Source organism: Nocardia sp. NPDC127526 (assembly GCF_042672265.1).
Lineage (GTDB): Bacteria > Actinomycetota > Actinomycetes > Mycobacteriales > Mycobacteriaceae > Nocardia.
The window spans coordinates 229,426-282,602 of sequence record NZ_JBHXVO010000004.1; the positions used below are offsets into that span (position 1 = coordinate 229,426).

A 53,177-nucleotide genomic window follows, 5' to 3' on the forward strand; every position below is an offset into this window, starting at 1 on the left:
GTTGCGGCTTCGACGGTCAGCTCGAAGCGATCCGCGAAATTGCCTCGCGCATAACCGGTCAGCACCACGGTCACCGCCGTGATCACAATGGCGATCACCACGCCGCGGGCACGCAGCGCCCAAGCCCCGGCGCTGCGGCCGGAATGATCCTTGAAGACGGCCATGAGCTACCCCGAAATCCTGATGCCGACATCCAGGCCCCAGATCACGATCGTCAGGATCATGTCCAGGATCACCACCAGCACCAGGCTGGCGCGAATGGCCCGGCCCGAGGCCCGGCCCACGCCCTCCGGTCCGCCGGAGGCGTAGAAGCCCTGGTAGCCGTGGATGAGAATGATGGCGACCACGAAGATCGTCGCCTTGAGCAGTGAGGCGAGCACATCGCCGGGTTGCAGGAAGGCGTCGAAATAGTGGTAGTAGGTGCCCGAGGACTGCCCGTGCAGCACATTCACCACCGTCGCGCACGACAGGTACGACAGGATGAGCGTGAGCAGGTGCAGCGGGACGATGGTGATGACGCCCGCGATCACGCGGGTGGTCACCACGAACGGCATGGGCCGGATGCCGATGGCCTCCAATGCGTCGATCTCCTCGGAAATGCGCATGGCCCCGATCTCGGCGGTCATGCGGCAGCCGGCCTGGGCGGCGAAGCCGATGGCGGCCACCATGGGCGCCATCTCCCGGGTATTGGCGTAGGCAGAGACGAACCCGGTGAGCGGGCCCATGCCGACCATATTCAGAGCCGTGAAGCCTTCCACGCCAATGGATCCGCCGACGGCGATGCCGAGGAAGGCGAGCACCGCCACGGTGCCGCCGCCGACGATGATGGCGCCCGAACCCCAGGTGATGTCGGAGAGGATGAGCATGGTCTGGCGCCGGTAGTACCGCAGCGTATGCGGGACGGCGGCCAGCACCTCGTAGACGAAAGTCGCTTGGTGCCCGAGGGATTCGAAGACCGACAGCGGCGCCTGCGCGCCGCGCTCGGCCATGCGACCGGCCGCGCCGAGCGGCTGATAGCGGGCGGGTACCTGTGTCATCAGCCCACCTGCGTCGGAAGGAACATCGAAACCAGCTGGGTGATCACCAGGTTCACGCCGAAGGCGGCGATCACCCCGATGACCACGGCCGCGTTCACGGCATTGGCCACGCCCTTCGGGCCGTGCGTCGCCTCCAGTCCCCGCTGGCAGGCGACGATCAGCACGATCACCCCGAAGATGATGGATTTCACGATGGCCACGGCCAGATCGCTCATCTTGGCGAAGGCCGCGAAGGCCGACAGATAACTGCCGGGCGTGACGCCCTGGAAGCCGACGGCGATCACATAGCCGGTGAACACGCCCATGAAGATGATCAGCATGCACAGCAGCGGCGTGAGCGTGATCATGGCCGCCAGCCGCGGCGCGACCAGCCGGCGCACCGGGTCGATGCCCATGGTGCGCAGGGCATCCACCTCATCGCGAATGGTTCTGGCGCCCAGGTCCGAGGCAATGGCCGAACCGGCCGCGCCGCCGAGCAACAACGCCGTCACCATCGGCGCGCCCTGCCGGATCACGCCGAGACCGCCGGCCGCGCCCGAGACCGAGGAGGCGCCGACCTGCTGGGTCAGGCTGCCGACCTGGACGGCGACGATGACGCCGAACGGAACCGCCACCAGCACAGCGGGAATCGCCGTCACGGAGACGATTAACCAGCCTTGCTGCAACGTGTCCCGCCACGGATGTTTGAGACCGATCAGGTCTGTGAACAGGTAGCGAAAGGCCGCCACCCCCAGTTGCAGGGTCCGCCCGAACGTGCGCAACCCCGAGAGAACGAACTCGATTGCCTGCCGAATCAACGGCTCCGGCCCCCGAATGGCCTTGTCGACCAATGCGTACCACCCCACTGCCCCACTGTTGGCTGAATGCCGACTGGGTCACAGTAATACAGTTTTCCGACTGACGTGTCAGTCTTCACTCGGTCGCGTGAAAGGCTTGACCTACCAGGGGATTTACATGAAGAATGCGCAACTTCGGCGGAATGATCATTCCCCGAACAGAATTAGCAATCGCCTGGCAAATGCGAAACGAAGAAACTCATTTTCGGCTGATTCACCTGCATTTCACTGTTGCGCGAAATTCGCTCGGGTTGAGCCCGTCACAGATCGGCCCAGACAGTTGGCGGTTTTCGCCTGCGCGGCGGCCCCGGCCAGTGGTGACAGTACCGTCACAGCAACCCTCCCCTGTCGCGCGATCCCCGGTGCGGGCCATTGCGCAGGGCCTTGCTGGCCAGCGCAACGACCTTCGGCCACAGCGTAACCGGCGTGCCAGCAGCCCGCCCGCCATCGCCGGACCCGTTCGCCCGCGATCATGCCGCAGTCAAGGTCCATGTCCGGATGGGGACGCTCCCGGGCGACTGTTCGCGGCACATCTGAGACAGCTCCGCGCGCGAGAACGTGTCCGCTCACACCGCGGCGGTTCCATACCATGGCGACATCATGCGCCACCCGGTCCGCGCTGTCCGGCGAAGTCGGCAAGACGGGCAATCGGGATGGATTCGTCTGCGCCGGAGGCCGGATCCAGCAGGATGCGGCGGGCAATGAGAGCGCGCGCCGCGCGGATATCGGCGGGACGGCCGAGGGCCACCGCACCGGTCAGCCTGCCATCGCGCAGCGCGAGCACCGTGAGGTTGCGACTGCCCGGCGAACCCCGCACCACGAGTTGGTCATTCGGCGCGATTCGTCCCGCGAACTGCAGGTTGAGACCATATTGAGTGGACCAGCCCCACGGGACCTCCGCATCGCCGGACGCGATGCCGAGCATGGATCGCGCCGCCGCCGCGCCCTGGGACCGGGCGCTGTTCCAATGTTCCTCGCGCCGATGCACACCCGGTTCCGGATCGAACCGGGCCGCCACATCACCCGCCGCGAAGATTCCCGGAGCCGAGGTGCGATACCGCTCGTCGACGAGAATGCCATCGGCGATATCGAGTCCGGCCGCGGCGGCAAGTTCGGTATTCGGGACCGCCCCGATGGCGACCAGCACCGCGCCGGCGACCCAGCGGCGACCATTCTCGGCCACCGCGGCCACCCCATCGGCGGTGCGCTCCAGGCGACTCAGACGGACTCCGGTGTGCAGTTCTACGCCGTGCTCGCCGTGCAGGTCTCGATAGCATTCGCCGATGACCGCGGGCGCCACACGGTCCAATGGCGTGGCACCGGCGTGCAGAACGGTGACGCGGGCGCCGAGCCCGCGCGCGGTGGCCGCGACCTCACAGCCGATGAGCCCGGCGCCGACGACGAGCAGGGACCCGTCCGCATCGAGCGCCGCGCGGATCGCGGCGATATCGGCGCGCTCGCGCAGCGTATGGATGCCCGCCGTGACCCCGGGCGGCCCGGCCATCCCGGGTAGTGTGCGCGGGCGCGCTCCGGTGGCGAGAAGCAGGCTGTCATAGCCGAATTCGGTGCCGTCGGCGAGCCGGACCGCACGGCGATCCGGATCGATGCGCACGACGCCCGAACCGGTGCGCACATCGATCCGCTGCGCGTGCCAGAAGTCGGCGGGTTCGAGCAGTGCCCGCTGCTCGTTCGCCGTGCCCGCGAGTAGCTCCTTCGACACCATCGGGCGTCGATACGGCGGGGAGGCTTCCGCGCCCAGCAGCACGATCTCGCCGCAATAGCCTTCGCCGCGCAGTGTTCTCGCCGCGGTGGCGCCGGCGACCCCGGCGCCCGCGATCACGATGCGCCCGGTCACGCGCGGCTGACCTCGACCATCTCGAAGTCCGATTTGGCCGCGCCGCAATCCGGGCAGGACCAGTCCTCGGGAATATCGGCCCAGCGGGTGCCCGGCTCGATGCCGTCCTCGGGCCAGCCCTGCGCCTCGTCGTATTCGAAACCGCACTGCAGGCAGCGGAACAGTTTGTAGTCGGTGTTCATCGCGGGTGATCCGTTCTGGCGGAGATGGATTCGAAGTCGATCTTTTCCCGGACGCCGCAGTCCGGGCAGCACCAGTCGTCCGGCACCGCGGACCAGGGCGTACCGGCCGGGAAGCCCTCGCGGGGCGCGCCGGCCGCTTCGTCGTAGACGTACTCGCAGACCGGGCAGCGATAGGCGGCCATCACCGCGCCCCGTACTGCGCGAGCACGCGAGCGCGCTTGCGCGGCTGAATGTTCACGCGGGTGATATCCCCGCGGTAGTGGTCGAGCACCCGGTGGTCCATGACCTTGCGCCACAGCGGCGGGAAGTACGCCAGCCCGATCATGCTGGCGTACCCGCTGGGCAGGTTCGGCGCGCCGTCCATGCTGCGCAGGATCTGATACCGCCGGGTCGGGTTGGCGTGGTGATCACTGTGGCGCTGCAGGTGATACAGGAAGATATTGGTAACGATGTGATCGGAGTTCCAGCTGTGCGCCGGGGTGCAGCGCTCGTATCGGCCGCTCTCGGTGCGCTGCCGCAGCAGCCCGTAGTGCTCGAGGTAGTTGACCGTCTCCAACAGGGTGAAGCCGTACCCGGCCTGAATGACGAGATAGGGCAATACCGCCGGGCCGAACACCGCGGTCAGCGCGCCCCAGAGCACCACCGACATGAGCCAGGCATTGAGTACGTCATTGTGAATGCTCCACGTGCGCTTGCCGACTCGCTGTAGCCGCGTCCGTTCCAGCTCCCACGCCGAGCGCAGGCTCCCGAAGACGCTGCGGGGCAGGAAATTCCAGAACGATTCGGCGAAGCGGGCGCTGGCCGGGTCCTCCGGGGTCGCGACGCGCACGTGATGGCCACGATTGTGCTCGATGTAAAAGTGACCGTAGAAGGTCTGCGCCAGCGTGATTTTCGACAGCCAGCGCTCCAGTTCGTCCTTCTTGTGGCCGAGTTCGTGCGCGGTATTGATGCCGACGCCGCCCAGTACGCCGATGCTCAGCGCCAGGCCGATCTTGGCGGCCAGGCCCAGCCCGCCGTCGACACCCAGCCACGACAGATCGTCCGCCGTCCAGAGGTAGCAGGCGAAAACCACACTCAGCAGCTGGAACGGAATGTAGGCGTACACGCAGTAGCGGTAGTACCGGTCGTTCTCCAGCATCTCCATCACCTCGTCCGGCGGGTTCTGACCGTCGGGGCCGAAGAAGCGATCGAGGATCGGCAGCAGCACATAGACCAGCAGCGGCCCGATCCACCACCAGACGGGTGCGGCGGCCTGCCAGCCCAGCTGGTTGAACGCCCACACCAGGGCGGCGGCCAGGAATATCGCGGTCGGGGGCACCAGGCCGAACAGCCAGAGGTAGCGCTTGCGATCGCGCCATTGCGGCAGCGCGGCGGCGGTCGGCTCGTCGCGTCGGGACGTCGTCATGATCGAACTCCTTGTTTACACTTCTCGAAGAAGTGTATTCAGTAGATACACATGAAGCTCGGTTGTCAATGACAGGACGGATGACGTGCTCATGTACCATCGGACCGTGGTCGATGCGCCGAATTTCCAGACCGAGATGCGCCAACTCCTGCGCGAGCGGGTGATCGACACCGCGCGCCGCATTGTCTGCACCGAGGGGTGGGGCGCGGTGAACATGTCGCGCCTGGCCAAGGAGGTCGGAGTGAGCCGGCCGGTGCTTTACAAGGAGATCGGCACCAAGGAAGTGCTCGCCGAGGTCGTCATCCGGCGCGAGCTCGATACGTTTCTGGTCGGCGTGGCCGGCGCCCTCGCCGCGCATCCGGACGACGTGCACGCCGGATTCACCGCCGCGGTCGACTACACGCTGCGCACCGGCGCGGACAACACACTGCTCAAGGCCGTGCTGGCGGGGCGGACCGCGCCCGACACCACGCTGCTGCCCGCCCTCATGACAGAGCCCGAGCCCGTCCTGGGCCCCGCCGTCGCCGCGGTGACGGCGGCGATCCGGGCGCAGTACGGGCTCGCGGAACTCTCCGATGCCGAATTGGCCACGCGCACCGAGATTCTGGTGCGCCTGGCCTTGAGCCATTTGTTCCAGCCGACCGGCCCCATCGACATGGCCGTGGCGCAGATCGACCTGGTGATCACGACCGTCTTCGCGCGCTAGCGACGGGCCGTGCTCGCAATGATCAGAGGTCGACGGCTCGCTCGCGCAGTCGCGCCAGCGCCGCCTCGTCCGGCCACTGCCGCGCCTCGAAACGCGGCGGGTTCAACCCGGGCAGCGGCACCAGACCCAGGATCTCCACCACCGCGTCGAACGGCACGGTGCAGTCCACCTCGACCTCGCCGTCGGCGTCCATGCGCGCGAAATGCACGTAATCGGCTTGGGGCAGCAGATATTCCACGTCCTCACCCCAGATGGTCACGGTGACCGGACCGGAATCGGTCGGCTGGAACAGCACCGATCCGGCGAAGGCGGGCTCCAGACCGGGAATCGATTCCAGGCCGGCCTCGGATTCCTCGTTCAGGAAACGGGTGTGGATCGAGTACTCGGTGACGGCCAGCCCGGCGCGCGCCCGCACGGCCCGCGCCCGCGCCGGATGGTCGCCGAGCTGATCCAGCGGCACCACCCTCCCGAAGTCGTCGATGGTGTACCCCTGCGGTGAAATCTGCCGCGCCGCTTCGCCGTACTGCTCCTCGACCATCTCGAAGACCTGTTCCAGGATTTCGGCATCGTCGGGCACCAGCAGCAAGGTGTCATGGTCCGGAATGAACGCCACCGGACGATGCGCGCCGCCGCCGTAGCTCGCCAGCCATCCGGGCACCAGCAGCCACGAGCCGATGTAATGGTCACCGCTGTCGACGAATCGAATGAACTGCAGCTCCTCCGGCGCGCCCGGCTGCGCCAGCCCGGCCACATTCTCGCGCGCGGCGTCGTACACCTCCTCCGGCGTCACACCCCAGTCCCGCACCATCGTCGAGGTCACATAGCTGCGGATGCGCGGCATATCCACCACCACGGCCTCGTCCACGAATGGAAACGCCGGGCGCGCAAACCGTTCCGCGCCCGGCCCGATGGTCCCCATCCCGTGCGTCACCGGTCGCAGCACGGTCCGTAGCAAGGGCCGCGCCGTCTCCCAATCCTGCGGCGGCTCTTCGATGCTCGTCACCGCGGCGACGAAATGATCGATCCGCTCCTGCATCTCCTCCGCCGACTCCCCCGCCAGCTCCCGGAACACATTCCCCAGGTACATCACCTCCCCGCCGCTGTGCCGCACCTCGAATTCCTCCGCGTCGTACTCCCCATCGGTCACCCCGCGCGCCCGCAGACTTCCCAGCACGGCCTCCGCGAACTGCTCCCGTTCCATCCCGGACTACTCCCACCACTCGAAATCACTTGTCGCCGAGGCACTCTGCCCCACCCCACCGACAAGTTCCAGCCGAGCGCCCTACACCACCTGCGGCGGCTCCGGATCGGTCGGCGGCGGATAGGGCGGGATCGGATCGGGGGTCGGGGTGGGCGGGACCGGGGACGGGCGGGGGTTCGGGTCCGGCGGGACGGGATCCGGGTGCGGCGCGGGCGGGACCGGATCCGGATCGGGTTCGGGCGGCACCGGTTCCGGCGGCGGGACGGGGCGGGTCAGGTGCGGGTCGGCGAACAGGTCCGGGTCGTCGTCGGCGGGCGGTTCCGGATTGCGCCATTCCTCGATGTGAGCGGTGTGGCCGCCGTGCAGCAGGTCGCGCAGATCGTGGGCCAGGTGATCGTCCTGGGCCGGACCGTGTTTGGTGTTACCTCGTTCCATTCCACTTCCTCCTGTCATTCATCGGAGCCGCAAGAGGGCGCCGACGCCCTCGGGCAGCGTGATCCGGCCGGTGACCGGCACGATGTCGCTGCCGCCCGCCAAAGCGGCCATCGGCACCGCCTCGTCGGCGCGGCGGACCCGGGCGGGGCCGGGGAGTTCTGCCGTGGTGGCGGCGATATCCGAACGGGAGTCGCCCGCGAACACCTCGCGATCGCCGAGTTCGCGGCCGTCGATGAGCAGGTGGGCGACGGCGGTGGCGCGCAGCGCCGTGGCGGTGGCGGCGAGGCCGCGGGTGGCGGCGCCGCCCGCGCGCGTGCACTCGGCCTCGTAGCGCTCGAGCACGGCCTTGCGGCGGATCCCGGCGGCCTCGGCGACGATCTTGCGGGCCTGCTCGTCGACTTCGTCACCGAAACCGTCGATCTCGACGCAGCGGCAGCGGCGCAGGACGGTGTAGCGGTCGTCCAGGACCACGCGCAGCGCCGAGCGGATGGCCGGATCACCGGCCAGCAGGATCAGGGTGGCGCCCACCCGGTCGGCGAGCGTGCAGACCGCCTCGGAGACGCTCTCGACGGTGTGGCGCACCAGGTTCCGGGCACGGTCGCGGCGCGGGCGGTGGGTTCTGGGGCCGCCGCGCACGCGGTGCACCGGGTTGACGACCACGTCCACGGTCCGGGCGAGGCGGTCCCCGTGGCAGGTCGTGGCGAGCAGGCGCGCCCCGGCGTCGTCGACCGTCACCAGGACATGGGGAACGCGCGGCGGGCGCTGCTCGAGCAGCGGCAGCACATGGGGCAGCGGCGACACCCGGACGATCTCCCGGGGCGGCGGCGCGGGCAGCGCATCGTCCACCACCACGGTTTCGGAGTCGGCGATCAGCGCGCGCCCGGAGCGCCCGGGCGCGGACGGCCCGGCGGCGACCGCAATGCCGACAGCGCCGATGACCTGATCGGAAGCGCCTGCCTCGGCTAGTTTCTGGCGAATGGATCGGTAGCCCAGTTCCACTTGCCGGACCGCGTCCTCGGTGTCGTGCGAGCTGTCGAAGTAGACCGAGGCGAACGGTCCGGTCCGACTGAGCAGTTCCCGGAGACTCGTTCGGACCATACAGATGGGTTACCCCCGCATCCCGGGGGCAATCAGGCCCCCGCGCGGCGCCGGAATCCGCCGCCCACCTGGGCTCCGGGTGAGCCGGTCTCGATGTGGTCACTACCGGAAGTGTCTCCGGTGTCGGCGCCTCGGCGCGCCATTAGGCTCGGAGAGTCCGAGATGAGGGGATGCCCGGAACACCGAGCCGTGGGGGTATTGTGCTCTTCTGCTTGCGAGTTGTCCTTGCCGCCTTGATATTCGGCTGCTTCGCCGGGCATGCGCAGGCCGACCCGCCCCAGCCCGGCCCGGGGCAGATCTCCGATCTGTCCGGCCTGCAGCGCTGGATCGAAGCGCACCTGCCCCCGCCCGCGCTGCCCGCCGCGCCGATGACCCCGCTCGTCGACGCCGGTGGACTGTCCCTCGAATTGGCCGCGCTGCGCGCCGCCACCATGCCCAGGACCATCGACGACGATTTCGTCGACGGCTGGCCGGAACTGCTCGCGGACTACGCGAACGGGAACGTCATCGCCTACCGCGATGTGACCGCGGCCGCCGAACAGGTGCTGCTGGTGCCCGCGCGGCAGGTGCTGCAATTGAAATTCCGCACCACCGACTCCCATGACGCGGCCTCCTACGCCGTGGCCACCCTGGTGATCCCGCACGGCGAGTGGCCCGGCGCGGGAACGCGTCCGGTGGTGGTGAACAATCTGCCCATCAACGGCCTCGGGCGCGACTGCAATCCGAGCTACAGCCTGGCGCGCGGCTGGGGCGAGGACAGCGATATCACCGACTACATTCCGCCCACCACCCAGCTGGCCATGTTGCGCGGCTACGCGGTGCTGATCACCGATCACGAAGGCCCGCGCATGGCCTACGCGGAACCGTATGTGGCCGGACACGCCGTCCTCGACAGCATCCGCGCGGTGCGCAATGCCCTGCCCGACGAGTTCGGCGACAGTCGATTCGGCATGATCGGCTATTCCGGCGGGGCGATCGCCACCCATGGCGCGGTCAAGCTGATGCCGGAGTACGCGCCCGAACTCGCCGATGTGGTGGTGGGCGCCGCCCTGGGCGGCGTGCCCGCCGATTTCGAGCTGCTGGCCGGGAGCATGAACGGAAATCTGGCGTCGGGGGTGTTCCTGGCCGCCACCTTCGCCATCGGCCGGGAGCGGCCGGAGATCCTGGATCGGATGAACGCGCTCGCGCAATGGATAGCCCTGATCATGAAGGATCAGTGCATCGATGTCTTCGCGCTCACCGGAATCTTCATGGTGCCCATCGATCTCGCCGCCGATTTCCCGAACCCGTTGCACAGCGCGCTGGCACAGGACATCTTCCGGGTCACGCGCATGGAGGGGAAGAGATCGCCGGTGCCGCTGTTCATCTACAACGGCGCGCAGGAGTTCTGGATACCGGCCGAGGGGGCGCGGAACTTCTATCGCGAGCAGTGCGCGATGGGCGCGAACGCGGTGTACCGAGATGTGTTCGGCGAGCACGTGATCGCGGCGCTCACCGGCTTTCCGGAGGCCGTGCTGTGGCTGGACGAGCGCTTGCGCGGGGAGCCCGCCGTCAGCGAATGCTGAAGGCCCCCAACCGATAACGCATCGAATGTGCGGGCGTCGAATGACCCGGCCCCCGCTGTCGCGGGAGCCGGGATCCGCTCGATCACATCGGGTAGAGATTGTGCTTGCGCGGATTCGGCTTGCGCACAGCGCCTTTGTCGCGCAGCAGGCGCAGCGCCTTGCGGATCTCCAGGCGGGTCGCCGACGGTTCGATGACCGCGTCGATGTACCCGCGCTCGGCCGCCGTCCACGGCGTCGCCACGGTGGCGTTGTAGAAGTCGATCATCTGCTGCTTGACCGTCTCGCGCTGCTCCGGCGGCGCCGCGGCCAGCTGCTTGCGGCCCACGATGGAGATCATGGACTCCGCGCCCATGACCGCCAGCCGCGCCGTCGGCCAGGCCAGGCTGACATCCGCGCCCAGCTGCTTGCAGCCCATGACCGCGTAGCCGCCGCCGAACGCCTTGCGGGTCACCACGGTCACCACCGGCACCGTGGCCTCGATGAGCGCGCGGAACATGCGGCCGCCGCGCTTGATGACGTGATTGCGCTCCTCGTCCACGCCGGGCAACACGCCCGGGGTGTCGACGACATAGACCAGCGGCACGTGGAACGCGTCGCAGATCCGGATGAAGTGGGCCGCCTTGTCCGAGCAGGCCGCGTCCAGCGCGCCGCCCAGGGCCATCGGCTGGTTGGCGATGACGCCGACCGGCGCGCCGTCCACCCGGGCGAAACCGGTGATGAGGTTCTGCGCGGTCTTCTCGCTGATCTCGTGGAAGGCGCCGTCGTCGAAGATGCGCAGCAGGATCTCGTGCATGTCGTAGCCGACCTTGTCCGAGTCCGGAATGATCTTGTCCAGCTGGCGGTCGGACTCGGTGAGCTCGGGCTCCAGGCCCGGATTGACGATCGGCGGCTGCTCCAGGCAGCTGGTCGGCAGGTAGCTGAGGTAGCTGCGGACCCAGTCGAAGGCGTCCTGCTCGGTCTTGGCGACGTGGTGCACGGTGCCGTTCTGCTCCAGTGCCCGCGCGCCGCCCAGCTCCTCGGCGGTCACCTCGGAGCCGGTGACGGCCTTGATGACCTCGGGACCGGTGACGAACATGTACGACTCTTCGGTCGCCACCAGGACATCCATATTGATGGGCCCGTACACCGAGCCCGCCGCGCATTTGCCGAGCATGACGGCCACCATGGGCACGTAGCCGGACAGGTCCTCCTGCAGCTTGCACATGAGCGCGTACCAGGCCAGCGAGGCGACGCCGTCCTGGATGCGGGCGCCGCCGGAGTCGTTGATGCAGACGACCGGGCAGGCGTTGTTGTAGGCGAAGTCCATGACGGCGCGCACCTTGCGGCCGAACATCTCCGACACCGAGCCGCCGTACACGGTCTGGTCGTGCGAGATCACCACGACCGGGCGGCCGTCGATGGTGCCGCGGCCGGTGACCACGCCGTCGCCGTAGAAGGCATTGGGCACGCCGGGCTGGCGCATGAGTGAGCCCATCTCGACGAAGCTCTTCGGGTCCAGCAGCATGTGCACCCGTTCCCGGGCGCTGGGGATGCCTTTCGCCGCTCGCTTCTGGATGCCACGCTCACCGGCAGGTTCTTCGGCGATCTCCAGGAGCTTGCGCAGTTCCGCCAGCTTTTCCGCTGTACCCGTCATTACTTCGGTCTTGCCTTTCCGCCTACGAATTGGTGCCGGATCGCGGCCCGACCATGCACGCTACCGTGCACTGCCCACTACGAACCAGTGAACGCCTCGGTAACCTGTGCCGCCCACCACAGTCGAACGCGTGGCACGGACGGAGATACACTGCCGCCCGTGAGCTCACCGATGACTGTGCGCGCAGGGTCGCCCGAGGTGATCCGACCGGACCTGGACACCTTCGGCTTCTCCGAGTGGCGGAGAACGGCGATCGTGGGTGCGGTGCTGGGCGGATCGGTCACCCGCAGCGTACTGCGCGGCGGGCTGCGACCGGCCAAACGCCGGCGAGCCGTGGCCGAGGGCGTGGTCGACGGCTTCGAGACGCTCGGCCCGATGTTCGTGAAGCTGGGGCAGCTGATCGCCTCGTCGCCGAAGGCGTTCCCCAGGGAACTGGCCGATGCCTGCCTGCGCTGCCTCGACGACGTGCCGCCGTTCCCGGCGACCGACGCGCGCGCCATTGTCGAGGCCGATCTCGGCAAGCCGATCTCCGAGCTGTTCCGCTCCTTCGACGACGAACCGCTGTCGGCGGCCTCGATCGCCCAGGTGCACGCGTGCGTGCTCGCCGACGGCCGGCCCGCGGTGGTGAAGGTGCAGCGGCCCGAGATCGCGCGGCGCATGATCGTGGATCTGCGCTCGGCCATGAAGCTGGCGCGGGCACTGGAGAAGCGCTCGGAGAACGCGCGCGTGGCCAATGCCCAGGCCGTGGTGCGCGACCTGTACGAGGCGACCGTCGCCGAGCTCAACTTCCTCATCGAGGCCGACAATCAGTCGCGGGCCCGGCAGAACCTGGTCGCCTTCGGCGACAACGCCAATGTCGCCATCCCCGAGGTGTATTGGGAGTACTGCGCGCCCCGCGTGCTGTGCATGGAACGCATGCGCGGCATGCCGCTGGACCGCTTCGACGATATCCGCGAGGTGCATCCCGAACCGGAGATGCTCATCCGCCGTCTGGTCAAGGCGTGGATGGAAAGCGTTGCGGTGCACGGCCTCTTCCACGGCGACGTGCACGCCGGCAATCTCTGGCTGCTCGACGACGGCCGCGTCGCCATGCTCGATTTCGGCATTGTCGGCCGCATGGAAACCGAATGGCGCGAGTTCGTCCGTTCGCTGTTCTACGCCAGCTCCATCGACGGCGACTTCCGCCCCGTCGCCCGCGCCCTGCGCAAACTCGATCTGGTCTCCGACGACAATGGCGACGACGCCACCATCGGCCGCCAGCTCGCCGTGGCCCTGGGCCCCGTCCTCTCCGGCAGCCTCGACAAACTCGACCTCGGCGTGGTCGCCGCCCGCCTCCTCGAATTCGGCAAGCGCCGCGGCGCCTCCGGCCCCGAACAACTCATGCTCATGGGCAAACAACTCGGCTACTTCGAGCGCTACGCCGTGGCCCTGGCCCCCGGCTGGAAACTCGGCAAGGACCTCTACCTCTTCCGCAATATCTTCCCCACCGAGGTAGCCGCCAAGCTCGCCGAGGACGGCACCGAACTCCCCGCCGACTAGCCCGGGCCGACGGCCCGCACGGCCGCCCGCCGCTGGCGGCCGGATCAGTCCTTCAGTGCTTGTTCGCGTAGCCAGGCGAGGGTTTTGGCGAGGATGCGGGAGACGTGCATCTGGGAGATACCGAGTTCTTCGGCGATCTGGGTTTGGGTTTTGGATTCGAAGAAGCGCATGACCAGGATGTGTTTTTCCCGGTCCGGGAGGTCCGCGATCAGAGGCTTGACGGCGAGGAATTCGTCGACGCGGTCGTAGCGGGGTTCGACGCTGCCGAGGACTTCCATGAGGGAGAGGGGGGTGTTCTCGCTGTCGTCGCCGGCTACGGCGTCCAGGGAGGCCATTTGGTAGGCGTTGCCGGCGATGAGGGCCTGGGTCACCTCGACGAGGTCGACGTCCATCTCCTCGGCGATCTCGCGGGCGCGGGGCAGGCGGCCCAGGCGCTGGGCCAGGCGTTCGATGGTGGCGCCGATGCCGAGCTGGATTTCCTTGGTGCGCCGGGGAACTCGCACGGCCCAGGTGTTGTCGCGGAAGTGGCGGCGGACCTCGCCCATGATGGTGGGGACGGCGAAGGACAGGAAGGAGGAGCCGCGGGTCACGTCGAAGCGGTCGACGGCTTGCACCAGGCCGATATCGGCGACCTGCAGCAGATCCTCGAAACTTTCGCCGCGGCCGGAGAAGCGGCGGGCGATATGGTCGGCCAGCGGCATGCAGCGGCCGATGAGACGTTCGCGCAGGGCCTCGCGCCGCGGATCGGCCGGATCGAGCTCGGCCAATTCCTTGAACAGCGGTTCTATATTGTCGTAACTGTCGCCTCGACTGCGCGAACGCCGGGGCTTGCGCTCATCCGTCATCGCCTTCACCCCGCATACGGCTGAATTCGACCACCGTGGGATATCCCCCGGATGCACGATCGAACGAGCCGGTGTGCGCGGTCAGCGATTCGGTGAGAGTCTGCAGCACGTGCCAGCCGAATCCGCCCTCGTCCAGGGCTTCGCTGTCGGCGGCGACGGCCGTGACCCGCACTCGCATCCGCTGTTCGTCGAAGTCGAAATCACAGTCCAGACAACTGCCGGGAACGGCGCCGACAATGAGGGCGGTCGCCACCTCGTCCAGCGCCACCCGCACATCGGTCACCTCGTCGAGCGCGAAATCGGCTATCAGAGCCACTGTTTCGGCCAGGGCGCGCAGCATGGTCAGCTGCCCCAGATCGGCCGGTATTCGAATACCGATAGCGCTCGTATCGGTCTTCTCCCGGGAAATCCACTCGGTCATGCGCCACTCCGCCAGTCCGTCACCGAGTCGCGGAGACGGAATACGCCACGCCCGGCCATTGTCCGATCCATTCCTTTTTCGCATGTCATTGGTCGCGGTACCCCCACCGATCACCCCGAAACACGCATCGGACCAGATTATTACGGCTGCGGCCGCTGATGCACCGTCAGCAGCAGATGATCGAACCGGGTCCGCAGCTCCACCGCCGCACCGCCCATGGCGGTGATCTCGGCGACGAGTTGGCTCGCCAAGGTGCGCAGTTTGGTGTTGGTCTCCTGCGAACGCCAGGTCAGCACCCGGAACGCCTGCTCGGAATTGATGCCGTAGACGAGCATGAGCGCGCCCTTGGCCTGTTCGATCACCGCCCGCGCCCGGTACAGCTCGGGCAGGGCATCGTCGAGGGTCTCCTGCCGGTGCTCGGCAAGAGTATCGGTCACATCGATGTAGTAGCCGGATGTCCCGACCACTCTGTTCTTTTCGTCAACCATGTGGTCACCCACCACAATGACGTGGTGCACCACTCCGCCTGTGTCGACGATGCGGTGCCGGCTGGAGAACGGTTCGCCGTTCTCCACGGCCCGTGCAAGGGAGGTGGCGACCTGCGCGCGATCCTCGGGATGTTTGTGCTCGAGGAGCAATTCCGTGGTGGGATGCACTGTTCCGGGTTCGTAGCCGTGTATGGCGGCCACTTCGTCGGACCATTCCCAGCGCTGGTCGTCGAACCAGAACCGGAAGGCGCCCACGGTTTGCGGGCGTCCGGATCCGATCACCTGTTCCAGCGCATCGGCCTCGCTCGCTGAGAGCTCACCACCTGTCGTCACCTGACGATTATCCGCTGTCGGGGGGATTCCGAGCAGCGGATCGGTGGGACCGAGATCGCCCCGGCCCCACCCGACCTCTGTCGGCAACTACGCCTCCAACGCATCCTGAACCGACGAGTAGAAACGGAACAACGGCCGCAGGCCCGTCACCTCGAGGACGCGCTCGACCTCTCGGCGACCGGCGACCACACGCAGATCGACCCCGTCCAGCGCGGCCCGTTCCTTGGCGGCGGCCAGCGCCGAGGCGCTGCCGATGCTCAGGAACCGGGTCGGGCGCAGGTCGACGACCACGGCCCGGAAACTGGATGTCACCGCCCGCTCCAATGCTGCGGAGAATTCCGGTAGTACAGCGGCGTCCAGTTCACCCTCGACCCGCACGATGAAGCACGTGGGCTCCCGGCTGCCGACCGGCGGCGGGTGACGGTCGCGATCACTCGGCTCGGATCCATTCACGTGGAGAGCTGCGGCAGCGACGCCGCGCTGTAGAACGGCAATAGCGGACATGACTAAACCTCTCGAAGAGGGGGCTTCCAGTTCCGCGCGAGAGCCTGTCGCCGATGAGGGCGAGACGGTACATCCGTCAGAATCGGCGATACCACGTGCTCTGCGCCCACTGTCGCGACGGCACCGTGCGCGAACCGGGTCGGCTGTAGTCTCAACCTGGTCACATTGTTCCACGTACCGGCTGATCTGTCACAAACACCACGTAAACCGATGCGACGCTTGCGCTTCGAACCGGCGTACCGGCGCGGTCAGAAGCGCGCGGCGACCGCGATGTCCAATTGCGCGCTGCTGATCTGCCGGCCGGCATTGGACACCGAGGTGACCATGGCGCTGGCGAAGGAGCCACGCCGGTCGAACAGCGTGGCCACGCCCACCGCGATGCCGTGCTCACTGAGATGACTGTCGGCCTCCACGCCGATCTCCGGCCCCTCGGGCATGCGGGCCAGGGCGAGGGTCATATCGGTATTGATGAATCCGATGCCGGCATCGCCCCAGTTGGTCATCATGCTGGTCGCCTCGCCGACCAGGGCGGCCCGCACGAACGGTGACAGCTCCTCCCCCGTCACCACGCGAATCGGGTTCTGCCAGGTGCGTTTCCGGCTGCTGTTGTCGTGATCGGTCGGCCGCAGCGACCAGCCTTCGGCGCTGCCGTCGCTGTCGAACAGCGGCGGCCGCAGTTCGGTCCAGGGCGGCGCGACCTCCGGCGACGGCGGCTGCGGTTCGCGGTCGCGCCGCCACAGCTGCCCCGGTGGCTGCTCGGCGGGCCGCAGCAGCACCGCCGAGGCGCGCGCGGCCACCGTCCCGTCCTGTACCACGGTCACATCGGCGACGCGGATCCGATTGCCGTCGCGCACCCGCAGGGTCGGGGTGGCGGTGCGCCGGAAGCGGGCCGCGCTGAACATGTCCACGGTCAGCCGCACCGGCACGAATCCCTCGGTGGCGTGCTCGAGTTCGAGTTGCCGCGCCATCAGCCCGCACAGGGCGGGCCCGACCACCTGCTCCGACGACCACTGACTGGCCGCGGTCGCCGTCGGCTCGAAGCCGCCGTCCACCACATCGAAATACGCCGGCATGTCCGCCACGGTCCACGGCTCCGTTCGGTCCAGGTTGATCAATCCACTGATCCCAGACGTAACACACCGCGAGAACCGGTATCAATATCGGGTCTTGCGAGCGGCCGGTGGCATTTCCCACACCCGGGGGCTACAGCTGCCCCTTTCCCCAGCTCCAGTCGCTGACGATCGGCAGGTCGACACCGGTGCGCTCGGCGTGCGCGGTGTTCTCGTCGAGCATGCCGAGCAGCCGGTCGCGCAGGCGGTCGAACCGGCCCGCGACCCGCGGCACGTGTTCCAGTACGGCGATCGCCAGCTGGTAGCGGTCGATGCCGTTGAGCGCGCACATCTGGAACGGCGTCGTGGTGGTGCCCTTGTCGCGGAAGCCGCGGACATGCAGGCGCTGGTGACCGGGCCTGCGGTAGGTGAGCTGGTGGATCAGCCACGGGTAGCCGTGGAAGGCGAAGATCACCGGTTTGGTGCCGGTGAAGATCTCGCGGTAATCCTGGTCCGGCAGGCCGTGCGGGTGCCGGTCGGGCGAGGCCAGCCGGGCCAGATCGACCACATTGACCACCCGCACGGCCAGGTCCGGGGTGAGCTCGCGCAGCAGCGCGGCCGCGGCCAGGGCCTCCTGGGTGGGCACGTCACCCGCACAGGCCAGCACCGCGTCGGTGCCGCTGAGGGTGTCGTTGCTCGCCCAGTCCCACACGCCGAGCCCGCGCGCGCAGTGCTCGGCGGCCGCGCGGTCGTCGAGGTATTGCAGGGCGGACTGCTTGCCCGCCACCACGGCATTGACCCGCCCGCGCGTGCCCAGGCAGTGCCGGAACACGTGCAGCAGGCAGTTGGCGTCCGGCGGCAGATACACCCGGCTCACCTCGGGACGCTTGCTCAGCACGTGATCGATGAACCCGGGATCCTGATGCGAGGCCCCATTGTGATCCTGCCGCCACACATGCGAGGTGATGAGGTAATTGAGGCTGGGAATAGTTGCCCGCCAGGGGTATTCGGCGGCGCCGACGAGCCATTTGGCATGCTGCACCACCATGGAGTCGACAATGTGGGCGAATGCCTCGTAGCTGGAGAACACGCCGTGCCGGCCGGTGAGCAGATAGCCTTCCAGCCAGCCCTGGCACAGATGTTCGGACAGCACCTCGAAAACCCGTCCGTCACAGGACAATCGGTCGTCGCCGGGCCGGCGGACCTCCTGCCAGCGGCGGCCGGTCACCTCCAGGATCGAATCCAGGCGATTGGAGGTGTGCTCGTCGGGGGCGAAGAAGAGCAGATCCCGCGGGTTGGCGACCAGGGTGTCGCGCAGGAATCTCCCCAGGACGCGGGTCGACTCCTCGTGCGTCACAGCGGGTTCGGAGATCGAGAGCGTGTACCCGCCCACGTCCGGCAGCCGCAGATCGACGCTGTCACGCCCGTGGGCCACCGGATTGGCGCTCATCCGCAGCTCGCCGTCGGGATGCAGGTCGCGCACCCGCGGCACGGGCGCCCCGGAGTCGTCGAAGAGTTCCTCCGGCCGGTAGGATCGCAGCCATTTCTCCAGCAGCGCACGGTGTTCCGCATGCTCCCGCACCCCGCTCAACGGCACCTGATGCGACCGCCAGGTGTTCTCGATCGGCACGCCGTCGGCCGCCCGCGGCCCGGTCCAGCCCTTGGGGGTCGACAGGATGATCATCGGCAGCCGCGGCGGCCGCTGCTCGCCCCGGATCTCCGCTATCCGCCGCATGGCGTGATCCAGTGCGGCCGCGTACTTTTCGTGCACCTCGAACGGTTCGCTGCCGGATACCAGCAGCGGCTCCCAGCCGTATCCGGTCAGCATGGCGATCAGATCCTCGACCGGGATCCGGGACAGCAGCGTCGGATTGGCGATCTTGTATCCGTTCAGGTGCAGGATGGGCAGCACCGCGCCGTCGGTGCGGGGGTCGAGGAACGAGGGGGCGTGCCAGCTGGTGGCCAGCGGACCGGTCTCCGCCTCGCCGTCGCCGATCAGGCACGCCACGATCAGTTCCGGATTGTCCAGCGCCGCACCGGTGGCATGCGCCAGCGCATAGCCCAGCTCACCGCCCTCGTGCATGGAACCGGGCAGATACGGTGCGGCATGGCTGGGGACGCCGCCCGGAAAGGAGAACTGCCGGAACAGTTCTCGCAGGCCCGCCAGATCGGCGCTCACCTCGGGGTGGAACTCGCTGTAGGCGCCTTCCAGCCACGCCGCCGCGTTCAAACCGGCGGCGCCGTGCCCGGGTCCGCAGACCAGCAGCACGGGTGTGCCCTCGCGCATGATCACGCGATTGAGGTGGGCGTAGGTGAGGGTGATGCCGGGCACGGTGCCCCAGTGCCCGAGCAGCCGCGCCTTCAGGTGCGCGGGCTGCAGCGGTTCGGTCAGCAGCGGGTTGTCCAGCAGATAGATCTGGCCCGCGGACAGATAGTTGGCGGCGCGCCACCAGGCGTCCAGCGCGCCCAATCCCGGTGCGGCGCCGCGTTCGAAGGCGAGGGCGGAGGTCATGGCCGGCTCCCGGGCCTCAGCCGTCGGCGCTCTGCCGCCGCCAGTCGCGGATGGCATCGCGGACGCGGTCGAACAGGGCCAGCGGCGGTCCGGCCACCGCATTCGCGAGCGCGGACTCACCGGTCCCGGGATGGGGCCGGGTCGGCGCCACCGACTCGGCGATCCGCACCGCCGTGGCGAGACTGGTGCGCTCGGCCGGTGTTGCGTGCTGCAGCAGCATGCCGAACTCCTCCTTCTCCTCCATCTCGGCGTGCTCGATGACCTGTTCGGCGAATGCGCGGAACTTCCGGTCGAAATCGATGTGCTCCGCGCCGAGGTCGTGGAGTTCGGCCAGCGCGGCCTTGGCCTGCTCCTCTTCCCGCAGCCGGGCGTCGATGACCGCATCGGCGACATACAGCCGCCGCGAGGCCGGGTGCACCACTTCCTCCTCGGCGCTCTCGTGCACGGCCAGCAGCCGGACGAGGTCCTCGAACGGCTCTTGCTTGGCCGCTCCGGGCGAAATGTTCACCTGCTCGATGAGCGAGCGAATCTGATTGTGCTGCGCCATCAATAGTTCGACGACGTCCTGCTCTGGTGCTGTAGACATGGAATTGCTTCCTCCCGCATGGGGCAATTGCCCGGCGAGACTCTCGCCGGGCAATCCATTGCTCGAGGGGTTGTCAGTCGTCCTGACCCCGTTGATATGCCTTCTGGCGCTGTTCCTGGGCCGCCGCTTCGGCACGTTCCTTTTCGGCCTGAGCCTCTCGCTTGGCAGCATCGCGCTGGCTTTGGGCGCGATCCTGCTGCACGCGACCCTCGTCGCGCAGATCCTCATTTCCGAAAACAGTGCCGGCGGCTTCCTTGGCCTTGCCCTTGGCGCCTTCCACTGTGCCTTCGAAGCCCTCGCGGAAACCGCTCTTCTCGCGCTCGGACAAGAGATTCACCTCCATGGTGTCGGTGTTTTACCTGACAGTCCGGCGATACCCGGGAGCACCTCCCTGAAACACGCGTGATCCGAATCTCATTGCGGCTCATGGGAATCCGACGCCTCGGTACGCTGCTTCCACGGGTGCGCGACCCAGACGAGCGCGAACAGCACCGCGAAGCCGATGCCCGCGATCACACCCGCCGTGGCGCCGGCGACCACATGGAAAATGAGCACCGCCACGCAGATGAGCGCCACTCCGAGCAGCGTCAGGCCCGCAATGGCGAACCGGTGCGCGGCGAGCACCACATCATCGAGACGATGCCGGCGGAACAGAATTCGATGGGCCGATACCGGACCCACCAGAAATACGGTCGCGCCGATACAGGCCGCGACCGTCACCAGATACAGCACCCGCAGCCCGTCGGACAATGTCTCGAAACGCGGCTGGAACGGCAGGATCAACAGGAAACCGGTGAGCAATTGCACTCCGGTCTGTACTACCCGGGTTTCCTGAATCAGGCTGGCCCAATTGCGGTCCAGGCGTTCCGCTTCGGTTTCGTTCCTGGCCCGGGAGCCGCCGGGCATGCCGGGCAGCTCGCCTGTCTTCGGGTTCATACGGTGGCCCTACCCTTCATACGGTGGCCTTACCCGTGTTTCACCCGGCCATGCCAGGCAATCCGGACCATATGACGTCATTCTGGATGCACGATTTCCATCCGCCCGCCCGGCCGCCGGTGCAACCGGGCCTGCGCTTCGACACGGTGGTTGTCGGCGGCGGGCTCACCGGCCTGGTGACCGCGCTGCTATTGGCCGAACAGGGCGCCGAGGTGGCGGTGCTGGAGGCGGTCCGGCTGGGCTCGGTCACCACCGGCAACACCACCGGCAAGGTGAGCCTGCTGCAGGGCACCCGCGCCTCGCGCATCCTGGGGCGGCATTCCGAGCCGGTGCTGCGCGACTACGTGCGCGCCAACCTCGACGGCCAGCAGTGGCTGCTGCGCTACTGCGCCGAGCACGATATCGGCGTCCAGCGCGCGCCGGCGCTGACCTTCGCCCAGGGCGAGGCGGCGGTGCCGAAGGTGCGGGCCGAGCTCGACGCCACCCGGGCGGCCGGGCTGCCCACCCGCTTCGTCGAGGATCTGGAGGTGCCGTTCCCGCATTTCGGCGCGGTGCGGCTCGATGATCAGGCGCAGTTGCACGCCATCGAGCTGGTGGCCGCGCTGGCGCGCGATCTGGACGCGCGCGGCGTGCCGATCTTCGAGGGCACCCGGGTGCGCGGGATGCGGCAGGCGGGGCCGGACCGGATCCTGCTGACCCCGCACGGAGATCTGCACGCGCGCACCGTGATTCTCGCGACCGGCACGCCCGTGCTGGACCGCGGCGGCTTCTTCGCCCGGCTCACCGCGCAGCGCTCCTACGCCGCGGTGTTCGAGGTGCCCGGCCCGTTCCCGCACGAGATGCTCATCAGCGCCGACGAGCCGACCCGCTCGCTGCGCTCCGTGCCCTCACCGCGCGGGGATCTGCTGCTGGTCGGCGGTTACGGCCACGAGGTCGGCCGCGATCACGCCGGGCAGCACGCCGAGGACCTGGTGGCCTGGACCCAGCGCACGTTCCCGGGCGCGCAACCGCTGTTCCAGTGGTCCGCCCAGGACTACTACCCGGTGGGCGAGCTGCCGTACGCGGGACCGCTGCTGCCCTGGCAGCACAATGTCTTCGTCGCCACCGGCTATGCCAAGTGGGGACTGACCAATGCGGTCGCCGCGGCCCATGTCCTCGTCGGCACGATCACCGGCAAGCAACCGGACTGGGCGCCGGTCTTCGCCACCTGGAACGCCCGCGATCTCGGCTCCCCCGCGGCCATCCTGCGCACCAATGGCCCGGTGGCCCTGCACATGTCGGCCGGATGGCTGGGCTTCGCGGTGCGCGACGCCTTCCGCGGCCCCGGCGCGCCCGCCGAGGGCGAGGGCCGCGTGGAACGGCACGGCCTGGAGCCGACGGCGGTGTGCACGGTCGGCGGCCGCACCCGCGCGGTCTCGGCGGTCTGCCCGCATCTGGGTGGCATCCTGCGCTGGAACCGCGCCGAGCAGTCCTGGGACTGCCCGCTGCACGGCTCGCGCTTCGGCTACGACGGCACCCTGCTGGAGGGCCCGGCCACGCGCTCGCTGCCGGCCGAACCGGGAAGCGGAACGGCCGATGAACGCGGTTAGGTCGGCCGATCACGGGTACGCCTCCAGCATGGTCCGCACCATCGACCGCCTGCTGGACACGCTGACCCGCGTCGTGAACACCCTGCTGGACAATGAGATTCCCTTCGCGGTCGGCGGTGGCTGCGCGGTCTACGCGCGCGGCGGCCCGGCCTCCGAACACGATGTGGACATCTTCCTCAAACCCGCCGACGCCCACCGGGCCCGCGCCGTGCTGGCGCAGGCGGGCCTGCGGCCGGTGGATCCGGCCGAGGACTGGCTGACCAAGGTCTACGACGGCGAGACCCTGGTGGATCTGATCTTCCGGCCCAACTACCGCGCCGTCACCGACGATATGCTCGGCCGCGCCGGTTGGCTGCGCATCGGGCCCACCGCGGCGCCGGTCATCAGCGGCACCGACCTCATGGTGGACAAGCTGATGGTGCTCGACCCGCACCGCCTGGACTTCACCCGCCTGCTGGACATCGCGCGGGGACTGCGCGAGCAGGTGGACTGGGCGCAGGTGCGCACCGAGACCGAGATGTCACCGTACGCGCGGGCCTTTCTGGGCCTGCTCGACGATCTGGGCATCAGCGAGGACAGGAGCGAGGATATGAAACGCGATCCCGCCGAACGAACCGAGGAGATCCTGCCGCAGTATCTGGTGGCCAATCTGCGCCGGGCCTTCGCCGAGGACCCGCGCACCGCCGAACTCGGTGTGCAGGTGACGATTCGCGGCGATGTGGTGGTGCTCAGCGGCGAGGTCGCCAGCGCCGCGCGGCGCGATCAGCTGGCGGCCATGGTGCGCGAGCACGCCCCGAAACTGCGGGTGCACAACGATGTCCGGGTGGTGGCGCCCGCCGCGCCGGGCGATCGCGAGGAATTGAGCTGACGCCGCATGAACGTGGAAAACGCTGCGGCAACAAAAGATACCGACCGGAAAGTGCGGATAGCGGCGGTCGGCGATGTGCACCTGGGGGCCGACGCCGCCGGATCGCTGCGGCCGGCTCTGGAGGAGTTGCCCGGCTGCGCCGATGTGCTGCTGCTGGCCGGGGACCTCACCCGGCACGGCACCGTGGACGAAGCACAGGTGGTGGCCGCGGAATTCAGCGACGTGGGCGTCCCGGTAATCGCCGTATTGGGCAATCACGATCATCACAGTGATGCCGCCGACAAAATGTCGGCGGTGCTCACCGAGCACGGCATCACCGTGCTGGAGGGCTCCGCCACCACCATCGCCGTCAATGGGCTGACCCTCGGCGTCGCCGGCACCAAGGGTTTCGGCGGCGGTTTCGCCGGTAAATGCGCAAGCGTTTTCGGCGAACGCCAGATGCGCGAATTCGCCTCGCACACGGTGGACCTGGCAACCGCGCTGTACGACGCGCTGGCGGGCCTGCTCTCGGATGTGACGGTCGCGCTCACCCACTACTCCCCCGTCAGCGACACCCTGCACGGCGAGCCCCGCGAGATCTACCCCTTCCTGGGCTCCTACCTGCTCGGGGAGGCCATCGACGGGTGCGCGGTCGATCTCGCCGTGCACGGCCACGCCCACCACGGCGAGGAACGCGGAACCACGCCCGGCGGTATTCGGGTGCGAAATGTGGCACAACCGGTAATACGTTCGGCCTTCGCGGTATACGAGCTGCATCCCGATTCTTGATTGGCACGTTCCGGTCCGGGTATTCGACTGTTATCGGCTCCCTCGAATGGGAGCGCTGCGAAACACGAAAGGACAAGCGATGATGCCTGCCGTGCCACAGAATTCATCCGGCATGCTCGGCTTTCCGCATCGCGATCGGTCCCGCGATTACCAACCCGATTACACCCGAACCACCCGGCCGCACGCCGGCGAGGCCATCGAGGATTCCCGCAATTGGCCGGGACTGCTGCTGTCCGCCGCCGGCATCGTGGCCATCGCCCTGACCCTGACCGCGGCCGGCTACGGCTTCGAGGGCTGGGCCGTCCTGGGCGCGTTCGCCAGTACGGCGCTGCTCGGCCTCGGCATCTCACTCATGGTCGCCGAGCATCGGCGGGTCGCCGCCGAGCGCGAGCGAGCAGACGGCACCGAGCGTGGGCGGGCGTCCGAGGCCGATCGCCGATGACGTACTGCCCCCGGAGGAAGAATCATGATTACTCGCCGAACTACCGCGCCCGTTCTGCTCGCCGCCGGGCTACTCGGCGCCGCCGCGGCGTGCTCCAACAGCACCGAACCGACCAGTCCTGGAACGACTCTCACCGACGGGACGGCGGTGATCACGACCCCGGGCGGGCCGACGATCTCCCTGGACGCCGCCAATCAGCTGTGCGACATGATGCGCCCGGAGATCTCCACCTGGAGTGAGCAGGGGCCGCAACTGGGCAAGGTGGCCTTCAATGGCACCGTGCACAACTGGGCGCTGCGCAACAACGGCATCAATGCCGCCATCCTGCAGGATCGGGCCGTGGTGGACACCGCGACCCTCACCGCATGCCCGGACGTGCGTCAGGAAGCGTTGCAGGTGCTGCGAATCGGCTCGCTGGCCGAGGGCCTGGCCGGGTTCTAGGAGATCGTGATGCGTACTCGCCACTTCCGCGCCGCGGCGGCCGGTTGCGCCGCCGCGGCGACCGCCCTGTTCCTCACCGCCGGCTGCGGCGAGGCCGAGAAAATCGTCAACAAGGGCGGCGACACCCCGTGCAGTGAATTCGTCGCACAGGACTCCGAAAAGCAGCGCGTAACCGCCCGCAAATTCCTGGAACAGGAGCAGGACTCGACCACCGAGCCCGCCGCCGACACCGTCGATGCGGCGGTCGCCGCGATCACGCTCATGTGTGAAGTGCAGGCCAATCGCGATACGCCGATCAAGAAGGCGGATCTCACCGGGATTTTCGTTCCGAAATAGCGTTCCCTAACCTCGTCCGCGGACCCTCAGCGCAAACTCACAGCATCCCGAAAACCATGCTGTACCTGGGCATTCGAGGTTGCAGATGCACTTGCATCTGCGCGGAGCACGGTCATAGACTCGTGGGGCAAGGCACCATTGGGACAACCAGAGAGCCGTGCGGTGAATCATCGGCGATTCCTCGCCAAGGGTTAGCCGTCGGACTGGCGTCAGGGGCGTTCGAATGAACCAGCCAATCAATCTCAGCCGACTTGGGTTTGCCGACAGAAACCAGCCGGTACAAACCTATTCGCGGGAGACGGCAACCGATTTCGTGATCCGCCAGGTCGAATCCACCGGAGCGGCCACTCGGTACGATTTCGATATCGAACGAATCGTCACAACCGCACACGCCATGGTCAATGACTGGGATCTGCACACCATGCAGCCGGAGGCGTTCTGGCGAATCGCCTCCAGCTTCATCCGGCAATAGGTAGTAGCGGCCGGAGCCACCGGGGCCGCCGTCAGAGTGCGGCGGCCACCTCGGCGAGCAGTTTCCGGGACCGTTCCGGCGGTTCTGCCTGCACACTCAACTGATCCATTACCTGGCGGTAGAGTTCCAGATCCTGGCGGCGGTCCAGATACAGGGCACTGGTCAGCTGTTCCAGGTACACGATGTCGGGCAGTTCCGGCTCGGCGAACCGCAGCATGGTGAACGAACTTCCCGCTGCCGCATGGCCTCCCGCCGCATAGGGCAGCACCTGAATGGTGACATTGGGCAGCTGGGACACCTCGATCAAGTACTCGATCTGCGCACGCTGCACGCTTGCTCCGCCCACCGGCCGATGCAGTACCGCCTCGTCCAGCACCGCCCAGAAGCTCGGCGCCCCTTGGCGTGTCAGCAATTCCTGACGCCGCCGGCGCAGCGAGACGCGCCGCTCGCTGTCCTGGTCGTGACCCAGGGCAACGATCGAACGCGCATAGTCGGTGGTCTGGAGCAGGCCCGGGACCAGTTGGCCCTCAAAGGTTCTGATCGACTTCGCCGCGTGCTCGAGTCCTAGATAGGTCTCGAACCACTGCGGGAGCAGATCGCTGTAACGATGCCACCAGCCCGGCTGATTGGCCTTGCGTACCAGGTCCAGGAACAGTTCGCGCTCGCCGGGATCCGTGACCTTATAGAGGTCCAGCAGATCCCGGACATCGCGCTCCTTGAATCCGGTACGCCCGAGTTCCAGGCGACTGATCTTGGCATGGGAACCGCGAATGTGTTCACCCGCTTGTTCCCTCGTAATATTGTTTGCTTCCCTCAGTTTCCGTAGTTGCCCGCCCACGGCGATCCGCAGGGCGGTCGGACCACGGTCGATAACGGTGGGATCCACCCGGCCGTGGGGAACGGGTACTGCGATCATGGGGTCCACTCCGATGCTCGGGTTTGCCGGCAGTGGGCCACGACCGCAATGTCAGGTGAACCACCGCGCCGATTGCCAATGCTACCGCTCAGCGCGCGAGGTCGTCGAACTCTCCGCTCTTCGCGCCGCGCAGGAATGCATCGATCTCGGGGCGGGTGTAAACCAACACCGAACCTTGGGGGTCCCGGGAGTTCCGCATGGCCACCAGGCCGTTGGCGAGTTCCGCGACTTCGACGCAGTTACCACTGGGATTGCTGAAAGTGCTCTTGCGCCAAGACAGTTCCGAGCGATCTATCCGGGTTGCTGATGTGTCCGTCATTTCAGACTCCTTGCCAGTACCGCCCGCAGACGGTGGTCCAGTACTTGCAAATGTTCGACCAGATGTACTTACAGTTGCAACCGCAACCTGAACGATAGCACGCGGATAGCTCCGCATCGATCCCCGCAAATGCGCTGACTCTTTGCAACACAACAGGTTTGCGGCGCGTACGCGCACTGTCGGTGCGAAGTTGCGAATGCATTCAGACATTACAGACCGGTAAGTCTGATTACCGGCGATCAGGGTGGGAAACAGCCATCCACCGGGTCAACGCCCGGCGAATCTTATACTGTCACTGGACATACCAGTCGAAACATGCCACGCATACAGTCGTCGAGGAGCTGCGATGTCCGAAACGAACAATCCGCTCATCCGCACCGACATCCCGCACTCCGCGCGGATCTGGAACTACTGGATGGGCGGAAAGGACAATTACGAGATCGACCGCACGATCGGCGATGCCAGCCTCGCCATCGATCCCGATATCGCCACCATGGCGGTGGAGTCGCGCAAGTTCCTGATCCGGGCCGTGCGAATGCTGGCCGGCGAACGCGGTATCCGACAGTTCCTGGACGTCGGGACGGGTCTGCCCACCATGCAGAACACCCATGAAGTCGCCCACGAACTGGCCCCGGAGTCAAGGGTCGTTTACGTAGATAATGATCCGCTGGTGCTCGCGCACGCCCGCGCTCTGCTCACCAGTGGGAGCGACGAAGGTGTCACCACCTATATACAGCGCGACTTCCACAATCCAGAGGAGATTGTCGCCGATGCCCGGAATGTCCTGGACTTTGAGAAACCCGTGGCCGTGATGTTCATGGGCGTGCTCGGCCATGCGCGCAGCTATCCGGACGCCCTGCGCATCATCGGCACCATCATGGACGCGGTGCCATCGGGCAGCTATCTGGTTTTCTGGGATGGCACCACCGACAGCGACGCCTATGTAAAGCTGTGCCAGGAGTACACCAAGTCCGGCGGGGCGCCCTATGAGCCGCGGCCCAAGGAGCAGCTCGAAGCCGCCTTCGACGGCCTGGAACTGGTCGATCCCGGCTTCGGCCCGATAGTGCACTGGCGCGCGGAGCTGGCCAAGCCCGGCACGCTTCCCGATATCGCGGCCTACGGTGGCGTGGCGCGGAAACCCTGACGCCACAACAACACCGAAACGGACGAATAGCCTCCCGACACGGGGATTGGACGTGCAGATGCACTTGCATCTGCACGATCCGCACTTTTAAACTCAGTGCACCATCCTCCCCATCGGCCAGAGGCATCCAATGACACAGATGCTCGCCCCTTGTACTGATATCTCCGGTGATTGCGACGTGGACCCCCGCGTTCTCACCTATCGCCAGGCCCGCGCCATTCTGCGCGCCCATGATCAGCATTTCGCCTGCCGCCAGTATCTAGCGGCGGTGGCGTACCTGTCGGCGGACAACGACGTCGACTGATTTGCCCGTCTCGCGAATTCCGCTCGTGCACCGATCTTCGGATGCCCTTGCGCCACACGGCTGATGGCGGGTACTCCGGATATGGAACTGCCGTCCCGTGGAAGAGCGCCGAGATGTATCTTTCAGCTGCGCACGACCTGATCACTCAATCCGATCTCCTGGCTCAGGTTTTCAATCCGACGCCGGAGACCCCGCCCGTGGCGGACAAATTGATGCGCCTGGTCCGCTACTTCACCTGGTTCGTCCTCTTATCGGGCACCCTGGCCATCATCTACGCCGGTGGCCGCTTCGCCTGGGAGAAGTGGTCCGGCTCGGCGCTCCAAGCGCCCAAGCAGGTGGCCGGAGCGCTCGTCGGCGGCGTCATCGCCACGAGCGCCGGCACCATCATGAATGCCGTCATCAGCTGACGGTTGTTGTCTGAGACGTAGACCGGGTCCGGGCCGCGGCCCGGGGACTCACGCCGTGGCTGCGTGCGGCGCCTGCTCCTCAGCCAGCCCGTCGACGCCGACCAATTCCTCGAAGCGCGCCACCACCTTCTGGTGGTACATGCCGAAGAGATCCTCGAACAGCGCCAACTGTGCCTGGCTGGGCCCGCCCTCGGATTCCCAGACCGCCACCAGCGCCCGCCACACCAGCACATGCAGATCCGGTGAGACCGCGAAGTAGGCCTGCACGGCCTCGGGGACCTCGAGCACCATCTCGCCGATGGAGTTGAGCACGGCGCGCTGGACCGAATGCTTCAGCTCGGTCAGCAGTGTGCGCAACAGGTCCAGTTCGATGCGCAGCATCCGGTAGGGATCCGGATCCGCGCCGCGCGCAAGGGTTTCCAATTCGTCGATGGCGGCCTTGAGTTCGGCCGGATCGAGACCGCGATCGCTGCCGGTGTAGGCGAGCAGCGCCTCCAGCGCGATACCGCGTTCCTCGTCCACGATATTGGCGAACATGTCCGCGGCGATCTCGGGCGTCGGCATGGACAGCCGGAACAGCCGGCGGTACACGTCCACCCCGCCCTCGGCGCGCACATCGCGAATGACGAAACCCTTGCCGCGGTGGGCATCGACGAAGCCGTAGGACTCCAGCCGGCCCAGAATCAGCTGCGCCGTCGCACGATTGAGGTCGAACTCGTCGGCGACCTGTCGGACGGACGGCATCAAACCACCGGGCGCGTATTGCCCGGATGCCACGCGGCGCGCCAATTCATCGGCAACGTCGGCGACGACCGTCCGGTCTCCCATCGTGCACCTCTCTGCTTTTCGTCTACGTCCCAGACAGTGTATGTGCTGATTCGGTCAACCGCACAAGTGTTGTGAGGGTTCTCTAGTGCGTCAACAAATCCGACACAGTGACGAATCTATATCCGCGCGCTCGCAACTCGGTGATGATGCGCGGAACGGCGGCCACCGACGCGGCGCCGGTCTCGTACATGCCGTGCAGCAGGATGATCGAGCCGGGGCGCACCTGCGCCACCGTCTCGGCGACGATCGCGTCGGCACTGGCCTGCTTGCCCGAGTCGGGCTCCACATCCCAGGTGACCGTGGTGCGGTCGTGCTGAGACAGATACCGCGGCAGCGCGAGCAGCTTCTTGCCGAACGGCGGGCGGAAGGTAATGGGACCCGCATATCCCGTCTTCGCGATTTCGGCGTCGGTGCGCTCGATCTCGTCGCGCACCGTTCCCGGGCCGACGAAGATCATGCGCTGATGGGTGTAGCTGTGATTGCCGATCTCGTGGCCCGCGCGGGCGATCGCCGCGCCCTGCGCCGGATTGGCCGCCAGCTCCTCGCCGATCAGATAGAAGGTGGCGGGGACTCCGGCGTCCGCCAGCACCCGCAGCAGCTGCGGCGTGCGGTCGGTCGGGCCATCGTCGAAGGTGAGCGCGACGACCTTGTCGTCGGTGTCCACCCGCGACACGATGCGCCCGGCGACCTGATAGGTGCGCGAATTCATGAGCACGTACAACCCGACCCAGGTCAGCACCAGCACGGTCATGACGAGCGCGCCCCAGATGAACACCTTGCGTTTCATGTACTTCCGTTCCTTCCTACAAGCCCGACGGCGATAAGACCGTGGGCGGCTCGAAAAGGAATCGGTCGCTACGCGTCGTCCCCGCTCGCCCCGGCTCGCCGCAATTCGCCCGCCCAGCGGTCGGACCATTGCCACAGCGGTTCGAGAGCCAGCCCGAGCTGCCGGCCGGCGATGGTCAGCTCATAGGACTTGTCCGGTTTCTTGGCTACCACACCCGCGTCCTGCAGGCGCTGCAAGCGCACCGACAGCATGCTCGACGAGCAGTTGCCCATGCGGCGGCGCAGTTCCAGAAAGCCCAGCGGGCCCGGTTCGAGTTCCCAGATCACGCGCAGCATCCACCGCTGGCCGAGCAGGTCCATGGCGGTGAGCACGGCGACGTGCGAGTCGTCGGCGCGACTGCTGGGCGGCGGTGGCTGACTTGCGCTTCTCATTTCGAACCAACATAGTGGTTCTAAATCAGAAGCACTAGAGCGGGCTGGAGGTCTGTGGTGGCGGAATCGCGGGGACGGCGAATCGTGTTGGTGACCGGCGCTTCTCGCGGGATCGGCGCCGATACCGCCCGGGTGCTGGCGGCCCGGGGCGACCATGTGGTCATCAACTATCGGGAGAAGCGCAAGCGCGCGGAAACCCTTGCGGCGGAGATCATTACCGCGGGCGGCAGTGCCTCGGTGGCGGGTGCGGACATCTCCGACGCGGCCGGCGCCGCCGGGCTGATCGACACCGTGGTGCGCGAGTTCGGGCGGCTGGATGTGCTGGTGCTCAATGCCTCCGGCGGACTGGAGCGCGAGGCCGCGCCGGATTACGCCATGCGGCTCAATCGCGACGCGCAGACCGGGCTGACGCGGCTGGCGCTGCCGCATATCCCGGCGGGCGGGCGGATCGTGTTCGTCACCAGCCATCAGGCGCACTTCTCCCCCACCCGGGCGGTGCCCGCGGGCTATGAGCTCATTGCGGCGAGCAAGCGCGCCGGTGAGGATGCACTGCGCGCCATGATTCCCGAATTCTCCGCGCGCGGAATCGATTTCACGGTGGTCTCCGGCGACATGATCGACGGGACGATTATCGTGCGGCTGCTGGAGCGCCGCGATCCCGAGGCCGTGACCGCCCGCCGCGATCAGGGCGACCTGCCGACGGTGGAGGAGTTCGCCACCGCCGTCGCCGACGCCACCACGGTGGCCGGCGAGCCGGGGCACACCGTCTATGTCGGCGGACAGGACTATCTCACGGGTGCGAAGATCTGATTCCGCTGGTCACCCCCGGAACCGGCATGACAGCATCGAGGGATGCCGCACTGGGTTGAAGTCCTCCCCGCCTTCCTGCTCGCCTGCCTGGTCCTGGCCGCGATTCCCGGCCCCGCGACCGCGCTGTTCCTGCAGCGTTCGGTGCGCGATGGCCGAGCAGCCGGGCTGGCGGCGGTCGCCGGCAACGAGATCGGCGTGTTCGGCTGGACCCTCGCCGGTGGCGCCGGACTATCGGCCCTGCTGGTGGCCAATCAAGTGCTCAACAAGGCGGTGCACATCGCCGGAGCCCTGGTCCTGATCTGGCTCGGCATCCAGGCCTGGCGGGGCAGCCGCCGCGATGACGGCTTCGGGGCGGCCATGACCTCGGCACTCCCCCGCGGCCGCACACCCGGGGCGGCATTCCGCGCCTCGCTCATCTCGATCGCGGCCAATCCCAAGGCGGCGGTGTTCGGGCTGACCATCCTGCCGCAGTTCCTACCCGGCGAGGGCCCGGTGCTGGCGACGGTGGTCATTCTCGCGGTGATCCAGCTGGTGATCGACACCGCCTGGTGCGTCGGCATCGTGCTCGCCGCCGATCGGGCCGGGAAGTGGCTGCGGCGCACCGGCATTCGCCGGCGCATCGAGCGAGCACTGGCCGCAGTGCTGGTCGCGCTGGGTTTCGGCCTGGCCGCCGAGGCGCGCTAGGCCCTGCCCCGACCCGCCCGGCGTCCGGGCGATCACGGCGAGCCGCACGGAAAGCCGCTGGTTAGCGGCCGTCCAGGTGGGAAACTCCGCGGCAAGGAGGTGTTGACCATGGTCGACGACGTCGAGAAGCGGTGGCACGATCCGCAGATGTTCCGGCAGGCCGTGAAATACGTGGTCGCGGTGCTGGTGGTGACCGCGGTCGCCGCCGGGCTGGCGGTGGTGTGGGCGTCGTCCCGGCAGGCCTGCCTCGGCGCCGAGTCCATGCTGTGCGATACGCCGTCGCGGCTGGTGGTCGGGATGATTCCGGGCGGCATCCTGCTGCTGGGCGGGCTCGGGGCGTTCGCGATCACGGTCCGGGAGTGGCGGGCCGGGCGCGCGTGGCCCATCTGGCAGGGGGCCGGATGGTTCCTGCTGGTGCTGATGGTGGTGTATCTGTCCGTAGCCGGAGGCGTCTGACTGTAGCCGGAGGCGTCCGACCGTGGCCGGAGGCGTCCGACCGCGCCGGAGGCCGAACGAGCGGCGGGGGTCAGACCGGGCAGCGGGCGCTGTCGGCGGTCTTGTCGTGCTGGTCGAAGGGGGTGCCGCGAATGCCGACGCGAGCCGCGAGGTAGCGGGCCACCTTGGTATTGCGGTCCCACATGGGGTCGATATGACGGGCGCGGCGCACCATGCGCAGGCGGGCGCCGGGCAGCCGGTCGTCGATGCGGCGCAGGCGCACAGCGGTGGTCGCGGCCAGGCCGGTCAGCGCCGACCACGGTTGGATCGGGACCGATCGCAGCGGGGTATCGGCAAGCAGGGCACGGACCAGCGGTTCGCTGCTGTAGTACGACAGCGCGCCGAGCAGCGGTGCGGTGGCGGCGATGTGGAGCCGGCCGGTCACCGTGGAGTCGGTGAAGCGGCGGGTCGCCGCGCCGGCCATGGTCGCCGTCCACCGCGGCGCCACACCGGCGGTGGCGACCATGTAGTCGGCCATTTCCATGCCCTCGGCGGCCGAGCGCGGGATGAGCTCCTCCGCGACCCCGAAGACGTAGGCGATATAGGACCAGTAGTGCATGACCGCGTCGAGTTGCCTTGTGCTGCACCGACGCCCGTGCACGTGGTCGAAGCACATCGGCGACAGGCCGAAGGTGACGGCCGCGCCCATGGTGGTGGCATTGGAGATGGGGTTGCCGTGCGCGGCGAAGTGCTCCGCGCCGAATCTGCGGCGCAGCATGGCGCGGACCTGGGCGTGCATGAGCCGCACGCGCACGGTGTCGTGGAAGATCGGCGACCGCCGTTCCAGGGCGCGGGGCGCGGTGACGCTGCGGAACCACACCGAGGATTCCAGGCCGCGCCGGTAGGGGTCTTTGACGAATCGCCCGGTGGCCCCGACCGCCGAGGCCACTTCGGCTCCGACGAAGGTGCCCATGAAGTCCTGCACCCCCATGGCCATCTTCCCGGCGAGGGAGACGTTGATCCAGAGCCGGCGGCCGTACTCCCACCGGTCGGGGTCGTACCAGGAGGGCGGATTGTCCAGGCGGGCAAACAGATTCACCAGCTCGGGCAGCGGTTCGTCCAGGCTGTCGATGCCGTGTTCCAGGGCTTGGTTCAACATGCGGCGTCCACCGGCGGAGCCGAGCCGGCCGAAGGCGGCGACGAGTTCGTCCATGGGTTCGTCGCCCTGCCAGAGATGATCGGCCATGAGCCGCGTGCGCGGTGTGTTCACGGGCTCGGGGCGGACGTCGATCCACGGTCCCAGCATGGCTTTTCGCGGCTCGAACCAGAGTTCCGACGGTACCGCGCGCGGTGGCGGCGGACGCAGCGGCATACCCGGGCGGTAGTAGTAGTCGTAGGGATGCCCGCCATCGGCGGGACGGGTGTCAGTGAGCGGCTGCATTGTTCTATGACCCTGTCAGCTGGCGGAATCGGGTGAGGGCGTCGCGGCCGGAATCGGCGTGGACGGGGCAGTAGTGCTTGGGGTCGTCTCGGTGTTCCGGTGCGGGCCACAGCAATTCGGGTGCCTCCGGCGGCGGCATCCAGCCGGGTCGTTTCCCGGCCACGCGGCGGCGGGCGGCGCGAATGCGCGGGAAGGCGTATTTCACCCCGTCCGGTGTCACCCGGTTGGCCGCCGAGATGGCGCGGCACAGCCGGTCGAACATCCACTGATCACGCTCGGTCCAGGTGAACCCCATGGTGCGGCGAATGGCCGGATCGCACAGGCCGATGGTGACGAACTTGTAGAACCGGGCGCCGGACGGGCGGATCACGCGCTCCCACACGGGTTTCGGCAGGTGGCGCAGCACCGGGAACGGCGGCACCGGCGCCTCGTCGGCGAGATGGAAGATATCCCACGCCGCCTTGGTGGGCTCGAGGGTGTCGCGGCACATATCGCGCCAGTAGCGCCGGAACTCCGGCCAGCTCTTCGGCACCACGCGCATGGGCATGCCGTACATCTCGTACCACTGGTACTGCTCACGCCAGAGTTGTTCGCGCTCTTCGGCGGTGAGCCCGCCCATGAACAGCTCGGCCGTCCGCAGGGTCTCCATGAAGAACACCGCGTGCGCCCAGTAGAAGGTGCCCGGATCCAGGGCGTGGTACCGGCGGCCCCGGGCGTCGACGCCCTTGATGGTGCGGTGGTAGCCCACGATCTCGCGGGCGGTCTCCCGGGCGCGCGGACCGTCGAACACCACCCCGACGATCGGATATCCCGAGCGGATGACCCGCTGATAGAACTCGTCTTTGATCTCGGAGTGGAATTCCACACCCGCGCCCAGGCCCGGATGCATGTTCTGGACCATGCCCATGAACAGTCCGCTCGGGACGAAGTAGAGGGAACCGAAGATCTTCCAGGTCAAGGAGTCCGGGCCGAGGGGCCGCGGCTCCGGGCGCGGCTCCCGTTCCCGATTCGTCTCGCGCCCCATTTCGCTTTCTGCCACCATGGCCTCAGGCTGACACGAATAATTACTCGCGTTCAATTCGCATTTCTCGATCGCAGCGGAAACGACATGCCACCGAAACGACCGTCCTCGAAAACACCTGGCCAGACCAGGAAAACGCCCGCCGAGCCGCGCCGCGCACCGCAGCAGGAGCGGTCGCGCGCCATGGTGGCGCGCATTGTGGACGCCGGGCAGGAGGTGCTCATCGCGCACGGCTACGACGGTGCGTCCACCAATCGCATTGCCGCGGCGGCGGGTATCAGCCCGGGCTCGCTGTACCAGTACTTCCCGAACAAGGACGCCGTGGTGGCGGCGGTGATCGAGCGCTACACCACTGAAGTCGCGGACCGCGTCCGCGCCCGGGTGCTGGCCAATTTGACGAGAAGGCCCGAAGTCGCCGTGCCGGAGACCATTTCCGAACTGCTCGACGCGCTCGGCAACCATCGGGAGCTGTTGCGCGCGGTGGTCGAGCAGACGCCGCGGCTGTCCACCGGCGCAACGGTATTCGCGTTCGAGCAGCAGATCGGGGAGCTGGCGCGGGCGGCGCTGACCATGCGGGCCCGGGAGGTGCCGGCGGAGGTGGATTCCGATGCCGCCGCCTGGATGCTGGTGCGGGCGGTCGAGCATCTGACCATCCGCTACCTGCTCGACGACCCGCCCATTGCCCGGGAGCGGTTCCTGGCCGATATCACCCGGCTGGTGCTCAACTATTTCCGCTGAGAGCGGTGCGAGCGGAATGCGAGCAAGTCATCCGACTGGTCACGCGGTCGAGGGAACCGGCGCCGCGGGCAGTTTCAGCAGCAGTTCCACCGCGCGCGCCGCGCTCTGGGCCGCGCTCTCCATGGTGGCCGACCAGTCCGTGCTGGTCCAATCGCCCGCGAGCACCAGGGTGGGCACCGAGGTGCGCTGCGCCGGCCGCAGTCCGGCCGTGCCGACGACCTGGGAGAAGGTGGCGCGCGGCATCGGAACCACTTGGGCGTGCAGCACTTCGGCCTCCCGGGCCGCCGGGTAGTAGCGGCGCAGCAGCGCCATCTGCTCGGCCACCACCTCGTCGTGCGGTTTGTGGATCTGCTCGTAGGCGCCGCTGGTGGTCAGGCAGTACAGCCAGCCGTGCTCGGTGGAGCGGCCGTGCATGCGCTGCCGGTCGAAGACCTCGTCGATTACGCCCTGGCCGCCGATGAGCGCCTCGAATTCGCTCTTGGTGCCCAGCGGCCGGTCCAGATAGAGGTTGGTGCTGACGATCGGCGTGTAGCCGAGTTTGTCGGCGGCGGAATAGATCTCGTCGTGCTCGGGCAGCAGGTCCAGGAGTCCGCCGATATTGGAGTTCGGCACGGCGCACACCACGGCATCGGCGGGCACCACATCGCCGTCGGCCATGAGCACGCCGGTGACAGCCCCCTCCTCGATGAGGATGCGGCGGGCCACCGCGCGATGTGCGACCCGAACTCCATAGCGCTGGAACACTTCTCGCGCACCGGTGACGAACAGGGTGTCGAGATCCACGGTCGGATATCCGATGGTGGCGGGCCGCCGGTGCTTGATGCCCAGGCGGATTCCGGTGGCCATCACATCCGCGAAGACCTTCGCCGATTCCTGCCGCACCGGTTCGGCGGCAATGCCCAGCGCCAGCCAGTCCCACAGCGCCTCGCGCGCGGTGGCGGGCATGCCGAGGCGCTGAAACCATTGCTCGGTACTGATATCGGCGAGATCGGCGGGCTGGTTGAGGCATTCCCAGCCCATGCGCAGGGTCGCCACCGCGGCGCGGATGCGGTTGGCGGGACTCGCGTCCGGATGTGCGCCGAACAGGGTGCGCAGCGCCTGTAATCCCTTGGTGCCCATGGTGGTGTGCCGTCCGTCGGGCCAGCGCAGCACGCCCTCGTTCGGGAATTTCACGAACCGCCGGGTGCCGACGCTCTCCAGATAGCGGAACAGATGGTCGTAACCGCTGGCGATGACGTGCTGGCCGTTGTCGGGCACATCGCGCAGTGTCGGGACCTCCAGTGCATGGGTGCGCCCGCCGAGGCGGCCGCGCCGTTCCAGCAGGGTGACCTGCTTGCCGGCCTCGGCCAGCCAGACCGCGGAGGCCAGCCCGGCCAGGCCGCCTCCGATCACCACGTACCGACGCGGATCGTTCATGAGCGCTCCCGAGAACCGAAACCTACATCAGGCAAGGTAGTCCCGGCGCGGTAGTTTCGAAGCCGAATGACAACTGCGACAGGGAGGCTGACCCCCAATGGCTTCTGGTTTGTCCGTCGGCATCGTGACCTTCCCGCCGCCGGTGCGACCGGTGCTCGAGGCGATCACGCGCGCGGAAGCGGCGGGGATCGGCATGGCCTGGGTGCCGTCCTGGCCGGTGGGGCCGGACGGGCTCGGCATCATCACCGCGGCGGCCGCGCGCACCAGCGATATCGCGCTGGGCAGCGGGATATCGATCACCTATCCCACGCATCCGCTGGCGCGGGCGAACGAGGCGCTGGTCGCCGCCGAGCTCGCGCCGGGGCGCTTCCGCCTGGGGATCGGCGCCAGCCACAAGCCGGAAATCGAAGGGAAGTACGGTCTTCCGTTCGGCAAGCCGCTGGGACATCTGCGCGAGTATGTCGCGGTGCTGCGCGGCATGCTGTGGGAGGGCCGGGTGGATCTGGACGGCGAGTACTACCGGGTCCACGCCGCGCTGCCGCCGATGATCACCCCGCCCCGCCCGCCGATCGTGCTGGCGGCGCTGCGCAAGAACATGCTGCGGCTGGCGGGTGAGATCGCCGACGGGGCCATGGTGACCTGGGCGGGGCCGTCGTACCTGCGCTCGATCGCGCGGCCGGCGCTGGAGGCGGGAGCGCGTCCGGCGCAACGGCCGACGCCGTCGTTGATCGCGGGGGCGGCGGTCATGCTCACCAATGATTTCGGCGTCGTCCGCCAGGTGGCGCAGCAGGCGTTCTCGGTCTATTCCGCGCTGCCGACCTATGCCGCCCTGTTCCGGGAAGCGGGCTATCCGCTGGGCGCCGACGGGCGGTTGAGCGATGAGCTCATCGACGAGGTCATGGTGTACGGCGATCAGAACGAGATCAGTCGGCGCCTGCTCGCACTGCACGCGGCGGGCGCCGACGAAATCGCCGCGGTGGTAACACCATTGACCGATCCGGTGCGCGAGGAAGCCGCCATTCTGGAGGTTCTCGCGAAGGTGTCCGCGTAGCGGCCACCGGATGACCGGTGGCCGCCACCTGCCCGGCGCTAAGCGGCGGGCGCGTCCCGGGTGTGCTTGCGCGCCAGCAGCGGATAGCCCGCGCACACCAGCGCGCCCCACACCAGGCCGACCACGACCGCCGAGCGGCCCGCCTCGGTGAAGAACAGCAGCACCACGACGAGGGCCAGGAAGGCCAGCGCCAGCACAGTGGTCACCGGCGCGCCCGGCAGGCGGTAATCGCTGGCGGGCAACAGGCCCCGCCGCACGCGCGAGCGATACATCAAGTGGCAGACCAGGATCATGCCCCACACGAAGATGATGCCGATGGTCGACACCGAGGTGATGTAGGCGAACGCCTTGTCCGGCGAGAAGTAGTTGACCGCCACGCCGATCACCATGACCGCCGCCGAGACCGCGATACCGGTGGCCGGAACCGACCGGTTGCTCAGCGCGCCCAGCCGGGCCGGCGCCTCCTCGCGCTGCGCCAGGCTGCGCAGCATGCGGCCGGTGGAGTAGATGCCCGAGTTGCAGGACGACAGGGCCGCGGTCAGCAGCACGAAATTGATGATGCCCGCCGCGCCCGGAATGCCGATCTGCTGGAACACCTCCACGAACGGGCTCTTGCCCGCCTGGAAGTTGCGCCAGCTCGACACCGACATGATGACGATCAGTGCGCCCACGTAGAACAGGCCGATGCGGAACGGCAGGGTGTTGATGGCCTTGCGCAGGGTCTGCTTGGGGTCGCGGGCCTCGCCCGCGGTGACGCCCACCAACTCGACGCCGACATAGGCGAACATGACGATCTGCAGCACCAGCAGCGCCTGCCAGATGCCGTTCGGGAAGACGCCGCCGTCGTTCCACAGATTGGTGACCGTCGGATCGGCGGCGTGGCCGAAGTGGAAGACCAGCACGCCGATGCCGATGACGATCATGAAGAGAATGGCGGTGACCTTGATGGCGGAGAACCAGAACTCGCCCTCGCCGAACAGCTTCACCGACACCAGGTTCGCCACGAACATGATGCCCAGCACCACCAGCGCGGTCACCCACTGCGGAATATCGAACCAGTACTGCACGTACTTGCCGGCCACGGTGATCTCGGCCATGCAGGTCGCGACCCAGACCGCCCAATAGGTCCACCCCGTGGCGAAGCCTGCGAAGCGGCCCAGGAACTCGTTCGCGTATTCGGCGAAGCTGCCGGTGACCGGGCGATAGGTGAGCAGTTCGCCCAGTGCCCGCATGATCACGAAGATGGCCAGGCCGGCCGCCAGGTAGGCGAGGATGAGCGCGGGGCCCGCCTGTTCGATGGCGCTGCCCGCGCCGTAGAACAGACCGGTGCCAATGGCGCCGCCGATGGCGATCATCTGAATGGTGCGCGGCGAGAGTCCGCGCGAGTACCCCTCGTCCCCCACATCGGGTGCGGTGGCCGCCACTTGCCTGTCAGAGGCTGTCAATGGTGTTCCTTCCACGTGCGTGCGGCCGCCGCGCCCCGCCATCGTGCGCGCGAGAAGCGAACGGCCGCGCCGAGCTTGCCGACGGGTTGCCGAGCTCGGGCCAACGGCGTGTCAGGCTACCGGAGGCGTATCGGGGGTCACCTCATCAGCGCCGGACTTCGCGCACCGGCGCGCCCCCGGGCGGGAGCTGATCGTCGGTGCCCTCGATGAGTTCGACACCGGTCACGACCTCGGTCTCGATGCGGATGACATGGTCGGTGGGCATGGTTATCCAGGGGTCCAGCAACGTCTCGTAGCGCCGCACCTGTTCGCGATCGGTCACCACTCGCGCGACGCCGGTGATGATGACACTCCACCCGCGCCTGGTGTTCTCGTCGAAATCGTCGGCCTCGTAGGCGACCACCTGGCCGTCGCCGCGCAGCAGGCTGGCGCCCAGATGCGCCCGCACCACCACGGCATCGGCTTCGACGATATGGTTCACCGGCCGGATAACCGGAACTCCTCGGCGCGAGAATGCGATTCGACCATATTGTGCGCTCGCCAGCCGCTTCAGTGAATCGGCAGCAGAGAGCTCGCGCAGCTTTCTTTGCCCTTCGCCGCCCATATTTCCGATTGTGATCCATCGCTTCCGAATACGCCAATTGTGTTGCCGCAACGAGGATTCGCCGGGCCCGCCCACCGGCACGCCGGCTACCGTCAGCGAACCGGCGGGACCTGCACCTGCGGCGGGGTCTTGTCCGTGCGCAACCCCTTCCAGCTGGGCATGCGCAGGCGTTCGCCGGAGTATTCGCGGAATTCGACGTCGCCGACCAGGATCGGCTCCACCCAGCGCCAGCCCGCGGCGGCGGCCTCCGGCGGCGGCTGGTCGAAAGGACTTGTCGAGACTCCTATTTCGTCGAGCGTGGCGCGAATGGCCCTCCGGGCGGCCCGAGTGAAGCCGGTGCCGACATTGCCGATGAAGACGAAGCGGCCGGAGTCGTCGTAGGCGCCGAGCACCAGCGACCCGAAGGTGCTCTGGAATCCGCCCGCGCCGGGGGTCCAGCCGGCGACCACCACCTCGGTGTTGTTGCGCAGCGGCGTCTTGATCCAGGCGGGGGAACGCCGGCCCGGCAGGTAGACCGAGTCGGCGCGCTTGGACACGATGCCCTCCAACCGATGCTCGCGCGCCACCACGAGCAACTTTCCGGCATCCACTCCGACCCAGTGCGGCGGCGCGGACAGCGGTGCGGGCAGCGGCAACTCGGCGAGTCGTTCGCGGCGCGCCAGATACGGCTGCGCCATGAGGTCGCGGCCGTCCGCGACGAGCAGATCGAAGGCGAACAGCTGCACCGGAACCTCGGCGATCAACTGCTCCCCCGGCCGGGCCACGTGCATGCGCCGCTGCAGCCGGCCGAAGGACGGCGCGCCGTCGGGCTCCTGAGCCACGATCTCGCCGTCGAGTATGAGAGATCCGCTGCCCGGCAACGCTTTCAGGGCGGCGGCGAGCTCCGGATAGGAGCCGCTCACCTCGCGGCCGGTGCGGCTGTAGAGCCGGCACGCGGCGGCCTCGCGCACCACGATGACGCGGATGCCGTCCCACTTCATCTCCACCGCCCACCCGGGCCCGTCCGGCGGCGACCCGCCGACCGCGAGCATGGGCGGCGGGACACCCAGCGGGAACCCGGCCACGAGGGGCCGCTACCCGCGCCGACAATCGGGCAATGGGGACATATCCCAGAGTTTGCCGATCAATTGCCATACTGCGGCTGCGACCCGCCGGGCGCGCTGGAGTCGTTACCTGCGCAAACGTGGCCAGCCGGCGGAGCTACCCTGCTCGCGGATGACATCGAGGATCTCGCGCGCACAACCGCCCGGCGCGCCCCAAACCCGCAGGCGACCTGCCGGACAACTCGCCGTCCTGCGGGTTTGACGATCGAGTCGGCGGGAATCGCCACAACATGTTCACCATCATCGGGCTCATCGCCCTCCTCGGCGCCGTCACCGTGGGGGTGGCCGGAATCCAGGCCAACAGTGGAGAAGGCCACACGGTCACGAACGGTTTCACGGTGTTCGATCACACCTACACGGGCTCGTCCGGACTGCTGTTCGCCTACGGCATTCTGGTCGGAGCCATCGGAACCTGCGGGCTCATCATGCTGCTCGCGGGATTGTGGACCACGTCTCGGCGTGGTGTTCTCGCCCGCCGCGAACTGCGCCAATCCAAGCGCGAAATGGTCGCGGCGCGACGCGAACTGAGCAAGCCGCCACCCGCGGCGAAGAAGCCGGCAGCCCCCGCGGCGGAACCCTCGGGGTCGAAGGCCGTGTGGTCGGTCAACCGGTTCCTGCACAAGCCCGGCAGTAAGCCGCCGGCCCAACCCATCTCGAAATAGGTAGTCCCATGGTCATTTTAGGTCTGATCCTGATCGTCGCCGGCTGGCTGCTCGGCATCTCCATCCTGGTCACCATCGGCATCATCGTGCTGATCGTCGGCATCGCGTTCTGGGTGCTCGGCTACGCCGGCCGTCCCGTCGGCGGCCGACGACATTATTACTAGTACCGATAACCACCCCGCGACCGCCGCGGGCCGCGTCCGATAGCTTGGCACCATGACGGTGACAGTGCTGGTTCCGGATGACGACGGCCTCGCGGCGGTTTCGCGCCTGGACGGCGCGCGGGCCCTGCGCTTCGCCCTCGGCGAGCCGCTGCCCGCCGGGGCCGACGAGGCCGAGGTGCTGGTGCCCGGCTTCCTGGTCGGGCCGGAGGCGGTCCAGATGGCCTGGCAGCTGCCGAAACTGCGGCTGGTGCAACTACTGACCGCCGGCGCCGAATCCTGGACCGGCAGGCTGCCCGAGGGCGTCGCGCTGTCCATCGCGCGCGGGGCGCACGGGGCCAGCACGGCGGAGTGGGCGATCACCGGATTGCTCACCGTGTACCGGGAATTCACCGAATTCGCGGCGGCCCAGCGCGAGCACCGCTGGACCCAGCATCAGACCGACACCCTGCACGGCAAGCGGATCCTCATCGTGGGCGCGGGCAATCTGGCCGAGGAGCTCCAGCGCATGCTCGCCCCGTTCGACACCACGGTCGCGGTGGTCGGCACGCACGCCCGCGAGGGCGTGCACGGCGTGGACGAACTCCCGCGGCTGCTGGGCGATTTCGACGCCGTCGTGCTCATGGTGCCGGTCACCTCCGCCACCACCGGCATGGTGGACGCCGCCTTCCTCGCGCACATGGCCGACGGCGCCATTCTGGTCAATGCCGCCCGCGGACCCATCGTGCGCACCGATGCCCTGCTGTCCGAACTCCAGAACCGAAGGCTGCGAGCGGTTCTCGATGTCACCGATCCCGAGCCGCTACCCTCCGGCCACCCCCTCTGGGACGCACCCGGTCTGCTCCTCACCCCCCACGTCGGCGGCAGCAGCCGCGGCAGCCGCGAACGCGGCTGGGCCATCGCCACCGCCGAAATCGCCCGCTACCTCAACGGCGAAACCCCGCACAACCTGGTGCACGGCGAATACTGATCTCCCCCACCGGATCTCACCTCGGAGCGAGTCCCGCCGATCGCGCCCTACAACGAGTCCTTCCCGATGGTGCGATCGTTGAGCTCCCGCCATTCCCGATCCCAGCGCGCATTGCGCCGGGCATCCAAGACCGCTCCGGTGATCCACACCGACGCCGCGGCCGCACACCAGCTTTCCACCAAGATCGCCAACCCGGTCCCGATCCCCTCGGCCGCCGCCGCCCCCGGCTTGGCCGGCTCCGTAGCCGGCTCCCCATCCGCCCCCACCCACAGCGCCACGGTGCTCCCGACCTCCTGCGGCCCAGGAATCTCGACAGTGGCAGTCCCACTGCGCCCATCATGATTCCACTCCACCGCAGCCTCGTACCGATCCTGATGCACCCCACTCCGCCCCGGATCCACCAGCAACCGCGGCTCCCCCGTCACCGTCGCACTGATCTCCGTCTTCCCCACATCCTCCACCGCAATCCGATCAGCGGCATTCGTATAGCTAACGGTCCCGAACGCCCCCGCCACCGGCACGGCAACAATCACCACAACCACAGCCAACGCCCGCAACACGATCTCGAACCGATCCGAGACACGCATCAACGGACTGGGATTCCACGGCCGCACCCGCCACAGGCGCACCGCCCAAGCAGACTCAGACACCTGGACCGCCTCTCTCCACGGCGTCCACCGTCACCACGTACATCGCTAGCAGTACCCACTCTGATACGCCTTGAACACGGTAAAAGTCAAGGTCACAGCGTCGTATCGGCTTAACGCGGGCTCCAGATTCCACTTTTTCCCACATGCGTCGCCGCGGTGTCGCGAAGGTTGCCGTACTGCACCCATTTCAGCGACGTACCCCGAACCACCGTCTGTAACAACCGATTCGCGGCCCCCGGCAACACGAGGCAGCCCGGTGGCTGATCAGAACATGCGTGGGGCCCGCATGTCATTGCGCCTCACCGCCGATCGCCCTTCGAGCACCGGCCGCGTCAACCGACTGCCAGACCTCGGATCCTGGCTCGAGACCGCCAACCCCAACCCGCTCTGCCCAAGGGTGAATCGACGTCGCGCTGGTCGAGTACACCCACGAACTGGGGTGAGGCGGAGAGCGGGCCGGTTCGGGGCGGCGGCGTGGATCGGTCAGTGGTGGATGTCGGTGGCGAGTGCCGGCCAGAGGGTGGCGGTCATCTTGTCGGCGAGGCCGCTGCGGGTGGCGGCATCGTCGCCGCGCAGGAACGCGCCGAAGTAGGCGCCGAAGACCATGGTGGCAATGGTGCGGGTGTCGATGCCGGAGCGGACGGCGCCGCGGTCGATCAGGTGGCGCAGGACGTGTTCGACTCGGGAGACGCGGGGTTCGACGGCGCGTTCGACGACGTGGGCGAGCAGTTCGGGGACGCGGTCGGCTTCGCTGATGAAGCCGCCCTGCAGGACGATGGCGTCGGGGTTGTCGTAGCAGGGGTCGACGCGGCGGATGGCCTCGGTGAAGGCTTGCCGGGGTGTGAGGTCGTCGAACGGGAACTCCGGCGTGGCCGCGGTCTGGGCGCGGAATCCGTAGTCGAGGGCATCGATGACGAGCTCGAGCTTGCCGGGCCAGCGCCGGTAGAGGGTGGGGCGGGTGACCCCGGCATCGGCGGCGATATCGCCCAGCGCCATGCGGGTGTAGCCGTCGGTGACCAGGCGGCGCCGAGTGGCGAGGATGATTGCCTCGTCCACGGCCGGATCGCGGGGACGGCCGCCGCGGGGTCCGGACTTGCCAGCCTGCGGGTGCTCGGTGGATTCGGCGCGCGGCGGTGTCATGGCCTCCCCATTCGATATTGCGTTACACAATCGGACTGTAACCCTTGCCTTATCGTGCTCAGGCGGTACGGCCGCTTCGTCCCTTGCGGCTCGAGCGGCCGGTCCGCCGTCGCGCCCGGCCGGCCAGATGAGGCGATGCGCGTCGAAGGTGTTAACGCCAGGGCCCGGTCCAACCGCATCACCAGGCCTTCGGCGGCGGCGATCTCGGCTACGGCGGCGTGCTCGGGTCAGCGGGTGCCCCGGTGGGCCTGCTCGATCACGTCGGCGACCGTGTCGGGGTGGCTGATCATGACCGCGTGCGAGGAATCGACCTCGCTGATGTGCGCGCCGGCGCGTTCGGCCATGAAGCGCTCCAGGCTCGGTGCGATGGCGTGGTCCTTGGTGGCGATGAGCGCCCAGGACGGGAGGGTCTTCCAGGCGGCCGCGGTGGCGGGCTCGCCGAAGGCGTCGGCGGCGACGGGGCGCTGGGAGATCGCCAGGAATGCGGCGGTGGAGGCGTCGACGTCGGCGGCGAAGGCGGTGGCGAACCGAGCCTGATCGAGCCACACTTCGGTGCCGGTGGCGCCGTCGGGACGGGTGTACTGGAAGACCTGTTGCGGCAGCGGCGGCACCGACGCATCCGCGTGCGCCTCGAGCAGCCCGCCCAATGCCTCACCCTCGTCGGGGATGAAAGCCGCTACGTACACAAGGGCTTTCACATCGGCGACGGCGGCGGCCGCGTTGGTGATGACGGCTCCGGCGTAGGAGTGGCCGACCAGGATCTTCGGGCCCTCGATACCGGCGAGCAGACCCTGCAGGTAGACGGTGTCGTAGGCCAGGCCACGCAGCGGGTTGGGCACCGCGATCACGGGGAAGCCGCGCCGGTGCAGGCGCGCCGAGACCGCGGCCCACCCCGAAGCGTCGGCGAACGCGCCGTGGACCAGCACCACCGTCGGCTTCGGCTGCCCCTCGTCGTCGCGGTCGCGGGCATGTGCGCCGGGGACCAGGGAGTGCAGGGCCGCCTCGATCGAGGCGATGGCGGTGGCGGCGCGACCGGTGTGCTTGCTCATGATTTCTTCTCCTTCTCAACGGGATTCGTGATTTCGCCCCGCCTGCCAGGCGGGAGAACCACTCACTTTCGTTACAGTGAGTAACTGTAACGTAACTCTGAGGTTTCGCCAACTCGGATCGTCGGCGGTTGCGTCAGCGCAAGGCGAGAGCGGTCAGTTCTGCCAGGTTGGCGACGATGACCTCGCGGAGCTCGGCGATCCGCGCGGGGCGGTGGAAGCGCGGGGAGAAGGCCAATTCGATGCTCAGCCGCCCGGCGAAGGTGGACACGAAGTAGCCGACCCAGGTCACCGGTTCCGAGGTGCCGAAGCCCCGGAAGTCGACCATCTCCATACCCTCCGGCACGGCGAGGTCGGGAACCACCCCCCAGTTGGTGATGAAGTTCCCGGCGCCGCTGCGTGGTCGGCCCTGCGCCGCGAGCGCCGCCGCGGCCAACATGACCGCGAGCGCGGACCCGCCTTCGATACGCGCGATGATCTGAGACTTGGCCGCCTTCGCGAGCACCCCCGGCTCCGAGCCCGGCGCGCACACGATGATGGTGGGCGCGAAGCCCAGGGCATTGGTGACCTCGTCCGGGCGAGCCGGCGGATGCAGGTGCGGACGCAGGTCGACGAGGTGGAACATGATCATCGGCAGTTCGGCTGCGTCATCGGCCGATTCGGCGAGAATCGTGCGTTCGGCGCGCACGATCGCGGCACCGAGCAGGGCGTGCAAGGTCGTCCCGCAAGCCCGCGCGTGACCCAGCAGCGCGTCGGTCTCCCTCTGCGACAAGGTGATTCGCTGCGTCGGCACGGGACGGAAACCCGTGCCCTCGCCGCGGTCGACGGGCGCGATGCTGTGCACCGGACCCGCGGCCGGAACGGCGAGGTCGGGCAGGACCATGGCCCGGGCGCGGTAGGCGTGTTCGAGGCCGCGCGGATGGACCGGGATCGGTTCCGGGAACGCCGCCCCCTCGGACAGGGCCGCGGCGGTGTGCCAGAAATACTCGAGCAGCGCGAATCCCATTGCGGCGTCATTGATCGCGTGGCAGACGTGTAGCGCGACCGCGGTCCGCTCCCCCTCGGACACAATCGTCAGTTTCGCCAGGCTGTGGGCGGGGTCGAGCGGCGTGACCGCACGAGCGAGCCAATCCCCGATTCCGTCCTCGACGATCTCGACGACCGCGGCGCTGGAGTCATCGTCGGGGATATGGAGCCAGCAGTCGCCGCCGGTGAGTTCTATCGTGCCGCGCAGCATCGGATACTTCCGGCACAGCAGCGCGAATGCCGCACGCAGCAGCGCCATGTCGATATCGCCAGTGCAGACGGCCACGTAGCTCACGGTGAGTTTGCGCGGCACGAAGCCGTGATCTATCAGTCCCAGGCGGTATTTCATCTCGTTCAGGCCAGGCCGAGGAGGGCGGGGTCGGCGGCGCGGGCGCGCAGCTCCTTCGCCGGGTCCGCGACCAGGCGCCGGGTTCGCATGTCGAGCAGGCCGCTGACGCTGGTCACCTCGGCGACGAGGGTTCCGTCGGGCTTGCGCAGAACATGCTCGACGCGATGGGTTTTGCCCGATCCCCACACGAACGCGCAGGACACGTCGACCTCGTCCTCACCGCGCAGTTCCGCGTGGAAGCGCAGCGTGGTTTCGAGGTTGACCGGCCCGAGACCGTCGGCCAGCAGACGGTCGGGCGACAGCCCCGCGGCCTGACCGCAGGCGAAGCGGGACTGCTCGGTGTATTGCAGGTAGACCGTGCTGGCCACGTGATGGTTGGTGTCGAGCTCATAGCTGCGAACGGTGAAGCGCATCGTGAACGGAGCGGCACTCACAGGTCGGGTCCTCCGGGATTCATCGGGATCGGTGTCGGAGAGCCAGCCTGCCGCTGCCGCGACACCGGTACCAAGACACTGATGACACTGGTGCCAGCAGCACCTGGCAGACGCATCGCGGGATGGCCGATGAGGGACGTGACCGCCCCCTCCCCCCGCCGCACCGAACTGGCCGCGCTCCTGCGCAGCCGTCGCGACCGCCTCTCCCCCACTCAGGTCGGCATCGCGCCCGGATTACGGCGACGCACACCAGGATTGCGACGCGAAGAGGTCGCCGGGCTCGCCGGGGTCTCGGTCACCTGGTACACCTGGCTCGAACAGGGACGCCCCATCAATGTCGGCGCCCACATCCTCGACGCCATCACCGAGTACCCGGCCGCGGCGATCAACACCCGCTGGGACCTGCTGGGCTGCAATAAATCCGCGGCCGCACTGTGGCCCCGGCTCACCGCCCCCGACAGCTCCCGCAACGTCCTGTGGAAACTGTTCACCACCCCCGCGGACCGTCGCTGCTTCGTCAACCGCGCCGCCGGCCTGCCCCACATGGTCGCCTCCTTCCGCGCCGACTTCGCCAACCACCTCGACGACCCGGCCTGGACCGACCTGATCCGCGCACTCGCCACCGCGAGTCCGGAATTCACGCGCCTGTGGGCCAGCCACGACGTCGCCGCCCCACCGACCCAGACCATGACCTACCGCCACGCCACCGTCGGTGACCTGTCGCTGACCCTGACACGCATGGAACTGCCCGCCACCCCCGAAAAGTTCTATCCCGTGATCGAGACCGCCTCTCGTCCATCCGCAACCGTCGCCGGACCTATCGTGGCAGCGGCTGTGGCGGTACATCGATGCAGCCGAGATCGGCGAGAACGGCGCGAACCAGGGGTATCGCGACACTGTTCAGTCCGCCGGGCACATCCAGCACGGGGTGAACATTGACCTCTATGACCATACCGCCGTTCTCGACGACCAGATCCACACCGCCGAAGGACAACCCGACCGCACGACTCGCGGCAATGGCCATCTCGAGGTACCTGCCCTCGAGTGCGTTTACCGGCAGCACCGTCGACACCGCACCCTGCGCCTCGTTACAGGGACGGTCATGATCGCGCTGAATGTGCTCGCACACCCGCAGCACTCGCTCACCATGGACGACGACACGGAATTGATGCCGATCCCCTCGGCTGTCGAGATTCTTCGCATCCCGGCACAGCTGCCACCTCTGCCCTCGCGCGGAGTAATAGGCCGCAGCCTCGAGGACCGCGCTCTCGGTCCGCAGATGGAAGACCCCGCGCCCACCCAAACCGGTCACCGGGCGCGCCCAGACATCACCGCCCAGGCGGCGATACGCCTCCAACGCCTCGCCCGGGGACGGATCACGCAAGGTGACTGTCTCGGCGTGCGGAATCCCCTCGCGTGCAAAGCATTCCACCATTCGCCCCTTGTCGGTAGCGTTGCGCCACCCATCCCGCTCGGCACCCCATGCCCGCACACGGCCGCGCCCCAGCAGCTCGAGAAAATCCTCCAACCTGTGCCGGTCGGCAGGATCGATCTCGTAGACCACCACCGCATCCGGGCGCATCACGACTCCGTCGGCCGCGAGCCACACGCCGGCTTCGTCGAGTCCGGCATCTCCTCGCCCGCCACACATGAACAGTCGGGCGTCGAGCATCACCGGCGCTCGACCGGTCACCGCCACGATCGCCTTCGCCAGGACGTCCCTGCTGTTCTCCGGCGAACCGAGATCAGCGACAACCGCAATCAAACTACCTTCCACCGGCGCACACGCTAGCAAATAGCATTGCCGTGCAAGACATTTCGGGCAATTGCAGGTAATATTCCCCAGCGGCGCGGTCACGTCCCTGCGCCCCGTCCCGCGGCCGTGCGTCGCGCGGAGGCGCCGACGATCGCACGGCGATCCCGGATCGCTCACGCGTATCGCCGCGCGCCCCACCGGAAGCAGCTGCGCAGACACCCTGCTCAACAGACCCGCCCCGCGTGGGCCCATGGGTCGGTCTCCGCCCGCCGCACAGCCGACATGAATCGAGTGGCGACCGTCTGTGTCTCGCTCACCGCAGTTCCCGCAGCACTGCGGCGATACCATCTGCGGCCAACCATTCGCCATAGCTCATCCCGGTGCAAGCACAACTGCGCCGCCGCCAGCTCGAGATCTCCGGCCACGACCACTCCGGCACCCGACGATCGCTCGCCATCATCACCGGTCACCACCCAACGATCGAGGCAGGTGCAGTCGGCTGGTGCCACCGCGATCGGCTCGCGCCGCAAGTCTGGAACAGGTTCGCGCGCAGGACCACTCGCGGGCGGCTGTCCCACGACAGGCGAAGGGTGGTCCATCGAATCCGTTTCCAGCCGAATGGAATAGGTCGTTCAGCCGATGTCGGTGAACTTGCTCGGCCGGAGCATGGGAACTGCATTTCCCGCTTCCGAAGAAGGATCGATATGAACACTGATGACCGGACCGACCAGGCCGAGCGACTCACCGGCGAAGGCAAGATCTACAGCTGCCGCAGCGGTGAGCTGTTCCTCACGACGATCGACGACAAGGGCAAACGCACCACTGTGTCATTGGGGCGTGGTCCGCACACCGACGGGAACGCCACCATTTCCTGCGTCGGCAATCGCGTCAGGACGGTCATCAACTCCTAGATCTTGCCGTGGGAGATCGCCGAGCGAGGTGATGAGGGGGCACCTGCCCGGCGACCGGACCCGCGATCGACCGGTGGTCGGTCGGGCGCGGGAGTCGTTGAACCACTTCGTGAGATCGCGGCTCGGAGGTGATGCGGAGTGGTTCCGGACCGGACCGGGTAGGGTTACCGGCGGCACCAAGCGGCGCGGGGTGGGCAGACTGTCCAGCCGTTGCCGCCGGGTCGCGGCTTGCGGGTCCACTTCGGCGGCGGGTTGCCGGAGCCGCCGTCGGTGGTCTCGGGGTCGCGCGGGGGGCGTTCGGCGCGGAGTTCACCGGTGTGGCCGGCGGGTGCGGCGGTGGCGGTGCCGGGAGCGAGAAGCGGTGCGAGACAGACTGTTGTGGCGAGCACGGCGGCGGCGATACCGGTGCGCACGGGTGTCGGTTGCATGATGTTCCTTCGATCAGCGGGTCGCCTGGATGGCGGGCGGTTCTTGTTCGATCTCCACGCATGAGTGGTTGTGGTATCCGAGGTGACGGCCGAGGTCGGTGAAGAAGCGGTCGATGTCGAGGACCGCCTCGGGCGGGTGGACGCCCGGGGTTCGGGCGGTGCCGTCGATGACCTGGGACATGGCCAGCGCCAAGGGGATTCCGGTGGCACGAGCCCGGGGCTGGCGCCCATCCCGGCCCGCCCAACACCAGAGCTCTCATATCCTATCGCCTACATAACTATCGTTTCGTATACGATCCACTCTAGCACGATAGTTCTAGTAGACACGAGATTCGGCACGGAAGCACCGCGAAAGGAAGCGACGACTCCCCGCAAGGGGTCGGCACGTTCACACCGAGATTCGAATACGTTGAGGCGTAGGTGAATTCACCGCTGGGACCAGGTCCTGCGGCGTGATGTCGCGGCGACTACCGGGTGCGCGAACCCACGGCAGGAGCCGACCCGTTGATGGCCTCCCGCACGGCCTCGGAATACACCCGGAAGAGCCGCGGGGATGCGAGCACCTCGAATTTCTCGAGTTCTGCCCAGCATTCCGCCACGACCGCGCGCGCCTGCGCGCCGATCCACGGCCGCGGCAGCAGCTCCGGCGGCAGCAGCGGATCCGGATCCATCGCCCGGGTGAACTCCGCGGCTATCTCGATCTCGATCGTCAAGAGTTCGGTACCGGTGAGCGCGCCGGTTCGCAGTGCACGCAACCGGCTTTCGGCAACCGCGTGCAGTCGCATATGCCCGACCGCGAGCCGGTCCAGTGGCCACAACTGCGCGGCGAGGGCGTGCGGCGAGTCGAGTCCGCCGACCCGCAGATCCCGCGTCGTCATGGTCGAGATGTATTCACCGACACCGTGTTCGGCGGCCGCGGCGGCGATCCGCTCCTCCCAGGCATTCGCGCAGACGTAGAGGCCGCCCTGAACCGCCGCACCACCCAGGTGAACGATGCTGTCGCGCATGGCGTCCCGCGCGGATCGCGCCGTTTCGGGCACCGCGAAGGCCACCAGATGCCACACCCCATCCCACGGCGCCGCCCCGCGATCCTGCGCGAACATGTAGCGGATGAACTCCAGATCGGGTGCGATGGCCGCGCGCGTACGGTCGGACGCGTACAGCACGGCCCGGCGGCCGCGCCCCTCCTGCGTGAACTGCCCCTCGGCCACCAACCGCTTGATACACAGCCGCACCTGCTGATCACTCATCCCGAGCGTATTCGCCACCGCGTACAACTCGCCAGCGTCGATCGTGGAGTCCTCGCGGATCATGCTCTCCACGAGCGTGCGCGTCGGAATCTCGACGGCAGCGTCCCGCTCGGCGCCCACACTCACCCCTTCGGATCGATCGCAGCCGGATCAGCATTTCTTTCGGTCATCCTACGATCGATTCGCGGACAATCGTTCACGCCCCGTCGTGATGCTCGCGGCCGACCGGAGCGAGCGCGCTCAGTGCCGGCGGATCCGGGCGCCGCAATCTCTCTCGATACGGGTCGAGGCGCAGGTCGTCACCAGCCGGAGCACACGTTCGAGATCCCGGAAGAAGAGCTCCGGATCGATGATCGCACTGGCAAGGTGCACGCCGGGCCGCCGAACGGCATCGTCGAGTAGCTGATAGAGACCCAGCGCCAGTGATA

At 67.9% G+C, this 53,177-nt stretch carries 63 protein-coding genes and 1 pseudogene (2 of these 64 only partly in view); 23 read left to right on the plus strand and 41 right to left on the minus strand.

Going from position 1 to position 53,177, the window contains the following annotated elements:
* From ACFVIV_RS09880 to ACFVIV_RS09910, 7 genes are all read right to left on the minus strand, one after another.
* Positions 1 to 164 carry the beginning of an MlaD family protein gene (locus ACFVIV_RS09880; protein ID WP_379194483.1) on the minus strand. The gene continues 883 nt to the left of window position 1, outside the view, so only the first 164 of its 1,047 coding nucleotides appear in the window; the start codon lies at positions 162 to 164; its stop codon lies beyond the left edge, outside the window.
* 3 nt (positions 165 to 167) lie between these two features.
* Complete coding sequence (locus ACFVIV_RS09885; RefSeq protein ID WP_379194485.1) at positions 168 to 1,037, minus strand: MlaE family ABC transporter permease; 870 nt, start codon at positions 1,035 to 1,037, stop codon at positions 168 to 170.
* On the minus strand, positions 1,037 to 1,867 hold the full coding sequence (locus ACFVIV_RS09890) for an MlaE family ABC transporter permease (protein ID WP_379194487.1): 831 nt from the start codon (positions 1,865 to 1,867) through the stop codon (positions 1,037 to 1,039). The genes ACFVIV_RS09885 and ACFVIV_RS09890 overlap by 1 nt, the downstream gene beginning before the upstream one ends.
* A 604-nt stretch (positions 1,868 to 2,471) precedes the next feature.
* Positions 2,472 to 3,728, minus strand: coding sequence for an NAD(P)/FAD-dependent oxidoreductase (locus tag ACFVIV_RS09895; RefSeq protein WP_379194489.1), 1,257 nt, complete (start codon positions 3,726 to 3,728; stop codon positions 2,472 to 2,474).
* A complete protein-coding gene (locus ACFVIV_RS09900; protein WP_379194490.1) occupies positions 3,725 to 3,910 on the minus strand; it encodes a rubredoxin in 186 nt (61 codons plus the stop codon). Before ACFVIV_RS09900 ends, ACFVIV_RS09895 begins: the two co-directional genes overlap by 4 nt.
* Entirely contained in the window at positions 3,907 to 4,092 is a 186-nt protein-coding gene (locus ACFVIV_RS09905; RefSeq protein WP_379194492.1) for a rubredoxin, read from the minus strand. Before ACFVIV_RS09905 ends, ACFVIV_RS09900 begins: the two co-directional genes overlap by 4 nt.
* On the minus strand, positions 4,092 to 5,315 hold the full coding sequence (locus ACFVIV_RS09910) for an alkane 1-monooxygenase (RefSeq protein ID WP_379194494.1): 1,224 nt from the start codon (positions 5,313 to 5,315) through the stop codon (positions 4,092 to 4,094). The genes ACFVIV_RS09905 and ACFVIV_RS09910 overlap by 1 nt, the downstream gene beginning before the upstream one ends.
* 106 nt (positions 5,316 to 5,421) lie before the next feature.
* Between ACFVIV_RS09910 and ACFVIV_RS09915 the strand changes: the two genes are divergently transcribed.
* Positions 5,422 to 6,021, plus strand: coding sequence for a TetR family transcriptional regulator (locus tag ACFVIV_RS09915; RefSeq protein WP_379194496.1), 600 nt, complete (start codon positions 5,422 to 5,424; stop codon positions 6,019 to 6,021).
* A gap of 22 nt (positions 6,022 to 6,043) precedes the next feature.
* On the opposite strand, the gene ACFVIV_RS09920 is transcribed toward ACFVIV_RS09915, so the two are convergent.
* From ACFVIV_RS09920 to ACFVIV_RS09930, 3 genes are all read right to left on the minus strand, one after another.
* Complete coding sequence (locus tag ACFVIV_RS09920) at positions 6,044 to 7,222, minus strand: hypothetical protein (RefSeq protein WP_379194498.1); 1,179 nt, start codon at positions 7,220 to 7,222, stop codon at positions 6,044 to 6,046.
* 81 nt (positions 7,223 to 7,303) lie between these two features.
* Entirely contained in the window at positions 7,304 to 7,657 is a 354-nt protein-coding gene (locus ACFVIV_RS09925; protein ID WP_379194500.1) for a hypothetical protein, read from the minus strand.
* Positions 7,658 to 7,675: 18 nt separating this feature from the next.
* On the minus strand, positions 7,676 to 8,755 hold the full coding sequence (locus ACFVIV_RS09930; protein WP_379194502.1) for a hypothetical protein: 1,080 nt from the start codon (positions 8,753 to 8,755) through the stop codon (positions 7,676 to 7,678).
* A gap of 212 nt (positions 8,756 to 8,967) precedes the next feature.
* Here ACFVIV_RS09930 and ACFVIV_RS09935 point away from each other — a divergent pair, with 212 nt between their 5' ends.
* Positions 8,968 to 10,320 (plus strand): lipase family protein, encoded by a 1,353-nt coding sequence (locus ACFVIV_RS09935; protein WP_379194504.1) that lies wholly within the window; start codon positions 8,968 to 8,970, stop codon positions 10,318 to 10,320.
* A gap of 82 nt (positions 10,321 to 10,402) precedes the next feature.
* Here the strand turns inward: ACFVIV_RS09935 and ACFVIV_RS09940 are convergent, their stop codons facing one another.
* Positions 10,403 to 11,953: an acyl-CoA carboxylase subunit beta gene (locus ACFVIV_RS09940; protein ID WP_379194506.1), complete on the minus strand. Its 1,551-nt coding sequence runs from the start codon at positions 11,951 to 11,953 to the stop codon at positions 10,403 to 10,405.
* A 171-nt stretch (positions 11,954 to 12,124) separates the two neighbouring features.
* On the opposite strand from ACFVIV_RS09940, the gene ACFVIV_RS09945 reads away from it, so the two are divergent.
* Positions 12,125 to 13,492 carry an ABC1 kinase family protein gene (locus ACFVIV_RS09945; RefSeq protein WP_379194945.1) on the plus strand — a complete coding sequence of 456 codons (1,368 nt, stop codon included), beginning with the start codon at positions 12,125 to 12,127 and terminating at the stop codon, positions 13,490 to 13,492.
* 44 nt (positions 13,493 to 13,536) lie between these two features.
* On the opposite strand, the gene ACFVIV_RS09950 is transcribed toward ACFVIV_RS09945, so the two are convergent.
* From ACFVIV_RS09950 to ACFVIV_RS09990, 9 genes are all read right to left on the minus strand, one after another.
* Complete coding sequence (locus tag ACFVIV_RS09950; RefSeq protein ID WP_379194508.1) at positions 13,537 to 14,337, minus strand: RNA polymerase sigma factor SigF; 801 nt, start codon at positions 14,335 to 14,337, stop codon at positions 13,537 to 13,539.
* Positions 14,327 to 14,758: an ATP-binding protein gene (locus tag ACFVIV_RS09955; RefSeq protein ID WP_379194510.1), complete on the minus strand. Its 432-nt coding sequence runs from the start codon at positions 14,756 to 14,758 to the stop codon at positions 14,327 to 14,329. The genes ACFVIV_RS09950 and ACFVIV_RS09955 overlap by 11 nt, the downstream gene beginning before the upstream one ends.
* A 140-nt stretch (positions 14,759 to 14,898) precedes the next feature.
* Positions 14,899 to 15,579, minus strand: coding sequence for a PAS and ANTAR domain-containing protein (locus ACFVIV_RS09960; RefSeq protein ID WP_379194512.1), 681 nt, complete (start codon positions 15,577 to 15,579; stop codon positions 14,899 to 14,901).
* An 87-nt stretch (positions 15,580 to 15,666) separates the two neighbouring features.
* A complete protein-coding gene (locus tag ACFVIV_RS09965) occupies positions 15,667 to 16,083 on the minus strand; it encodes an STAS domain-containing protein (protein ID WP_379194514.1) in 417 nt (138 codons plus the stop codon).
* 248 nt (positions 16,084 to 16,331) lie between these two features.
* Positions 16,332 to 17,156, minus strand: coding sequence for a thioesterase family protein (locus tag ACFVIV_RS09970; protein WP_379194947.1), 825 nt, complete (start codon positions 17,154 to 17,156; stop codon positions 16,332 to 16,334).
* A 130-nt stretch (positions 17,157 to 17,286) separates the two neighbouring features.
* Entirely contained in the window at positions 17,287 to 19,644 is a 2,358-nt protein-coding gene (locus ACFVIV_RS09975) for a phosphoketolase (RefSeq protein ID WP_379194516.1), read from the minus strand.
* A gap of 16 nt (positions 19,645 to 19,660) precedes the next feature.
* Positions 19,661 to 20,230 carry a hemerythrin domain-containing protein gene (locus ACFVIV_RS09980; protein ID WP_379194518.1) on the minus strand — a complete coding sequence of 190 codons (570 nt, stop codon included), beginning with the start codon at positions 20,228 to 20,230 and terminating at the stop codon, positions 19,661 to 19,663.
* Positions 20,231 to 20,303: 73 nt separating this feature from the next.
* On the minus strand, positions 20,304 to 20,558 hold the full coding sequence (locus ACFVIV_RS09985; RefSeq protein ID WP_379194520.1) for a CsbD family protein: 255 nt from the start codon (positions 20,556 to 20,558) through the stop codon (positions 20,304 to 20,306).
* An 86-nt stretch (positions 20,559 to 20,644) separates the two neighbouring features.
* The gene (locus ACFVIV_RS09990; RefSeq protein ID WP_379194522.1) at positions 20,645 to 21,166 is read right to left on the minus strand and encodes a DUF6328 family protein; all 522 of its coding nucleotides are present in this window, start codon (positions 21,164 to 21,166) and stop codon (positions 20,645 to 20,647) included.
* A gap of 71 nt (positions 21,167 to 21,237) precedes the next feature.
* Here ACFVIV_RS09990 and ACFVIV_RS09995 point away from each other — a divergent pair, with 71 nt between their 5' ends.
* The 7 genes from ACFVIV_RS09995 to ACFVIV_RS10025 all read left to right on the plus strand — a co-directional run bounded on the left by ACFVIV_RS09995 (position 21,238) and on the right by ACFVIV_RS10025 (position 26,082).
* Positions 21,238 to 22,755 carry an FAD-dependent oxidoreductase gene (locus tag ACFVIV_RS09995; protein ID WP_379194949.1) on the plus strand — a complete coding sequence of 506 codons (1,518 nt, stop codon included), beginning with the start codon at positions 21,238 to 21,240 and terminating at the stop codon, positions 22,753 to 22,755.
* Positions 22,756 to 22,783: 28 nt separating this feature from the next.
* On the plus strand, positions 22,784 to 23,623 hold the full coding sequence (locus tag ACFVIV_RS10000) for a BON domain-containing protein (protein WP_379194951.1): 840 nt from the start codon (positions 22,784 to 22,786) through the stop codon (positions 23,621 to 23,623).
* Positions 23,624 to 23,629: 6 nt separating this feature from the next.
* Entirely contained in the window at positions 23,630 to 24,391 is a 762-nt protein-coding gene (locus ACFVIV_RS10005; RefSeq protein ID WP_379194524.1) for a metallophosphoesterase, read from the plus strand.
* 82 nt (positions 24,392 to 24,473) lie between these two features.
* Positions 24,474 to 24,833 carry a hypothetical protein gene (locus ACFVIV_RS10010; protein WP_379194953.1) on the plus strand — a complete coding sequence of 120 codons (360 nt, stop codon included), beginning with the start codon at positions 24,474 to 24,476 and terminating at the stop codon, positions 24,831 to 24,833.
* Between the two features lie 24 nt (positions 24,834 to 24,857).
* A complete protein-coding gene (locus ACFVIV_RS10015; protein WP_379194526.1) occupies positions 24,858 to 25,274 on the plus strand; it encodes a hypothetical protein in 417 nt (138 codons plus the stop codon).
* Positions 25,275 to 25,283: 9 nt separating this feature from the next.
* Positions 25,284 to 25,610 carry a hypothetical protein gene (locus tag ACFVIV_RS10020; RefSeq protein WP_379194528.1) on the plus strand — a complete coding sequence of 109 codons (327 nt, stop codon included), beginning with the start codon at positions 25,284 to 25,286 and terminating at the stop codon, positions 25,608 to 25,610.
* Between the two features lie 223 nt (positions 25,611 to 25,833).
* On the plus strand, positions 25,834 to 26,082 hold the full coding sequence (locus ACFVIV_RS10025) for a hypothetical protein (RefSeq protein WP_379194530.1): 249 nt from the start codon (positions 25,834 to 25,836) through the stop codon (positions 26,080 to 26,082).
* A gap of 31 nt (positions 26,083 to 26,113) precedes the next feature.
* Here ACFVIV_RS10025 and ACFVIV_RS10030 read toward each other — a convergent pair whose 3' ends face one another.
* Together ACFVIV_RS10030 and ACFVIV_RS10035 are read right to left on the minus strand one after the other, a co-directional pair.
* A complete protein-coding gene (locus ACFVIV_RS10030) occupies positions 26,114 to 26,998 on the minus strand; it encodes a helix-turn-helix domain-containing protein (RefSeq protein ID WP_379194532.1) in 885 nt (294 codons plus the stop codon).
* A gap of 88 nt (positions 26,999 to 27,086) precedes the next feature.
* On the minus strand, positions 27,087 to 27,317 hold the full coding sequence (locus ACFVIV_RS10035; RefSeq protein WP_379194534.1) for a DUF397 domain-containing protein: 231 nt from the start codon (positions 27,315 to 27,317) through the stop codon (positions 27,087 to 27,089).
* Between the two features lie 346 nt (positions 27,318 to 27,663).
* On the opposite strand from ACFVIV_RS10035, the gene ACFVIV_RS10040 reads away from it, so the two are divergent.
* The 3 genes from ACFVIV_RS10040 to ACFVIV_RS10050 all read left to right on the plus strand — a co-directional run bounded on the left by ACFVIV_RS10040 (position 27,664) and on the right by ACFVIV_RS10050 (position 29,172).
* Entirely contained in the window at positions 27,664 to 28,461 is a 798-nt protein-coding gene (locus ACFVIV_RS10040; RefSeq protein WP_379194536.1) for an SAM-dependent methyltransferase, read from the plus strand.
* A gap of 178 nt (positions 28,462 to 28,639) precedes the next feature.
* Positions 28,640 to 28,765, plus strand: coding sequence for a hypothetical protein (locus ACFVIV_RS10045; protein ID WP_379194538.1), 126 nt, complete (start codon positions 28,640 to 28,642; stop codon positions 28,763 to 28,765).
* Between the two features lie 113 nt (positions 28,766 to 28,878).
* Positions 28,879 to 29,172, plus strand: a complete 294-nt coding sequence (locus tag ACFVIV_RS10050) for a hypothetical protein (RefSeq protein ID WP_379194539.1) — start codon at positions 28,879 to 28,881, stop codon at positions 29,170 to 29,172.
* Positions 29,173 to 29,220: 48 nt separating this feature from the next.
* On the opposite strand, the gene ACFVIV_RS10055 is transcribed toward ACFVIV_RS10050, so the two are convergent.
* From ACFVIV_RS10055 to ACFVIV_RS10065, 3 genes are all read right to left on the minus strand, one after another.
* The gene (locus tag ACFVIV_RS10055) at positions 29,221 to 30,000 is read right to left on the minus strand and encodes a GntR family transcriptional regulator (protein ID WP_379194541.1); all 780 of its coding nucleotides are present in this window, start codon (positions 29,998 to 30,000) and stop codon (positions 29,221 to 29,223) included.
* Between the two features lie 82 nt (positions 30,001 to 30,082).
* Positions 30,083 to 30,787, minus strand: coding sequence for a polysaccharide deacetylase family protein (locus ACFVIV_RS10060; protein ID WP_379194543.1), 705 nt, complete (start codon positions 30,785 to 30,787; stop codon positions 30,083 to 30,085).
* 68 nt (positions 30,788 to 30,855) lie between these two features.
* A complete protein-coding gene (locus ACFVIV_RS10065) occupies positions 30,856 to 31,218 on the minus strand; it encodes a winged helix-turn-helix transcriptional regulator (protein ID WP_379194545.1) in 363 nt (120 codons plus the stop codon).
* A gap of 81 nt (positions 31,219 to 31,299) precedes the next feature.
* Between ACFVIV_RS10065 and ACFVIV_RS10070 the strand changes: the two genes are divergently transcribed.
* The 3 genes from ACFVIV_RS10070 (at position 31,300) to ACFVIV_RS10080 (ending at position 33,168) form a co-directional block, all read left to right on the plus strand.
* Positions 31,300 to 32,028 carry an SDR family oxidoreductase gene (locus tag ACFVIV_RS10070; RefSeq protein ID WP_379194955.1) on the plus strand — a complete coding sequence of 243 codons (729 nt, stop codon included), beginning with the start codon at positions 31,300 to 31,302 and terminating at the stop codon, positions 32,026 to 32,028.
* Between the two features lie 42 nt (positions 32,029 to 32,070).
* Positions 32,071 to 32,712 (plus strand): LysE family translocator, encoded by a 642-nt coding sequence (locus ACFVIV_RS10075; protein ID WP_379194547.1) that lies wholly within the window; start codon positions 32,071 to 32,073, stop codon positions 32,710 to 32,712.
* Positions 32,713 to 32,820: 108 nt separating this feature from the next.
* Entirely contained in the window at positions 32,821 to 33,168 is a 348-nt protein-coding gene (locus ACFVIV_RS10080; protein WP_379194549.1) for a hypothetical protein, read from the plus strand.
* Between the two features lie 70 nt (positions 33,169 to 33,238).
* Here ACFVIV_RS10080 and ACFVIV_RS10085 read toward each other — a convergent pair whose 3' ends face one another.
* Entirely contained in the window at positions 33,239 to 34,588 is a 1,350-nt protein-coding gene (locus ACFVIV_RS10085) for an oxygenase MpaB family protein (protein WP_379194551.1), read from the minus strand.
* Between the two features lie 4 nt (positions 34,589 to 34,592).
* Positions 34,593 to 35,630 carry an oxygenase MpaB family protein gene (locus tag ACFVIV_RS10090; protein ID WP_379194553.1) on the minus strand — a complete coding sequence of 346 codons (1,038 nt, stop codon included), beginning with the start codon at positions 35,628 to 35,630 and terminating at the stop codon, positions 34,593 to 34,595.
* 66 nt (positions 35,631 to 35,696) lie between these two features.
* On the opposite strand from ACFVIV_RS10090, the gene ACFVIV_RS10095 reads away from it, so the two are divergent.
* Entirely contained in the window at positions 35,697 to 36,347 is a 651-nt protein-coding gene (locus ACFVIV_RS10095) for a TetR/AcrR family transcriptional regulator (RefSeq protein ID WP_379194555.1), read from the plus strand.
* Between the two features lie 39 nt (positions 36,348 to 36,386).
* On the opposite strand, the gene ACFVIV_RS10100 is transcribed toward ACFVIV_RS10095, so the two are convergent.
* The gene (locus tag ACFVIV_RS10100) at positions 36,387 to 37,763 is read right to left on the minus strand and encodes an FAD-dependent oxidoreductase (RefSeq protein ID WP_379194557.1); all 1,377 of its coding nucleotides are present in this window, start codon (positions 37,761 to 37,763) and stop codon (positions 36,387 to 36,389) included.
* 97 nt (positions 37,764 to 37,860) lie between these two features.
* Between ACFVIV_RS10100 and ACFVIV_RS10105 the strand changes: the two genes are divergently transcribed.
* Positions 37,861 to 38,814: an LLM class flavin-dependent oxidoreductase gene (locus ACFVIV_RS10105; protein WP_379194559.1), complete on the plus strand. Its 954-nt coding sequence runs from the start codon at positions 37,861 to 37,863 to the stop codon at positions 38,812 to 38,814.
* A 38-nt stretch (positions 38,815 to 38,852) separates the two neighbouring features.
* On the opposite strand, the gene ACFVIV_RS10110 is transcribed toward ACFVIV_RS10105, so the two are convergent.
* The 3 genes from ACFVIV_RS10110 to ligD form a co-directional block, all read right to left on the minus strand.
* Positions 38,853 to 40,259 (minus strand): amino acid permease, encoded by a 1,407-nt coding sequence (locus tag ACFVIV_RS10110; protein WP_379194561.1) that lies wholly within the window; start codon positions 40,257 to 40,259, stop codon positions 38,853 to 38,855.
* A 145-nt stretch (positions 40,260 to 40,404) separates the two neighbouring features.
* Complete coding sequence (locus tag ACFVIV_RS10115) at positions 40,405 to 40,863, minus strand: pyridoxamine 5'-phosphate oxidase family protein (RefSeq protein ID WP_379194563.1); 459 nt, start codon at positions 40,861 to 40,863, stop codon at positions 40,405 to 40,407.
* Between the two features lie 92 nt (positions 40,864 to 40,955).
* Positions 40,956 to 41,894, minus strand: coding sequence for a non-homologous end-joining DNA ligase (ligD, locus tag ACFVIV_RS10120; RefSeq protein WP_379194957.1), 939 nt, complete (start codon positions 41,892 to 41,894; stop codon positions 40,956 to 40,958).
* 302 nt (positions 41,895 to 42,196) lie between these two features.
* On the opposite strand from ligD, the gene ACFVIV_RS10125 reads away from it, so the two are divergent.
* The 3 genes from ACFVIV_RS10125 to ACFVIV_RS10135 are packed head-to-tail and all read left to right on the plus strand — an operon-like array spanning position 42,197 to position 43,759.
* Positions 42,197 to 42,628 (plus strand): hypothetical protein, encoded by a 432-nt coding sequence (locus tag ACFVIV_RS10125; protein ID WP_379194565.1) that lies wholly within the window; start codon positions 42,197 to 42,199, stop codon positions 42,626 to 42,628.
* An 8-nt stretch (positions 42,629 to 42,636) separates the two neighbouring features.
* A complete protein-coding gene (locus ACFVIV_RS10130; protein WP_379194566.1) occupies positions 42,637 to 42,792 on the plus strand; it encodes a DUF6131 family protein in 156 nt (51 codons plus the stop codon).
* A gap of 52 nt (positions 42,793 to 42,844) precedes the next feature.
* A complete protein-coding gene (locus ACFVIV_RS10135) occupies positions 42,845 to 43,759 on the plus strand; it encodes a 2-hydroxyacid dehydrogenase (protein ID WP_379194568.1) in 915 nt (304 codons plus the stop codon).
* A 47-nt stretch (positions 43,760 to 43,806) separates the two neighbouring features.
* On the opposite strand, the gene ACFVIV_RS10140 is transcribed toward ACFVIV_RS10135, so the two are convergent.
* The 5 genes from ACFVIV_RS10140 to ACFVIV_RS10160 form a co-directional block, all read right to left on the minus strand.
* Positions 43,807 to 44,409: a hypothetical protein gene (locus ACFVIV_RS10140; RefSeq protein ID WP_379194570.1), complete on the minus strand. Its 603-nt coding sequence runs from the start codon at positions 44,407 to 44,409 to the stop codon at positions 43,807 to 43,809.
* Between the two features lie 483 nt (positions 44,410 to 44,892).
* On the minus strand, positions 44,893 to 45,549 hold the full coding sequence (locus ACFVIV_RS10145) for a TetR/AcrR family transcriptional regulator (protein WP_379194572.1): 657 nt from the start codon (positions 45,547 to 45,549) through the stop codon (positions 44,893 to 44,895).
* A gap of 227 nt (positions 45,550 to 45,776) precedes the next feature.
* The gene (locus ACFVIV_RS10150) at positions 45,777 to 46,598 is read right to left on the minus strand and encodes an alpha/beta hydrolase (protein WP_379194574.1); all 822 of its coding nucleotides are present in this window, start codon (positions 46,596 to 46,598) and stop codon (positions 45,777 to 45,779) included.
* A 133-nt stretch (positions 46,599 to 46,731) separates the two neighbouring features.
* Positions 46,732 to 47,970: a hypothetical protein gene (locus ACFVIV_RS10155; protein WP_379194576.1), complete on the minus strand. Its 1,239-nt coding sequence runs from the start codon at positions 47,968 to 47,970 to the stop codon at positions 46,732 to 46,734.
* A gap of 5 nt (positions 47,971 to 47,975) precedes the next feature.
* Positions 47,976 to 48,404: an acyl-CoA thioesterase gene (locus tag ACFVIV_RS10160; RefSeq protein ID WP_379194578.1), complete on the minus strand. Its 429-nt coding sequence runs from the start codon at positions 48,402 to 48,404 to the stop codon at positions 47,976 to 47,978.
* A gap of 129 nt (positions 48,405 to 48,533) precedes the next feature.
* Here ACFVIV_RS10160 and ACFVIV_RS10165 point away from each other — a divergent pair, with 129 nt between their 5' ends.
* Positions 48,534 to 49,343 carry a helix-turn-helix transcriptional regulator gene (locus ACFVIV_RS10165; protein WP_379194580.1) on the plus strand — a complete coding sequence of 270 codons (810 nt, stop codon included), beginning with the start codon at positions 48,534 to 48,536 and terminating at the stop codon, positions 49,341 to 49,343.
* A gap of 40 nt (positions 49,344 to 49,383) precedes the next feature.
* Here the strand turns inward: ACFVIV_RS10165 and ACFVIV_RS10170 are convergent.
* A pseudogene (locus ACFVIV_RS10170) lies at positions 49,384 to 50,529 on the minus strand (RimK family alpha-L-glutamate ligase); the annotation flags it as partial.
* Positions 50,530 to 50,864: 335 nt separating this feature from the next.
* On the opposite strand from ACFVIV_RS10170, the gene ACFVIV_RS10175 reads away from it, so the two are divergent.
* A complete protein-coding gene (locus tag ACFVIV_RS10175; protein ID WP_379194582.1) occupies positions 50,865 to 51,071 on the plus strand; it encodes a hypothetical protein in 207 nt (68 codons plus the stop codon).
* Between the two features lie 164 nt (positions 51,072 to 51,235).
* Here the strand turns inward: ACFVIV_RS10175 and ACFVIV_RS10180 are convergent, their stop codons facing one another.
* From ACFVIV_RS10180 to ACFVIV_RS10195, 4 genes are all read right to left on the minus strand, one after another.
* The gene (locus ACFVIV_RS10180) at positions 51,236 to 51,499 is read right to left on the minus strand and encodes a hypothetical protein (RefSeq protein WP_379194584.1); all 264 of its coding nucleotides are present in this window, start codon (positions 51,497 to 51,499) and stop codon (positions 51,236 to 51,238) included.
* A gap of 13 nt (positions 51,500 to 51,512) precedes the next feature.
* A complete protein-coding gene (locus ACFVIV_RS10185) occupies positions 51,513 to 51,680 on the minus strand; it encodes a hypothetical protein (RefSeq protein WP_379194586.1) in 168 nt (55 codons plus the stop codon).
* Between the two features lie 286 nt (positions 51,681 to 51,966).
* Positions 51,967 to 52,812, minus strand: coding sequence for a PaaX family transcriptional regulator C-terminal domain-containing protein (locus ACFVIV_RS10190; RefSeq protein WP_379194959.1), 846 nt, complete (start codon positions 52,810 to 52,812; stop codon positions 51,967 to 51,969).
* Between the two features lie 177 nt (positions 52,813 to 52,989).
* Positions 52,990 to 53,177, minus strand: partial view of a saccharopine dehydrogenase NADP-binding domain-containing protein gene (locus ACFVIV_RS10195; protein WP_379194588.1) — the 3' portion only. 736 nt of this gene lie beyond the right edge of the window; the window shows 188 of its 924 coding nt (coding positions 737-924); its start codon lies off the right edge, out of view; the stop codon is at positions 52,990 to 52,992.

What these genes read in the sequence shown, in the direction of transcription:
- ACFVIV_RS10075 (WP_379194547.1), top strand. Translation starts at nt 32,071, where the DNA reads ATGCCGCACTGGGTTGAAGTCCTCCCCGCCTTCCTGCTCGCCTGCCTG.
- ACFVIV_RS10025 (WP_379194530.1), top strand. Translation starts at nt 25,834, where the DNA reads ATGAACCAGCCAATCAATCTCAGCCGACTTGGGTTTGCCGACAGAAAC.
- ACFVIV_RS10050 (WP_379194539.1), top strand. Translation starts at nt 28,879, where the DNA reads ATGTATCTTTCAGCTGCGCACGACCTGATCACTCAATCCGATCTCCTG.
- ACFVIV_RS09925 (WP_379194500.1), bottom strand. Translation starts at nt 7,657, where the DNA reads ATGGAACGAGGTAACACCAAACACGGTCCGGCCCAGGACGATCACCTG.
- ACFVIV_RS10190 (WP_379194959.1), bottom strand. Translation starts at nt 52,812, where the DNA reads ATGATCCGCGAGGACTCCACGATCGACGCTGGCGAGTTGTACGCGGTG.
- ACFVIV_RS09970 (WP_379194947.1), bottom strand. Translation starts at nt 17,156, where the DNA reads ATGCCGGCGTATTTCGATGTGGTGGACGGCGGCTTCGAGCCGACGGCG.
- ACFVIV_RS10055 (WP_379194541.1), bottom strand. Translation starts at nt 30,000, where the DNA reads ATGGGAGACCGGACGGTCGTCGCCGACGTTGCCGATGAATTGGCGCGC.
- ACFVIV_RS10115 (WP_379194563.1), bottom strand. Translation starts at nt 40,863, where the DNA reads ATGGGCGGCGAAGGGCAAAGAAAGCTGCGCGAGCTCTCTGCTGCCGAT.
- ACFVIV_RS10180 (WP_379194584.1), bottom strand. Translation starts at nt 51,499, where the DNA reads ATGCAACCGACACCCGTGCGCACCGGTATCGCCGCCGCCGTGCTCGCC.
- ACFVIV_RS10060 (WP_379194543.1), bottom strand. Translation starts at nt 30,787, where the DNA reads ATGAAACGCAAGGTGTTCATCTGGGGCGCGCTCGTCATGACCGTGCTG.
- ACFVIV_RS09990 (WP_379194522.1), bottom strand. Translation starts at nt 21,166, where the DNA reads ATGAACCCGAAGACAGGCGAGCTGCCCGGCATGCCCGGCGGCTCCCGG.
- ACFVIV_RS09950 (WP_379194508.1), bottom strand. Translation starts at nt 14,337, where the DNA reads ATGACGGATGAGCGCAAGCCCCGGCGTTCGCGCAGTCGAGGCGACAGT.
- ACFVIV_RS10135 (WP_379194568.1), top strand. Translation starts at nt 42,845, where the DNA reads ATGACGGTGACAGTGCTGGTTCCGGATGACGACGGCCTCGCGGCGGTT.
- ACFVIV_RS09885 (WP_379194485.1), bottom strand. Translation starts at nt 1,037, where the DNA reads ATGACACAGGTACCCGCCCGCTATCAGCCGCTCGGCGCGGCCGGTCGC.
- ACFVIV_RS09930 (WP_379194502.1), bottom strand. Translation starts at nt 8,755, where the DNA reads ATGGTCCGAACGAGTCTCCGGGAACTGCTCAGTCGGACCGGACCGTTC.
- ACFVIV_RS09955 (WP_379194510.1), bottom strand. Translation starts at nt 14,758, where the DNA reads ATGACCGAGTGGATTTCCCGGGAGAAGACCGATACGAGCGCTATCGGT.
- ACFVIV_RS10185 (WP_379194586.1), bottom strand. Translation starts at nt 51,680, where the DNA reads ATGTCCCAGGTCATCGACGGCACCGCCCGAACCCCGGGCGTCCACCCG.
- ACFVIV_RS09900 (WP_379194490.1), bottom strand. Translation starts at nt 3,910, where the DNA reads ATGAACACCGACTACAAACTGTTCCGCTGCCTGCAGTGCGGTTTCGAA.
- ACFVIV_RS10155 (WP_379194576.1), bottom strand. Translation starts at nt 47,970, where the DNA reads ATGAAATACCGCCTGGGACTGATAGATCACGGCTTCGTGCCGCGCAAA.
- ACFVIV_RS09910 (WP_379194494.1), bottom strand. Translation starts at nt 5,315, where the DNA reads ATGACGACGTCCCGACGCGACGAGCCGACCGCCGCCGCGCTGCCGCAA.
- ACFVIV_RS09940 (WP_379194506.1), bottom strand. Translation starts at nt 11,953, where the DNA reads ATGACGGGTACAGCGGAAAAGCTGGCGGAACTGCGCAAGCTCCTGGAG.
- ACFVIV_RS09980 (WP_379194518.1), bottom strand. Translation starts at nt 20,230, where the DNA reads ATGTCTACAGCACCAGAGCAGGACGTCGTCGAACTATTGATGGCGCAG.
- ACFVIV_RS10030 (WP_379194532.1), bottom strand. Translation starts at nt 26,998, where the DNA reads ATGATCGCAGTACCCGTTCCCCACGGCCGGGTGGATCCCACCGTTATC.
- ACFVIV_RS09945 (WP_379194945.1), top strand. Translation starts at nt 12,125, where the DNA reads ATGACTGTGCGCGCAGGGTCGCCCGAGGTGATCCGACCGGACCTGGAC.
- ACFVIV_RS10095 (WP_379194555.1), top strand. Translation starts at nt 35,697, where the DNA reads ATGCCACCGAAACGACCGTCCTCGAAAACACCTGGCCAGACCAGGAAA.
- ACFVIV_RS09965 (WP_379194514.1), bottom strand. Translation starts at nt 16,083, where the DNA reads ATGTCCGCTATTGCCGTTCTACAGCGCGGCGTCGCTGCCGCAGCTCTC.
- ACFVIV_RS10035 (WP_379194534.1), bottom strand. Translation starts at nt 27,317, where the DNA reads ATGACGGACACATCAGCAACCCGGATAGATCGCTCGGAACTGTCTTGG.
- ACFVIV_RS10090 (WP_379194553.1), bottom strand. Translation starts at nt 35,630, where the DNA reads ATGGTGGCAGAAAGCGAAATGGGGCGCGAGACGAATCGGGAACGGGAG.
- ACFVIV_RS10085 (WP_379194551.1), bottom strand. Translation starts at nt 34,588, where the DNA reads ATGCAGCCGCTCACTGACACCCGTCCCGCCGATGGCGGGCATCCCTAC.
- ACFVIV_RS09975 (WP_379194516.1), bottom strand. Translation starts at nt 19,644, where the DNA reads ATGACCTCCGCCCTCGCCTTCGAACGCGGCGCCGCACCGGGATTGGGC.
- ACFVIV_RS10080 (WP_379194549.1), top strand. Translation starts at nt 32,821, where the DNA reads ATGGTCGACGACGTCGAGAAGCGGTGGCACGATCCGCAGATGTTCCGG.
- ligD (WP_379194957.1), bottom strand. Translation starts at nt 41,894, where the DNA reads ATGCTCGCGGTCGGCGGGTCGCCGCCGGACGGGCCCGGGTGGGCGGTG.
- ACFVIV_RS10010 (WP_379194953.1), top strand. Translation starts at nt 24,474, where the DNA reads ATGCCTGCCGTGCCACAGAATTCATCCGGCATGCTCGGCTTTCCGCAT.
- ACFVIV_RS09920 (WP_379194498.1), bottom strand. Translation starts at nt 7,222, where the DNA reads ATGGAACGGGAGCAGTTCGCGGAGGCCGTGCTGGGAAGTCTGCGGGCG.
- ACFVIV_RS09995 (WP_379194949.1), top strand. Translation starts at nt 21,238, where the DNA reads ATGACGTCATTCTGGATGCACGATTTCCATCCGCCCGCCCGGCCGCCG.
- ACFVIV_RS10105 (WP_379194559.1), top strand. Translation starts at nt 37,861, where the DNA reads ATGGCTTCTGGTTTGTCCGTCGGCATCGTGACCTTCCCGCCGCCGGTG.
- ACFVIV_RS10130 (WP_379194566.1), top strand. Translation starts at nt 42,637, where the DNA reads ATGGTCATTTTAGGTCTGATCCTGATCGTCGCCGGCTGGCTGCTCGGC.
- ACFVIV_RS10100 (WP_379194557.1), bottom strand. Translation starts at nt 37,763, where the DNA reads ATGAACGATCCGCGTCGGTACGTGGTGATCGGAGGCGGCCTGGCCGGG.
- ACFVIV_RS10145 (WP_379194572.1), bottom strand. Translation starts at nt 45,549, where the DNA reads ATGACACCGCCGCGCGCCGAATCCACCGAGCACCCGCAGGCTGGCAAG.
- ACFVIV_RS10005 (WP_379194524.1), top strand. Translation starts at nt 23,630, where the DNA reads ATGAACGTGGAAAACGCTGCGGCAACAAAAGATACCGACCGGAAAGTG.
- ACFVIV_RS10165 (WP_379194580.1), top strand. Translation starts at nt 48,534, where the DNA reads ATGAGGGACGTGACCGCCCCCTCCCCCCGCCGCACCGAACTGGCCGCG.
- ACFVIV_RS10040 (WP_379194536.1), top strand. Translation starts at nt 27,664, where the DNA reads ATGTCCGAAACGAACAATCCGCTCATCCGCACCGACATCCCGCACTCC.
- ACFVIV_RS10150 (WP_379194574.1), bottom strand. Translation starts at nt 46,598, where the DNA reads ATGAGCAAGCACACCGGTCGCGCCGCCACCGCCATCGCCTCGATCGAG.
- ACFVIV_RS10020 (WP_379194528.1), top strand. Translation starts at nt 25,284, where the DNA reads ATGCGTACTCGCCACTTCCGCGCCGCGGCGGCCGGTTGCGCCGCCGCG.
- ACFVIV_RS09905 (WP_379194492.1), bottom strand. Translation starts at nt 4,092, where the DNA reads ATGGCCGCCTATCGCTGCCCGGTCTGCGAGTACGTCTACGACGAAGCG.
- ACFVIV_RS10175 (WP_379194582.1), top strand. Translation starts at nt 50,865, where the DNA reads ATGAACACTGATGACCGGACCGACCAGGCCGAGCGACTCACCGGCGAA.
- ACFVIV_RS10065 (WP_379194545.1), bottom strand. Translation starts at nt 31,218, where the DNA reads ATGAGAAGCGCAAGTCAGCCACCGCCGCCCAGCAGTCGCGCCGACGAC.
- ACFVIV_RS10125 (WP_379194565.1), top strand. Translation starts at nt 42,197, where the DNA reads ATGTTCACCATCATCGGGCTCATCGCCCTCCTCGGCGCCGTCACCGTG.
- ACFVIV_RS10000 (WP_379194951.1), top strand. Translation starts at nt 22,784, where the DNA reads ATGGTCCGCACCATCGACCGCCTGCTGGACACGCTGACCCGCGTCGTG.
- ACFVIV_RS10015 (WP_379194526.1), top strand. Translation starts at nt 24,858, where the DNA reads ATGATTACTCGCCGAACTACCGCGCCCGTTCTGCTCGCCGCCGGGCTA.